The sequence below is a fragment of the Lentzea alba genome, from assembly GCF_011067745.1.
Lineage (GTDB): Bacteria > Actinomycetota > Actinomycetes > Mycobacteriales > Pseudonocardiaceae > Lentzea > Lentzea alba.
Genome location: NZ_JAAMPJ010000001.1, coordinates 1,509,564 through 1,566,628 on the forward strand (window position 1 = coordinate 1,509,564; position 57,065 = coordinate 1,566,628).

Genomic DNA, 57,065 nt, shown 5'->3' on the forward strand with positions numbered 1-57,065 from the left:
CGAGATCATCGATCGGACGGTGTCGACGGTGGTCCTGTCCCGGCTCCTCGACCGGCCCCCGGCACCATAGAGCCCATGGCTGAGGTTCTGCTGGAGCACCACGATTCCGTCGCCGTGATCACGATCAACGACCCGGAACGGCGCAACGCGCTGACGATCGATCTGTCGCAGGAGCTGCACGACAAGGTCAAGGAGGCCGAGGAGACGGCCAACGCGCTGATCGTCACGGGTGCGCCGCCCGCGTTCTGCGCCGGCGCGGACCTCACGCAGCTCGGCAATTCCAAGGACGAAGGGCTCAAGCGGATCTACCAGGGTTTCCTGGCCGTGGCGAACGCCACGATTCCGACGATCGCCGCCGTCAACGGTGCGGCGGTCGGGGCCGGGCTCAACCTCGCGCTGGCCGCGGATCTGCGGATCGCCGGGCCGAAAGCGCGGTTCGACGCTCGGTTCCTGCAGCTCGGGATTCACCCCGGCGGCGGCATGACGTGGATGTTGCAGAAGATCACCAACAGGCAGACCGCGACGGCGATGACCTTGTTCGGGCAGATCCTGGACGCTGACCAGGCGCTCGCGCACGGCCTCGTCTACGCGACCGCCGAAGACCCACTCGCAGTAGCGAAAGAGCTGGCAAAAGCGGCTGCCGAGGCACCAGCGGCACTCGTGCGGACCATCAAGGCCACGATGCGGGCGACCGATGCAATGCACGACCACGCGGAGGCGGTCGAGACGGAGCTGCGGCCACAGGTGGCTTCGATCGACACTCCAGAATTCGCTGCCAGGCTTGCCGCGATGAAGGCTCGGATCAGCGGGCGGTAAGTGTTACCTTGAGTAACAGGTATCGAGGGTGACGTCTGCCGCATTCGGGTATCCGCTGGTAATGCAGTGCTTACCGTTCAGTTAAGGACCCGGTGCGGCAGATGGGACAGTTCGTCTCGCCTGGTGGTACACGGCCCGTCTCGCAGGCGGTCCTGGCGACTACCCTCGCGGTGGGGCACAGCCACCCTTGGAGAGAGGTATCGGCGTAGGAATGAGCACTGAGACCCGCAAGCTGGATCGCGTTGTGATCCGCTTCGCCGGCGACTCCGGTGACGGCATGCAGCTCACCGGAGACCGGTTCACGTCGGAAGCGGCGGCGTTCGGCAACGACCTCGCCACGCAGCCCAACTTCCCCGCCGAGATCCGCGCACCACAGGGCACGCTGCCCGGTGTGTCGTCGTTCCAGCTGCACTTCGCCGACTACGACATCCTGACGCCCGGTGACCGTCCCGACGTTCTCGTCGCGATGAACCCGGCCGCGCTCAAGGCGAACGTCGTCGACCTGCCGGACGGCGGCATCCTCATCGTCAACACCGACGAGTTCACGAAGCGGAACCTGACGAAGGTCGGGTACGACTCGAACCCGCTCGAGGACGACTCGCTCGAGAGGTTCCAGGTGCACAAGGTCGCCATGGCGACCATGACCATCGGTGCGCTGGAGGAGACCGGGCTCGGCAAGAAGGACGCGGAACGCGCGAAGAACATGTTCGCGCTCGGCCTTCTGTCGTGGATGTACCACCGGCCCACCGAAGGCACGGAACGGTTCCTGCGCGAGAAGTTCGCGAAGAAGCCGGACATCGCCGAGGCCAACGTCCTGGCGTTCCGCGCCGGCTACTACTACGGCGAGACCACCGAAGCCTTCGCCGTCACCTACGAGGTGGCGCCCGCGAAGCTGAACGTCGGTACCTACCGCCAGATCACCGGCAACACGGCGACGGCGTACGGCATCGTCGCGGCGGCCCAGCTCGCGAAGCTGCCCGTCGTGCTCGGCACGTACCCGATCACGCCGGCGTCGGACATCCTGCACGAGCTGAGCAAGCACAAGAACTTCGACATCACCACGGTGCAGGCCGAGGACGAGATCGCGGGCATCGGCATCGCGCTCGGTGCGTCCTACGGCGGTGCGATCGGCGTGACGTCGACGTCCGGTCCCGGTATCGCGCTCAAGTCCGAGACCATCGGCCTCGGCGTGATGACCGAACTGCCGCTGCTCGTGATCGACGTGCAGCGCGGTGGCCCGTCCACCGGTCTGCCGACGAAGACCGAGCAGGCCGACCTGCTGCAGGCGATGTTCGGCCGCAACGGCGAGTCGCCCGTGCCGATCGTGGCGCCGCAGTCCCCCTCGGACTGCTTCGACGCCGTGGTGGACGCGACCAGGATCGCGCTGAAGTACCGCACGCCGGTGCTGTTCCTGTCCGACGGCGCGATCGCGAACGGCTCCGAGCCGTGGCTGATCCCGGACGTCGACACGCTGCCGGACCTGAGCGTCGAGTTCGCGACGGACCCGGAGACGTTCCAGCCGTACTCGCGTGACCCGGAGACGCTGGCCCGGCCGTGGGCGGTGCCCGGTACTCCCGGTCTGCAGCACCGCATCGGCGGTCTGGAGAAGCAGGACGTCACCGGCAACATCTCGTACGATCCGGAGAACCACGACCGCATGGTGCGCCTGCGCCAGGCGAAGATCGACGGCATCGAGGTGCCGGACGTCGAGGTCGAGGACCCGAGCGGCGAGGCGAAGGTGCTGGTCGTGGGCTGGGGTTCGTCCTACGGCCCGATCGGCGCCGCGGCTCGCCGGGTCCGCAAGCTGGGTCTGCCGGTCGCGCACGCGCACCTGCGGCACCTCAACCCGTTCCCGAAGAACCTGGGTGAGGTGCTGAAAAAGTACGAAAAGGTCATCGTGCCGGAAATGAACCTGGGGCAGCTGGCGTTGCTCTTGAGGGCGAAGTATCTGGTGGACGCCGTGTCGTACACCAAGGTGCAGGGGCTGCCCTTCAAGGCTGAAGAGCTGCAGGACGTGCTCGCTGACGTGATCAAGGGGGTGTCGGCGTGACTGCGATCGACCTCGGAATCCCCGGCTTGACCGGGGTTCCCACCACCGACGAGAAGCAGACTGCCAGGGACTACAAGTCGGACCAGGAAGTCCGCTGGTGCCCCGGCTGCGGCGACTACATCGTGCTCAACACCATGCAGTCGTTCCTGCCGTCACTGGGTCTCAAGCGCGAGAACATCGTGTTCGTCTCGGGCATCGGGTGCTCGTCCCGGTTCCCGTACTACATGAACACCTACGGCATGCACTCCATCCACGGCCGTGCGCCCGCCATCGCGTCGGGTCTCGCCGTGGCGCGGCCGGACCTGAGCGTGTGGGTGGTGACCGGTGACGGCGACGCGCTGTCGATCGGCGGCAACCACCTGATCCACACGTTGCGCCGCAACGTGAACCTCAAGATCCTGCTGTTCAACAACCGGATCTACGGCCTGACCAAGGGCCAGTACTCGCCGACCTCCGAGGAAGGCAAGGTCACCAAGTCGACGCCGATCGGCTCGGTCGACCACCCGTTCAACCCGGTGTCACTGGCACTGGGCGCGGAAGCCTCCTTCGTGGGCCGGGCGCTGGACTCGGACAAGGCCGGTCTCACCTCGGTGCTGCGCCAGGCCGCGGAACACCGCGGGTCGGCTCTCGTGGAGATCTACCAGAACTGCCCGATCTTCAACGACGGCGCGTTCGACGTGCTGAAGGACGCGGACGAGGCACAGCGGCGGATCATCAACGTCGTCGACGGCGAGCCGATCCGGTTCGGTCGTGAGGGCGAGTACTGCGTGACCCGCGAGGGCTTCGGGCTCACGGTCGCCAAGTCCGCGGACGTGGACGCGAGCGACATCGTCGTGCACGACGCGTCGGACCTGAACCTGTCGTTCGCGCTCTCGCGGCTCTCGACGCAGGACCTCACGCACACCGTCACCGGCGTGTTCCGGCGGGCGGACCGGCCGACGTACGACGACGGCGTGCGCGCGCAGGTGAACGAGGCCAAGGCGGCCAAGCCGGCGAACCTCAGCAAGCTGCTGCACGGCAAGGACACCTGGACCGTGGTCGGCTAGAGCTCAGAACACGCGAAAGGCCCGCCAGCGCGCTGCTGGCGGGCCTTTCGCGTTGCAAGAGCGTCCCGGTCAGGGGGCCGGTCGGAACCCGGCCTTCTCGGCGTCGGACTCGGTGCGGAACCACACGTCCGCACGCGTCTCGCCGAAGTTCGCCGATCCCTCGGTGTAGTAACGACGACCGGTCAGGGTCGCCTTCACCGCGAAGTCCGCGGCCGGCGCGTGACCGTCCGACTTGGGCAGCACCGAACCCGGACCGAACGGCGAACGCGGGTTGAAGCCCTCCGGCTGCTGGAACCGCGACGACGGACCGGCGGGCGCGCCGTTGGGACGGCTGCTCGGGGCCGGCGCGCCACCCGTGGACGGCGAGAAGCCGACCGGGCGCGGCCGCGCCGGAAGTGCCGCCGCGGGTGCGGGCGGGGCTTCCTGCTTCGGCTGTTCGAAGGCCGCGAACGCCGAGAAGCTCTGCTGCCGCTGCTGGGTGGTGCGCCGGGCCTCGCGGATCGGCAGACCCGCTTCGGTGGTCCGCTGCGGCAGGTCGGTCTCGGGTTCCGGCTCGGGCTCCGGAGGGGCGGCGAGCAACGGCTCGCCGCTCGGCACGAACTTCGGCACGAACGGCTGGTCGTTGCTCGAGTCCGGGAGCGTGCGGGTCTGGCCGAGAGCGGGCAACGGCTCGTCGGCGTCCAGCAGCGGTTCGAACAGCGACCGCGGGCGGTCGGGAACCGGGGCGGGGGCGGGTGCTTCCGCGGTCTGGGAGGAGAACGCGGCGCCGACGGCACGTGGCGTGCGCTCCTGGGTCTCTTCAGCCTCAACGCGCGGCTCGAACGCCGAGAACGGCGCGGGCGCCGGGGCACCGGGGGCCGTGAATGGGGCGGGCGCGCCGTGGTCGGCAAAGGCCGCAGGGGCGCTGCGATCAGTGAACAGCTCGCGCGTGGGAAGCGGCGCGGGAGCGCCGGAGTCAGCGAACGGCTCACGAACGGGAAGCGTCTCGCGCGTGGGGAGCGGCTCGCGCGTGGGGAGCGGCTCGCGCGTGGGGAGCGGCTCGGAGACGCTGCGATCCGCGAACGGCTCACGAACGGGAAGCGGCGCGGCAGCACTGGAGTCGGTGTACGGCTCGCGGGCACCGGGGTCGGTGAACGGCTCGTCCTGAGCGACCTCGGGCTCGACGAACTCCTCGACGGCGGGCTCGGGCTCCTCGTACGCGGGCTCCTGCCGCAACGAGTGCGCGGATTCCTGCGGCTCGCGGTACGCGTGCGCCGGTTCCTGCTCGGGCTCCGGTTCCGTGAACGCCTGTTCGTCGGCCAGCGTCGTCTCGAAGACGCCGTTGCGCACGTGCGGCGCGTCCAGGTCGATCGGCTCGATCAGGCCGGTCTGCTCGGCCGGCGACTCCGGCTCGACGAACCCGTCCAGCTGGCCGGAGATCTCGTCGCTCAGGCCGGGGTACTCGCCGGTGAGGTCGTTGGCGGGCCAGGTGCCCTCCTCGACCGCGATGTACGTCGTCTGCTCGGACCGAGTGCGGGCGGGCTCGTCCTCCTGCTCGCGGGCCTCGTCGAGGAACGCCTCCTGCTCGTCCTCGGCCCAGACCTCGCGCGGCTGGTAGATGAAGTCGTCGGGCTGCTCGTCGATCTCGGGACCGGCGGTCGGCTCGTGGACCGGCGCGGCGACCTCGGCGGTCGGCTCCGCGACGGTGGGCACGTACGACGGCTGCTCCGCGGGGAGTTCCGGCTCGTCGTCGAAGTCGGCGGCCTCGAGCCCGGATCGCGGCAGGACCGTCGTCATCTCGGCCGGCGTCTCCTCCGGCACGTCGCCAGGGGCGAGTCGCTCGAAGAGGGAACGCGGGCGGTCGTCCTCGGCCAGCGCCCGCTGCTCGGCCAGCTGCTCCTCGAAGCGGCGCTGGGCCTCTTCCGGCTCCATGTACTGGCGGACCGGGGCGGAGGGCTCTTCCTCGTGCTCCTCAGGAGCAGCGGCGACGGGTTCCGGCTCCGGCTCGGCGACCGGCAGCGGCGCCAGCGACGGCGTCGGCACGGGCTCGCCGAAGTAGGCGGGCGGCTCCACGTACGGCGCGGGGGCGGGAGCCGGCGCGGGAACGGGCGGCGCCAGCACCTCGTCGCTGAGCGAACGCGGCGGAGCGTCGTCCCACTCGTCGACCTCGAAGTCGTCGTCGCGAAGCTGCGTCGCGATCGGGGGTGCCGACCTGCGCGCTTCGAGAAGTTGATCTTCGAGCTCGGCCACCTGCCGGCGTGCAGGCCGAACCATCACCAGCCACGTGAGCACGGCTCCCGCGACGAAAGACAGCAGACTCCACAGCCAGACCTGCCCGAAGACATTCACGGGTAAGCCCCTTCTACGACCACACTCCGGCCCCACTCACTCGGAAGGGTGAGCACGGCCAAACTACAGTGCCTTCGATGATGCTCCGTCACTACGCCGTTCAGCGCAAACAGCCGGAGGAAACGCCAGCGTAGAGTGGCATTTTGTGCCGCCTCTGACGACCTCTTCCCTCAGTTCGACAGAAGTTCACACCCAAGGGCGAGGCGTCACGTACGGCGTACTCGCCTACGTCCTCTGGGGCCTGTTCCCCGCCTACTGGCCACTCCTCGTGCCCGCCCAGCCGATCGAGGTGCTCGCCCACCGAATCGTCTGGTCGTTCGTCACGCTCGCCATCGTCGTCGCGTTCCTACGGAGATGGCGCCCTTTCCTTGATTTATCCGGGAAAGGCTGGCTGATCGTTACCGCCGCCGCCGTGTTGATCACGGTGAACTGGGGCACCTACATCTACGCCGTGAACAGCCAGCACGTCGTCGAGTCGGCACTCGGCTACTTCATCACGCCGTTGGTCAGCGTGGGACTCGGCATGATCTTCCTCAAAGAACGATTGCGTCTCGCTCAGGCCGTCGCGATCGGCGTCGTCGCCATCGCTGTGATCGTGCTCACCGTCGACTACGGCCGGCTGCCGGTGATCTCGCTCGTCCTGGCCTGCTCGTTCGGCGTCTACGGGCTGCTCAAGAAGAAGGTGCCGCTGGACGCCATCTCCAGCCTCACCGCGGAGAGCGCGGTGATCGCCCCGCTCGCGCTGGTCTACCTGATCGTGCTCGGCAGCGCGAACACCTTCACCACCGAAGGCACCGGCCACACGTTGATGATCCTCAGCACCGGAGTCGTCACGGCGGTCCCGCTGGTGCTGTTCGGCGCCGGCGCGCAACGGATTCCACTGATCACCATGGGCATGCTGCAGTACCTCGCGCCGGTCCTGCAGTTCGTCTGGGGCGTGTTCGTGGTGCACGAACCGATGCCGCCCAGCAGGTGGATCGGGTTCGCCCTCGTCTGGCTGGCCCTAGCGATCTTCACCTTCGACGCGGTCCGCAACCGCACGCGGGGCGCTTTCGTACTATCTGACAGTACGGAAGGGCCCCGCGTGCGGTCAGCCAGCAGTTAGCGGGAGCGGGCCACTACGTAGGTGGCTAGTTCTTCGAGGGCGGCGCGGGCGGCGCATTCAGGCAGTTTGCCCAGTTCGGTGCGGGCTCGGTCGGCGTAGTCGTCGAGGGTCTCGCGGGCCTTGTCCATGCCGGAGGACTTGCGCAGCAACGAAAGCGCCTCGTCCACGAGCTCGTCCTCGGTGATCGGCCCCGCGAGCAGCTCGGCGAGCCGCGTCTCGGACGGGTCCGTCAGCGCGTAGAGCATCGGCAGCGTCTTCACGCCCTCGCGCAGGTCGGTGCCCGGTGTCTTGCCGGACTCGACCGACGGCGACGCGATGTCGATGACGTCGTCGGAGATCTGGAACGCGGCACCGATCACCTCGGCGTACCGGCGCAGCGCGTCGATCTGCTCGTCGGTCGCGTCGGAGAACATCCCGCCGAAGCGAGCCGCCGTCGCGATCAGGACGCCGGTCTTCTCCTCGATCACCTTCAGGTAGTGGGAGATCGGGTCCTCGCCCGGCTGCGGGCCGACGGTCTCGCGCATCTGGCCGGTCACCAGGACCGAGAAGGTCTCCGCGATGATCCGCGCCGCGTCCGTCCCCAGGTCGGCGGTCAGCCGGGACGCGTGGGCGAACAGGAAGTCACCCGTGAGGATCGCGATGCTGTTGTCCCACTTGACGTTCGCGGAGACCGCTCCGCGCCGCATGGTCGCCTCGTCCATGACGTCGTCGTGGTAGAGCGTCGCGAGGTGGGTGAGCTCGACCACAGTGGCCGCCTTGATGACCTTTTCCCGGTCCCAGTCGGCGCCGAACTGCGATGCGAGCAGTGTGAAGAGCGGGCGGATCCGCTTTCCGCCCGCCTCCACAAGGTGAAGCGAGGTTTCCGTGACCGGGTGGAACTCGCTCTGCACGACGTCGTGCAGGTTGCGCTCCACCTCGGCCAGGCCGTCCTGGACTACCTCGGTGAGCACGGGGTCCACCAACGCGAACCCCGGTCCCTCATGCTCGCTACTGGTCACACCAGCAGACTACGTACACCTAGCTGAGGAAGGTGCCGGTACCCGCCCAATCGAGCACGAACGTGGGCCACAAACCGAGCACCAAGGTCACCACCGCACCCAACGTGATCGCGATCGTGGTGAACGCACCGGGCACGGTGACGGTCGGGCCATCCGGCGCCGGCTCGCTGAAGTACATCAGCACGATCACCCGCAGGTAGAAGAACGCCGCGACGGCCGAGGCCACCAGGGCGATCACCACGAGCGGCGTCAGGCCGGCCTCGATCGCCGCGCTGAACACGACGAACTTGCCGATGAAGCCGGACGTCAGCGGAATTCCGGCCAGTGCCAGCAACAGGAACGTGAAGGTGGCCGCCACGATCGGCGACCGCTTCGCGAGACCTGCCCACTGCGACAGGTGCGTCGCCTCGCCGTCCGAGTTGCGGACCAGCGACACGATGCCGAACGCGGCGATCGTGGTGAAGCCGTACGCCAGCAGGTAGAACAGCGTCGCGCTCACCCCGGGCGAGGTGCCCTCGGGGGTCAACGCGATCGAGCCGATCAGCAGGAAGCCCGCGTGCGCCACCGACGAGTACGCGATCATGCGCTTCACGTCGGTCTGCGTGAGACCCAGCACCGCACCGATCACCATCGACACCACGGCGACGCCGTAGAGAACGCCGCGCCACTCCCACTGCGTGTTCTCGAACGCCACCGTGAGCACGCGCAGGATGCCGCCGAACGCGGCGACCTTGGTGCACGCGGCCATGAACGCCGTCACCGGCGTCGGCGCGCCCTGGTACACGTCCGGGGTCCAGGCGTGGAACGGGCCGACGGCCGCCTTGAACAGCAGACCCACCACCAGCAGGCCGAAGCCCGCGAACAGCAGCGTGTCCGAACGGTCCGTGCCGGCCGCCGCGGTCGCGATGGCCGAGAGCTTCACCGAACCCGCGTAGCCGTACAGCAGAGCCACGCCGTACAGGAAGAACGCGGAGGCGAACGCACCGAGCAGGAAGTACTTCACGGCCGCTTCCTGCGAGAGCAGGCGACGACGGCGAGCCAGGCCGCACAGCAGGTACAGCGGCAGCGACAGGACTTCCAGCGCGATGAACATGGTCAGCAGGTCGTTCGACGCGACGAACGTCATCATGCCGCCGAGCGCGAACAGCGTGAGCGGGAAGACCTCGGTCTGCATGCCGGTCTTCGTCGCCTGCGCGCGGTCCTGGACGGTGCCCGGACGGATCGCGGCCTGGGCCACGAACGCGCCCCCCGGCTCCACCGAGCGGTCGGCGATCAGCAACACCGACCCGAACGCCAGCACCAGCAACGTGGCCCACAGGAACAGCGCCGGCGAGTCGACCGCGATCGCGCCCGCCAGCGTCGCCACGCCCTGCTCGGGACGCTCCGAGGTCGCGTAGAGGATCAACGTGCCGGTGGCCGCGACCAGCGTGACGAGCGTGAGCACGAGCTGCACGGCCCACCGCTGGTACTTGGGCAGCAACGCTTCCAGCAGCACGCTGAGGCAGGCCGCGCCGAGCACGACCAGCATCGGCGCGATGGCGCCGTAATCGATCTCCGGCGCCTCGATCTGCTGCGCCTGAGCGACGAGAAGGTTCACGTCACTTGCCTTCCTGCACGGTGACCGGGTCGGTCACGCCGACCTCGGTCAGCGTCGCCCCGACAGTCGGGGTGATGACGTCGAGCACCGGCTGCGGGTAGAACCCGAGGGCCAGCACGATGACAACGAGCGGTGCCAGCACTGCGATCTCGCGCTTGGTGAGGTCGCCGATGGCCGTCTTCTTCTCCGGGTCGCCGACCGCACCCGGACCCGCCGCCGCACCGATGAGCGCGTCACCGCGCAGCGGGCCGGTCATGATCCGCTGGTAGAGCCACAGCACGTAGAGCGCCGCGAGCACCATGCCGACCGTCGCGATGATCGTGTAGACCGGCTGCGTCGGGAACGAGCCGATCAGCACCAGGAACTCGGAGACGAACGAGTTCGTGCCCGGCAGCGACAGCGTGGTCAGACCGGAGATCAGCAGCATGCCGGCGAGCAGCGGCGCCACCTTCGACATGCCGCCGTAGTCGGAGATCAGCGACGAACCACCGCGGGCGATCACCATGCCGATCACCAGGATCAGCATGCCGGTCGAGATCGAGTGGTTGAGCATGTACGACACCGAGCCCACACCCGCCTGCGACGTGAACGCGAAGATGCCGAGCGCGATGAAGCCGAAGTGGGCGATCGAGACGTAAGCCAGGAACCGCTTCATGTCCCGCTGACCCGTGGCGAGCAGCGATCCGTAAAGGACACCGGCCACCGCGAGCACCAGCACGAGCGGCGCCAGGTTCTTCGACGCCGTCGGGAACATCGGCAGCAGGTAGCGCAGCATGCCGAAGGTGCCGACCTTGTCCAGGATGCCGACGACGATCACCGTGACGCCGATGGGCGCCTCGGCGGCCGCGTCCGGCAGCCAGGTGTGGAACGGCACCAGCGGCGCCTTGATCGCGAACGCCAGGAAGAAGCCGAGGAACAACCAGGTCTGCGTCGTCGCGTCGGCGTCGCGGACCACCGTCACGAGCGTGGCCCAGTCGAACGTGCCCTTGCCCAGCTCGTCCGACGCCATCGCGTAGGCGCCGATCGCGGAGGCCAGCATGATCAGGCCGCCGAGGAACGAGTACAGGAAGAACTTGACCGCCGCGTACTGCCTGCGCGCGCCGCCGTAGCCGCCGATCAGGAAGTACATCGGGATCAGCATGACCTCGAACAGCACGTAGAACAGGAAGACGTCGGTGGCGGCGAACACCGCGACCGTCACGGCCTCCTGCACCAGGATCAGCGCGAGGTACCCGCCCTGGGAACGACCGGCCGGCAGCTTCTCCGTCCAGCCGGCACCGATCACCAGCGGGATCAGCAGCGCGATGACCGCGATCATCACCAGTGCGATGCCGTCGATGCCGAACGAGAGCCGGACGCCGAACGACTCGATCCAGGTCACGCCGGACGCGAGCTGGATGCGCTCGCCGTCCGGGTCGTAGGCGGTCCACAGCAGAACGGCGAGCACGAGCTCGACGAGCGAGAACGCCAGTGCGACGAACTTCGCCTTCGTGTCGTTCTTGCGCAGGAACGCCACTACGAGCGCGCCGACCAGCGGCACCACCAGCAGTGCGATCAGAACCCAGGTCACGAGAACCTCACCACCAGGAGCGCCCCGAGCACGAAGATCGAGCCCAGCAGCATGGACAGTGCGTAGGAGCGGACGAACCCGGTCTGCAGCCTGCGCAACCGGCCGGAGCTACCGCCGAGCAGCGCCGCGGTGCCGTTGACCAGACCGTCGACGCCCTTCAGGTCGAGGAACACCAGCGCGCGGGTGAGCCAGGTGCCCGGCCGCGCGAAGAGGGCCTCGTTCAGTGCGTTGCCGTAGAGGTCCGCACGAGCCGCGCGCACCGGGAACGACACCCGCGCCGGCCGCTCGACCGGCTGCTTGCCGCGGCCGAAGAGCAGGAACGCGAGACCGGCGCCGACCACCGCGAGCACGACGGTCAGGATCCCGACCATGCCGTGCGAGATCACGCCGTGCTCTTCCTTGAGCTCGCCCAGCGAGGGCTCCAGCCAGCCGGCCAGACGTCCGCCGGAGGAGAGGAACCAACCGCCACCAACCGAACCGACCGCCAGGATGATCATCGGGATGGTCATCGACAGCGGGGACTCGTGCGGGTGGTAGTCCTTGCCGTTCTCCGCCTTCAGGTCCTTCCAGCGGGGCTGGCCCAGGAAGACGAGGATCAGCAGGCGCGTCATGTAGAACGCGGTCAGCGCGGCACCGAGCAGTGCGACGCCGCCGAAGACCCACGGGCGCCAGCCTTCGCCGGTGAACGCCGCCGCGATGATGGCGTCCTTCGAGAAGTAGCCCGCGAACGGCGGGATGCCGATCAGCGCGAGGTAGCCGAGCGTCCAGGTGACGAAGGTGATCGGCAGGAACTTGTAGAGCCCGCCCATCCGGCGGATGTTGCCCTCGTCGTTCATGCCGTGCATGACCGAACCGGCACCGAGGAAGAGCCCTGCCTTGAAGAAACCGTGCGTCAGCAGGTGCATGATGCCCAGCGCGTACCCGATCGGGCCGAGGCCCACCGCGAGGATCATGTAACCGATCTGCGAGACCGTGGAGTACGCCAGGACTTTCTTGAAGTCGTCGTAGGCGCAACCGATGATGCAACCGATCAGCAGCGTGACGCCACCGATGATCATCACGACGAGGCGGCCGTCCTCGCTCAGGTTGTAGAGCGGGTTCGAGCGGGCGATCAGGTACACACCCGCGGTGACCATCGTTGCCGCGTGGATCAGGGCGGACACCGGGGTCGGGCCGGCCATGGCGTCGGGCAACCAAGCCTGCAGCGGGAACTGACCGGACTTGCCGCAGGCGCCCAGGAGCAGCAGCAGCGTGATCGCGAGGACCTCGGCGGACGAGAACTCGCTGACCCGGCTGAAGACCTCGGTGTACTGCGTGGTCCCGAGGCGGTTGAACATCAGGAAGATCGCGATGGCCAGACCCAGGTCACCGACGCGGTTCATCAGGAAGGCCTTCTTGGCCGCCGACGCCGCTTCCGGCTTGTACTGGTACCAGCCGATCAGCAGGTACGAGGCGAGACCGACGCCCTCCCAGCCGAAGTACAGGGTCACGAAACCGTTGCCCAGCACCAGCAGGAGCATCGCCGACACGAAGAGGTTGAGGTAGGCGAAGAACTTCCGCCTGCCTTCCTCGTGCGCCATGTAGCCGACCGAGTAGATGTGGATCAGCGAACCCACACCGGTGATCAGCAGCACGAACGTGAGCGACAGCGGGTCGATCCGCAGTCCGAACTCGACGGTCAGCGCGTTGATGTCCACCCAGTTGAACAGGTGCACGTTCTGCACCCGCTCCTCCGGCGACAGGCCGAGCGTCGAGAAGAACAGCGCGAGTCCGTAGCCGAACGCGCCGAGGATGGTGGCGCAGCCGAGCAGATGACCCCACTTGTCGGTGCGCTTGCCACCGACCAGCAGCACCGCCGCGCCGAACGCGGGCAGCGCCAACAGAAGCCAGGCGAGAGAAGCGATCCCGCTGGCGGCAACAGGTTCCGTCACCGGTGACCCCTCAGTACTTCAGCAGGTTCGAGTCGTCGACCGAGGCCGAGCGACGCGTCCGGAAGATGGACATGATGATCGCGAGGCCGACCACGACCTCCGCCGCGGCGACGACCATCACGAAGAACGCCATCACCTGACCGTCGAGCGAGCCGTTGATCCGCGCGAACGTCACGAGGCTCAGGTTGACCGCGTTGAGCATGAGCTCGACGCACATGAACACCACGATGGCGTTGCGGCGCACCAGGACGCCGACGGCGCCGATGCTGAACAGCAGTGCCGACAGCAGCAGGTAGTACGTGGGAGTCACGACTCACTTCCCTTGAGCGCGTGCGCGTCGGCCTCGTGCCCGGTGCCGGCCACGTCGGCGACGTCGTCCGAGAGCGTGGCCTTGTCGGTCGCCTCGATGACCTCGAACAGCGACTCCTCCGAGACGCTGCCGTCGGGCAGCAGCGCGGGGGTGGCGACGGAGTTCGCGGTGGCGAAGACACCCGGACCGGGGATGGACCCGACCCGCTTGCCCTCCTGGAAGCGCTCCTCGACGAGTTCCTTCTGCGTCTTCTTGGAGGGTTTCCCGTCCCGGCCGACGAAGGCCAGGATCATCGCGCCGAGGGCGGCGGTGATCAGCAGCGCCGACGTGAGCTCGAACGCGAACAGGTAGTCCGTGAAGAGCTTCTGGCCGATGTTGCCGACGTTGCCGCCGTTCGTGGTGTTCGCCTCGGCCAGGCCCCTGGACTCGACCGAGGTGAGCGCGCGGGCGACGGAACCGACCATCAGGACGGCGAACCCGATGCCGAGCAACGCGGCCGCGAGTCGCTGGCCGCGGATCACTTCGACCACGGAGTCCGAACTGTCCCGGCCGACCATCATCAGCACGAACAGGAACAGCATCATGATCGCGCCGGTGTAGACGATGATCTGCACGAAGCCGAGGAACGGCGCCTGCTGGATCATGTACAGCACACCGAGGCTGAGCATCGTCACCACGAGCCACAGCGCGGAGTGCACCGCGTTGCGCGCGAAGAGCATGCCGAGCGCGCCGGCCAGCGCGAGCGGGCCGAGGATCCAGAACGAGATCGCCTCGCCCGTCGTCACGACGTCGGCGACGCGCTGCACCGGTTCCGGCTGCTGCGCCAGGAACGTCAAGAGGCTCACTGCTGTGTCCCCTTACCTTCTTGGGCCACCTTCGCGAGCTGCGGACCGTTCACGTAGTAGTCCTGCTCGTTTTCGCCCAGCCGCATCGGGTGCGGCGGCTGCTCCATGCCGGGCAGCAGCGGGGCGAGCAGGTCCTCCTTGGTGAAGATCAGGTCCTGGCGGTTGTCGTCGGCGAGCTCGTACTCGTTCGTCATCGTGAGCGAACGGGTCGGGCAGGCCTCGATGCACAGGCCGCAGCCGATGCAGCGCAGGTAGTTGATCTGGTAGTCGGCACCGAAGCGCTCACCGGGCGAGTAGCGCGCTTCCTCGGTGTTGTCGCCACCCTCGACGAAGATCGCGTCCGCCGGGCAGGCCCACGCGCACAGCTCGCAGCCGACGCACTTCTCCAGCCCGTCCGGGTGCCGGTTCAGCTGGTGACGGCCGTGGAACCGCGGCGCGGTCACCTTCTTGACCTCGGGGTACTCCTCCGTCACCACCTTCTTGAACATGGTGCCGAAGGTGACGCCGAAGCCTTTGAGGGACTCGAACATCCCTACTCAGCCTCCTTACCGGTGGTGACGGCTGCCGTCTCCTTGGGGAGGTTGGCGACCTTGACCTTGCGCTTGGGCGCAGCCTTGGGGACAACGAGATCGAGCGGCGGCACCGGGAAGCCCGAACCCGCGAGCGGAACGCCCTTGGTGTCCTGGACCTTCTTGTCCGGCAGCAGGAACGAGACCAGCAGCACGAGGCCGACGATCACGCCGAGCGCGATGAGCCGCTGCGCCGTGGAGAGCTCCTGGATCGCACCGGTGCGGATGACCGCGACGGCCATGATCCAGACGAGGCTGGTCGGGACGAGCACCTTCCAGCCCAGCTTCATGAACTGGTCGTAGCGCAGGCGGGGAAGCGTGCCGCGCAGCCAGATGAAGAGGAAGAGGAACGCCAGCGTCTTGATGATGAACCAGAGCAGGCCCCACCAGCCGGTGTTCATGAACTCGCCGCTCCACGGTGCCTTGTAGCCGCCGAGGAAGAGCGTGGTCGCGAGCGCCGAGACGGTGACCATGTTGACGTACTCGGCGAGGAAGAACAGCGCGAACTTCAGCGAGCTGTACTCCGTGTGGAAACCACCGACCAGCTCCGACTCGGCCTCGGGGAGGTCGAACGGAGCGCGGTTGGTCTCGCCGACCATCGACACCACGTAGATCACGAAGCTGGGGAACAGCAGGAAGCCGAACCAGCCGGGGAACGCGCCGAGCACCGTGCTCGCCTGAGCGTTGACGATGTCACCGGTCGACATCGAGCCGGTGAACATGATCACCGCGACGATCGACAGGCCCATCGCGATCTCGTAGGAGATCACCTGCGCGGCCGAACGCAGGGCGCCGAGCAGCGGGTACGGCGAGCCGGAGGCCCAGCCGGACAGCACGATGCCGTAGACGCCGAGCGAGGAGCAGGCCAGCACCACCAGCACGCCGACCGGGAGGTCGACGAGCTGCAGCGCGGTCTGCTGGCCGAACAGGTTGACCTCGCCCGCGAGCGGGATCACCGAGAACGCGAGGAACGCGGGGATGCAGGAGATCACCGGGGCGAGGAAGAACACCCACTTGTCCGCGAGGACCGGGCGGATGTCCTCCTTGAACGCGAGCTTCAGACCGTCCGCGAGCGACTGCAGCCAGCCGTTCGGGCCGACCCGGTTCGGGCCGGGGCGGTGCTGCATCCGCGCGACGACCTTGCGCTCCCAGTTGATCATGAACAGGGTCATGACCACGAGGAAGGCGAAGATCCCGACGACCTTGATCAGGACCAGCCAGATCGGGTCGTCCGCGAGCAGCTTGGCGGTCTCGCCGTTCTCCGCGAGCACGTGCTGGATCATGACTTCACCCCAGAGGAAGATCCGCCGCTGACGGAGACGATCGAGCCGTGGCCCGCGCCGAGCGTGGCCCGGACGGTCACGTCACCCGAGTTGGTGGGCAGCCAGATGACGCCCTCGGGCAGGTCGTCGGTCTCGACCGGCAGCGTGATGGCGCCGCGCTCGGTGGAGACCGTGACGTAGCCGCCGGTCTCCAGGCCGAACTGCTGCGCGGTGGCCTCGGCGACCTTCGCGACGACCGGGCGTGCGGTGCCGGCCAGGTGCGGCTCGTCCACCTGCAGCGAGCCGTTGCCGATCAGGCGGTGCCAGGTGGCGAGGACCGCCTTGCCCGCACCGGCCGGGCTCTGCAGCGGCGCGGCGACGTTGAGCGAGGAACCGCTCGGGACGCCCTCGCCCAGGCGGGCGAGGTCGGCGGCCGCGGCGGCGGGCGTCTGCGTGAACAGGTCCGCGTCCATCTCCACCGCGAGGGTGTCGAGCACGCGGCAGTCCGAAAGCGAACCGGTGCCTTCGAGAATCGTGCCGAACTCGCGGCGGCGGCCCTCCCAGTTGAGGAAGCTGCCGGACTTCTCGGCCGCCGGGGCGATCGGGAGCACGACGTCGGCGTGCGCGGTGGCCGCGCTCGGCCGCTGCTCCAGGCTCACGATGAACGCGGCTCCGGCCAGCGCCTTCTCGGCGAGGGCGGGGTCCGGCAGGTCGAACGGGTCGACGCCGCCGACCACCAGGCCGGACAGGTCGCCGTTCGCGGCGGCGGTGAGGATCGCGGTGGTGTCACGGCCCGGCGTCGCCGGGATCGTGCCCTCCTCGACGCCCCAGGTCCGTTCGACCTCGGTGCGGGCGGCCGCGTTCGCGACGTGGCGTCCGCCGGGCAGCAGGTTCGGCGTGGCACCGACCGCGAGCGCACCGCGCTCACCGGCACGGCGCGGGATCCACGCGACCTTGGCGCCGGTGCGCTCCGCCAGCCGCGCGACCGCGGTGAACGCGCCGGGGATCTCGGCGGCGCGCTCGCCGACCAGGATCACCGCGCCGGGCTTGCCCAGCAGGTCGACGACGTCGGAAGCGTGCTCCGGCAACGCGTTCAGCGCGTTGGCCTCGGATCCGGGCACGCACGCGAGCAGCGTGCCGAAGGTCTTCTCGACGGCCGGGGTGGTGAACTGGCCGAGGTGGAAGACCTTCGTGGTGCCCTTGCGAGCGGCCTTGCGCAGGCGCAGGAAGACGATCGGGGCCTCTTCCTCGGGCTCGAACGCGACCAGCAACGCGGCCGGTGCGGACTCGATGCCCTGGAAGGTGACGCCGTTGTCCGGGTTGGTGAACACCGTGGTGCCGGACAGGAACTCCAGCTCCTCGGCGCTGTGCGGCCGGGCGCGGAAGTCGATGTCGTTGGTGCGCAACGCGATCCGGGCGAACTTCGAGTACGCGTAGGCGTCCTCGACGGTCAGCCGGCCACCGGTGAGGACACCGACGCCGTTCGCGTCACGGGCCGCCGCCAGACCGGCCGCCGCGACCTGCAGCGCCTCGGTCCAGGAAGACTCGCGCAGCTCACCGGTCTCCTCGTCGCGCACCAGCGGCCGCTTGATGCGGTCGGCCGTCGTGGCGTAGCGGAAGGCGAACCGGCCCTTGTCGCAGATCCACTCCTCGTTGACCTGCGGGTCGTCGCCGGCGAGCTTGCGCTGCACCTTGCCGCGCCGCCAGTCGGTGCGCTCGGCACAACCGGAGGAGCAGTGCTCGCAGACGCTCGGCGTCGACACGAGGTCGAACGGGCGGGCGCGGAACCGGTAGGCGGCACTGGTGAGAGCACCGACCGGGCAGATCTGGATGGTGTTGCCGGAGAAGTAGCTCTGGAACGGCTTCTCCTGCGCCGTACCGATCTGCTGCTGCGCACCGCGCTCCAGCAGTTCGATGAACGGGTCACCGGCGATCTGCGCGGAGAACCGGGTGCAGCGCTGGCAGAGCACGCAGCGTTCGCGGTCGAGCAACACCTGGGTGGAGATGTTGATCGGCTTCGGGAACGTCCGCTTGTGCTCGTGGAAGCGGGAGTCGCTGCGACCGTGCGCGATGGCCTGGTTCTGCAGCGGGCACTCACCGCCCTTGTCGCAGATCGGGCAGTCCAGCGGGTGGTTGATGAGCAGCAGCTCCATCACACCCTGCTGGGCCTTGTCCGCGACCGGCGAGGTCAGCTGGGTCTTCACGACCATGCCGTCCGCGACCGTCATCGTGCAGGAGGCCTGCGGCTTCGGCATCGGCCGGCCGCCCATCTCGACCTCGACGAGACACTGGCGGCAGGCGCCCGCGGGCTCCAGCAGCGGGTGGTCGCAGAAGCGCGGGATGACGGTGCCGAGTCGTTCCGCGGTGCGGATCAGCAGCTCACCCTTCGGCGCAACAACTTCCACGCCGTCGATGACGAGCTTGACGTGACCCTCCGGCACGACGATCTCGGTGCTCTTGTCAGGGGCGATGGTCATGCGTTCGCTCCAGCCAGGACGTGAGAGTTCTGGTCGCAAAGAGCCAGGAACTCGTCCTTGAAGTACTTGATGCCACTGGTGATCGGGCTGACGGCACCGTCACCGAGCGCGCAGAACGAGCGGCCGAGGATGTTGTCGCAGACGTCGAGCAACGTGTCGATGTCGCTCGCCGTGCCGTTGCCCGCCACCATCCGCTGCAGGATCTGCACGAGCCAGTACGTGCCCTCGCGGCACGGCGTGCACTTGCCGCACGACTCGTGCTTGTAGAACTCCGTCCACTTCATGACGGCCCACGGCACGGACACGGTCTCGTTGAAGATCTGCAGCGCCGTCGTGCCGAGCATCGAACCGGCCTCGGCGGCACCCTCGAAGTCCAGCGGCACGTCGAGGTGCTCCGCGGTGAACAGCGGCGTGGACGAACCACCCGGCGTCCAGAACTTCAGCGGGATGCCGTCCTTCATGCCACCGGCCATGTCGAGCAGCTGCCGGAGCGTCGTGCCCATCGGCGCCTCGTACTGGCCGGGGTTCGTGACGTGACCGGACAGCGAGTAGATCTTCGGACCGGGCGAGCGGTCGCGACCCATCTCGCGGAACCAGTCCGCGCCACCGTTGACGATGAAGGGAACCGACGCGATCGTCTCGACGTTGTTCACGACAGTGGGCGACGCGTAGAGGCCCGAGGTCGCGGGGAACGGCGGCTTGAGTCGCGGCTGGCCACGACGGCCCTCCAGCGAGTCGAGCAGCGCGGTCTCCTCGCCGCAGATGTACGCGCCCGCACCGGCGTGGATCACCAGGTCCAGGTCGAACCCGCTGCCGAGGATGTCCTTGCCGAGGTAGCCCTTGGCGTACGCCTCGCGCACGGCGGCGTTGAGGCGGCGGATGCAGTGCAGGACCTCGCCGCGGACGTAGATCGCCGCGAAGTTCGCGCGGATCGCGTACGACGTGATGATCACGCCCTCGATCAGCGAGTGCGGGTCCGCCATCATCAGCGGGATGTCCTTGCAGGTGCCGGGCTCGCCCTCGTCGGCGTTGATGACGAGGTAGTGCGGCTTGCCGTCGCCCTGCGGGATGAAGCCCCACTTCATGCCGGTGGGGAAGCCCGCACCGCCGCGACCGCGCAGCCCGGAGTCCTTGCACTGCTGGATGAGCTGGTCCGGGTGGGCCTTCAAAGCCTTCGGCAGCGCGGTGTAGCCACCGACGCGCTCGTAGGTCTGAAGAGTCCAGGACCTGGGCTCGGTCCAGCTCTTGGTGAGAACGGGAGTCAGCGGGTTGACCATGTGGTGTTCCCCCTACTTCTTTTCCGGCAGGGCGGGGAACTCGGCGTTGGCCGGCATCTTCGGTGCGTCCCAGCCGCGGTCCTTCGCGATCTGGGCGCCCCGGAGCGTCTCCGGCGCCGCCGACGGTCCGTCGAGGTCCGCGTCGCGACCCTCGAAGAAGCCGGCGAGCTGCAGTTCCGCCTGCTTGAAATCGGTGAGCGGGGCGCCGCGCGTGGGGGCGGGCCTGTCCCCCGACTGCAACGCCTTCACGAGGCCCAGCGCCTTGTCCGGCGTCTGGTTGTCGTAGAACTCGTAGTTCACCTGGAGAACCGGGCCGAGGTCGCACGCGGCGAGGCACTCGGCGTGCTCCAGGGTGATCGAGCCCGGCGTGCCCGGCTCGCCCGCGGTCTCCTCGTGGCCCACCCCGAGGTGGTCCTTGAGGGTCTTGTAGATGTCGTCGCCGCCGAGCGCCGCGCACAGCGTGTTCGTGCACACGCTGACCAGGTGCTCACCGCACGGGCGGCGCTTGTACATCGTGTAGAACGTCGCGACCGCGCTGACCTCGGCCTCGCTCAGGTCGAGCTGCCCGGCGCAGAACCGGATGCCCTCCTGGCTCACGTAGCCCTCGACCGACTGCACCAGGTGCAGCATCGGCAGCAGCGCACTGCGGGACTGCGGGTAGCGGGCGATGATCGCCTGCGCGCGGTCCACAGTGGACTGGTCGAAAGTTTGTTCTGGCGCCTGAGTCATCGGTCGCAACCACCCATCACGGGGTCGATCGAGGCGACGGACGCGATGACGTCGGCGACCATGCCGCCCTCGCACATCGCGGGCATCGACTGGAGGTTCACGAAGCTGGGCTCGCGCAGGTGCACGCGCATCGGGCGGGTGCCGCCGTCGGAGACGACGTGGTAGCCCAGCTCACCGCGCGGCGACTCGACCGGCACGTACACCTGGCCGGACGGCACCTTGAAGCCCTCGGTCACCAGCTTGAAGTGGTGGATCAGGGACTCCATCGACTGGCCCATGATCTTGCGGACGTGCTCGAGCGAGTTGCCCATGCCGTCGCTGCCGATCGTGAGCTGCGCGGGCCACGCGATCTTGGCGTCCTCGACCATCACCGGACCGGTCGGCAGGTTCTTCACGACCTGCTTGATGATCTTCAGCGACTGGTGCATCTCCTCGAGACGCAGCAGGTACCGCGCGAAGCAGTCCGCCGCGTTCGAGGTGGGCACGTCGAAGGAGTAGTTCTCGTAGCCGCTGTACGGCTCGATCTTGCGCAGGTCCCAGCCGAGGCCGGCGGAGCGCAGGATCGGGCCGGTGATGCCGAGGGCGAGGCACGCGTCGACGGGCAGGTAGCCCACGCCCGCGAGGCGGTTGCGCCAGATCGGCTGGCCGGTGAGCAGCTTGTCGTAGTCCGGCAGCCGCTTTTCCATGATCTTGACGAACGCGGTGATCTTCTCGACCGCGTCGTCCGGCAGGTCCTGCGCGAGACCGCCCGGCCGGATGAACGCGTGGTTCATGCGCAGACCGGTGAGGTGCTCCAGCAGGTGCAGGGCCTCTTCGCGCTCGCGGAAGCCGGAGGTCATGCCGGTCAGCGCACCGAGCTCCATACCGCCGGTGGCGAGCGCGACGAGGTGCGAGCTGATCCGGTTGATCTCCATCAGCAGCACGCGGATGGCCTGCGCCTTGTCCGGCACCGTGACGCCGAGCAGCTTCTCGACCGACATGCAGTACGCGGCCTCGTGGTGCAGCGGCGCCAGGTAGTCGGTGCGCGTGATGAACGTGACGCCCTGGACCCAGTTGCGGTACTCGAGGTTCTTCTCGATGCCGGTGTGCAGGTAGCCGATGACGCTGCGGGCGTGAGTGACGGTCTCACCCTCCAGCTCCAGCACCAGGCGGAGCACGCCGTGCGTCGAGGGGTGCTGCGGGCCGAGGTTCATGACGATGCGCTCGTCGTGAACGGCGTCCGCGAGCACGTCGTCCCAGTCGCCGCCGGTCACCGTGTAGACGGTGCCCTCGGTGGTCCTGCGGGAGTCCGCGATCTCCGGGGTCTCCGTGCGGGTGTTGACGTCGTCCGTGCTGTCGCTACCGGTCGCGCTGGTGTTCGTCCCGGTGGTGACGTCGGAAAGCCGCTCGGTCATGAGTACGACCGCCTCTGGTCCGGCGGAGGAATCTCCGCGCCCTTGTACTCCACCGGGATGCCGCCCAGCGGGTAGTCCTTGCGCTGGGGGTGCCCGTCCCAGTCGTCCGGCATGAGGATGCGGGTCAGTCCGGGGTGACCGTCGTAGATGATCCCGAACATGTCCCAGGTCTCGCGCTCCTGCCAGTCCGCCGTCGGGTAGACCTCGACGAGGCTCGGCACGTGCGGGTGCTCGACGTCGACCGCGACCTCCAGCCGGATGCGGCGGCGGTACGTCATCGACGTGAGGTGCGTGACCGAGTGCAGGCGCTGCGGCACTTCGGCGCCGTAGTCGACACCGGAGACCGAGCTGCAGAGCTCGAAGCGCAGCGACGGGGTGTCGCGGCAGATGCGCGCGACCTCCAGCAACGTCTCCGGCAGGAGGTAGAAGGTGATCTCGCCGCGGTCGACGGTCACCTGCTGCACCGTGTCGGCGGGCAGGCCCTTGTCGCTGATCGCGGCGAACAGCTCGTCGGCGACCTCGTCGAACCAGCCGCCGTACGGGCGCTCGGACGGAGCGGCCACGTGGGCGGGCAGGCGCAGGCCACCGAAGCCGGACGTGTCACCGGAGCCGGTGACGCCGAAGAGGCCCTTGCGCTCCTTGCCCGCGAAGATCGGTGCCTTGGCTTCTGCGCCGTTGGTCTTTTCGAGGCCCTCTCCAGCGCGGTCGGCGCTGGAGTGCTCTCCCCCTGGCTCGGTCACTTCTTCCTCGCAAAACGCTCGGACGACGGGATGAGATCGGTGCGGTAGCCCGAGTCGGCGAGCGCCTTGGCGCGCACGGCGTTGAGCGGCTCGTCCATGATCTTGGCGTGGATCTTGAGGATCGCGTCCATCAGCATCTCCGGCCGCGGCGGGCAGCCCGGCAGGTACATGTCGACGGGCACGACGTGGTCGACGCCCTGCACCACCGCGTAGTTGTTGAACATGCCGCCAGTGCTGGCGCACACGCCCATGGCCAGCACCCAGCGGGGCTCGGGCATCTGGTCGTAGATCTGCCGCAGCACCGGCGCCATCTTGTTGGTGACGCGGCCCGCGACGATCATCAGGTCCGCCTGGCGCGGTGAGGCCCGGAAGACCTCCATGCCGAAGCGGGCGAGGTCGTAGCGCGGTCCACCCGTCGTCATCATCTCGATGGCGCAGCAGGCCAGGCCGAAGGTGGCAGGCCACAGCGAGGACTTGCGGGTCCAGTTGACCAGCTTCTCGACGCTGACCAGCAGGATGCCGTTCGGGAGCTTCTCCTCGAGACCCATGACTTCCTCAGTTCCAGTCGAGGCCGCCGCGACGCCACACGTAGACGTACGCGAAGCCGACCGTGGCGACGAACAGGACGATCTCCACCAGCCCGAACAGGCCGAGCTTGTCGGCCGCTACGGCGAACGGGTAGAGGAAGACCATTTCGATGTCGAACAAGATGAAGAGCATCGCCGTCAGGTAGTAGGCGACGGGCATGCGCCCACCACCCACGACCGGCTGCGGGCTCGGTTCGATGCCGCACTCGTAGGCGTCGAGCTTCGCCTTGTTGTAGCGGCGGGGTCCGATGTAGGGCGCTGCGGTCACCGAGAACAGGGCGAACGCCCCGGCGAGCGCGAACATCAATACGAGGGGGAGGTAAGGGTCAAGCACGCTCCGTCGTCCTTTCCTCGTGGTCGAGGCGCACCCTAAGGGTGTAGTTCTCCGACTCGTTTGTTAGGCGAACCTAACAAACGCTTGTGAAACAGTTCACAAGCTTGTTCAGACTGTTGTGAAGTGATTCACAAGGTCGCTCGCCAGTGTAGAACGCCTGTAAATGACCTAGATCACAGGGTCTGACCTGGGGCTTTAACTTGCCCGACACATGCGAAACGGCACCGGCTCGTATTGAGCCGGTGCCGTCACCTATTCGGAGTAATTTACGCCGTCGGCGCGAGCTTCGTGGCGGCCACGATCAGGCGGTCCATTGCGTCGCCGTCCTTGGGGTCGTAGAGGCCCGCAAGTAGCTTGAGCACGAGTTTCATCAGGCGCTTTCGCGGCATTCCGTACTTCGTTGCGGTCCGCATGACCGCCGGGTTCCCGATGAGCTTCGAGAAGACGTTCCCGAGCCGGTAGTAACTGCCGAGCGCCTGTTCGATCCGAATCGGGTAGCCGTGCAGCGCGCGTTCACGGTTGACGCCCGTCCGCGCGAGCGCCTGGACGACACTTTCGGACGCGATCTTGGCCGACTCCATGGCGTAGCCGATGCCCTCGCCGTTGAACGGGTTGACCATGCCGCCGGCGTCGCCGACGAGCACGAGGCCCGCCCGGTAGTGCGGCTTGCGGTTGAGGCCCATCGGGAGCGCGGCGCCACCGATGCGGCTCGTCGCGTTCTCCTCGCGGAAGCCCCACTCCTCCGGCGTGCCGTCGAGCCAGCTGCGCAGGAGCTGGCGGTAGTCCGTGGTGCCGTACGCCTTCGACGTGCTCAGGATGCCGAGGCCGACGTTCACGCTGCCGTCGCCCATGCCGAAGATCCAGCCGTAACCGGGCAGCAGCTGGCCGTCCGGCGCCCACAGCTCCAGGTGCGACTCGAGGTAGTCGTCCTTGGTGCGCGGGCTCGCGTAGTACCGGCGGACCGCGACCCCCATCGGCTTCGCGTCGTCCTTCTGCAGGCCGACGCTGAGAGCGAGGCGCGCTGACACGCCGTCGCACGCCACCGTGATCGGGGCCCGGTACGTGACCGGGTTCTTCTCCGGTCCCTGCTTGGCCTCGACGCCGACGACCCGGCCGTTCTCGATGATGGCCTTGGTGACCGTGGTGTTCTCGTGCATGCGCGCGCCGGCCGCTTTCGCGGTGTTCGCGAGCATCTCGTCGAAGTCCATGCGCGGACGCACCACGCCGTAGTTGGGGAACGTGGCCAGGTCAGGCCAGTCCAGCTCCATCGTGACGCCGCCGCCGACGACCCGCAGCCCCTTGTTGTGCAGCCAGCCGTTGTCCTCGCGGGTGTCGATGCCGAGGTCGATCAGCTGCTTCACGCCGCGGGGCGTGAGGCCGTCACCGCAGACCTTCTCCCGGGGGAAGGAGCTCTTCTCGAGGAGGAGGACGTCGAGGCCCGCCCTGGCCAGGTAGGTCGCCGCGGTCGAGCCCGCCGGTCCCGCCCCCACCACGATGACGTCGGCGTCCTCGTTGATCCCGCGCCTGCTCATCCAGACTCCCTACGTGTACCCGTCACAGCTCACAGCTCTGCTCGCGACTCTAACCGCCCCACCCTGAGACCCGGCCCGCCAGCCGCGCCCTCCGTTTCGGGAACGCGGGGGCCCCGCGTTCCCCACGAGGAAACGCGGGACTCCCGCGTGACTTCAAAGATCGCTAGTTGTCCACATGTCGATCATGAGGTGGTTGCCGACGGCTGTCCGATGCCCATGATTGGCTGAATGAGCAAATGGGCGGCAGCTGACTACGGACGCCTGGCAGATCTGTTCGAGGACGGGGTGGCAGCCCGCCGCGAACTGCTGAAACTTGGGCTGACAGGCAAGGCGATGGCACTCAAGTGCCGGCCTGGCGGTGGTTGGACACGAATGTTCCTCGGCGTCTATCTGCTGACAGGCGGAACTCCCGACCGAAGACAGCTCGTCAGAGGTGCGTTGTTGCGAGCCGGCCCGCTCACGTACCTGACCGGCTTCGAGGCAGCTCGGAGGCACGGCGTGCGACGGCTTCCGGAAGACCATCGCATCCACGTCCTAGTACCTCACGGCCGAGGTCTCGCAAGCCAAGGCCCTCTTCTTGTCGAACGGTCGAACCGGCCATGGACAGGCAGCTTGATCGACGGCTTTCCCATCGTCGATCTCGCTCGCGCACTCATCGACGCCGCACGACGTGAGAGTCGCTTCGATGTGGTGCGAGCGATGATCGCGGATGCCGTTCAACGACAACTCTGCTCACCGACGGCGCTCGCGATGGAGCTCAGAAACCTCCACCTTGGCGGCACCGCCCTGCCCAGAGCCGTGCTGGACGAGGTATCGGACGGCGTCCGTTCCGCAGCTGAAGCGTGGGCACGATCGCTGGTCAGCCGATCATCCCTGCCGACGCCTCAGCGAAACGTGCTCATCCGCTCTGCACGTGGACAGCAGCTCGCGATCGTGGACGGTTGGTGGGACGAAGTCGGGTTAGCCTGGCAGATCGACTCCAAGGAGTTCCACCTGTCTCCCGCTGACTACGCCCACACGATGGCACAGCATTCAGCCCTGTTGGCGCACGGCGTGATGACCGTGCACACCGTTCCATCACGGCTTAGAGCCGATCCGAACAGCGTTCTCAAGGAGCTGCTGGGCGCATACCGCACCGCCGCCACACGTCCGCGTCCCAATGTCACAGCAACGTTGTGGCGGCCGGTTTGATGGAAACACGAGGGCCCCGCGTTCCCGTCAGGGGAACGCGGGGGCCCCGCGTTCCCATCGAGCGGGGGGTCAGGCGGTCGGGTCTGCGGGCTCTTCCGGCGCGGGCTTCGGCTTGGTCGCTCGGTGCAGGGCCACCATGCCGCCGGTCAGGTTGAACCAGGCCACGTCCTCCCAGCCCGCCTGCGAGATGAGCTCGCCCAGCGCCCGCTGGTCCGGCCAGGTGGCCATGGACTCGGCCAGGTAGGAGTAAGCGACCGGGTTCGAGGACACGAACTTCGCGATCAACGGCAGCAGTTTGAGCAGGTAGCGCATGTAGACGACGCGGAACGGCGTCCAGACCGGGGTGGAGACCTCGCAGATCACCATGCGGCCGCCCGGTTTCGTGACGCGGGCCATTTCCCGCAGGGCGACGACGGTGTCGTTGAAGTTGCGGATGCCGAAGGACACCGTGACGGCGTCGAACGAGTTGTCCTTGAAGGGCAGGCGCAGAGCGTCGGCGGCCACCTTCGGGACGCGGCGGTGGGCGCCCGAGGCGAGCATGCCCACGGAGAAGTCGGCGGCCACGCACCAGGCGCCGGAGGCGGCGTACTCGACGGTGGACACCGCGGTGCCGGCGGCGAGGTCGAGGACCTTCTCGCCGGGGCGGGCGTCGAGCACGCGGCGGCTCCACTCCCGCCAGCGGCGGTCGAAGCCCAGCGTCATGACCGAGTTCGTGCGGTCGTAGCCCTTGGCCACGCCGTCGAACATCTCGGCGACCTCGCGCGGGTTCTTGTCCAAGCCGGCTCGCGACATGCCAAGAGACTAAGTCAGGGCCGCTGAGATCATCTTCAGGGCACCTTCAGAGCCGTCAGCATGCCGTCCACCGCGGCGTGCCACGGGTACTCCTCGGCGCGGGCTCTGGCGGCCTCGCGGGAACCCGATTCCAGGAGACGTCGAGCGGCCGACGCGAAGGCCGACGCGTGGTCGTCGACGGCCGCGCCGCAGGAGGGTTGGACGATCTCCTTCAGCGCGCTGCTCTGGCTCACGACGACCGGGGTGCCGCTGGCGAGAGCTTCGAGGGCGGCCAGACCGAACGTCTCGTGCGGGCCGGGCGCCAGCGACAGGTCGGCCGAGGCCAGGAGCGAGGCGACGTCCATCCGGGACTTCACGAAGCCGAGGAACGTCACCGGCAGGCCTGCCGCGCGCTTCTCCAGGGCCGCGCGGCGCGGGCCGTCACCGGCGATCACCAGACGGGCGGAGTGGCCCTGCTCGTGCAGTTCGGCCAGCGTGTCGACCGAGCGTTCGACGTGCTTCTCCGGCGACAGGCGTCCACAGTGGATGAGCAGGTTCTCCTTTCCCTGCAACAGGTCTCGCCTCAGGTCGACGGAGTGGCGGCGAGGGGTGAACGTCGCCAGGTCGACACCCAGCGGCACCTGGCAGACGTTGCGGGCGCCGATGCGGTCGAACTCCTCGCGCGCGAACGCCGTCGTGCACACCACCGTGTCGTAGGAGGCGGCCATGCGGCCGTTGGCCCAGTCTGCGCCACGCACGGCCGGGCCCTCGGGCAGCACGAACTGCAGCAGGCGGTCGAGGCGTTCGTGCGAGATCACGACGTTCGGGATGCCGCGCTCGGTCGCCCACGCGCCCATGCCGCGCAACGTGAGCCGGTCGGAGACTTCGAGCCGGTCGGGCTTCAGGTGCTCCATCAGCGACTTCACCCGCCACGGGTCCACGACGCGGTAGCCGCCGGTGTACGGGATCTTCACCGCGGGCAGCGTGATGCGCCGGACACCGCCGGGCAGCACCTCGTCCGCGCGGCGATCACCCGGCACGACCAGCACCACCTCGTGGCCCGCCTGCACGTAGCCGGTGCCCAGGTGGTGCAGCGCCGTGCGGAGTCCGCCCGACTTGGGTCCGTAGAAGTTGGCTAGCTGAACGATCCTCAAGCGGCCGCCTGGTGAGTTAGTCCGGTCACCGCAGCGTAGTGGCCCATCAGCTCGTCGCAGATCGCAGGCCAGGTGCGGGAGAGCACCGACTTGCGGGCGGCGAGACCGAACCGCTTGCGCCGCAGCGGGTCGCGCAGGAGTTCGACGTACTGCGCGATGTCGTTCTCGAAGAGGTACCCGGTCCGGCCGTGGTTCACCAGGTCGCGCGGGCCGCCCGCGTTCGGCGCGAGCACGGGCAGGCCGGACGCGAGCGCCTCCTGCACGGCCTGGCAGAACGTCTCGTGCGGTCCGGTGTGGATGAAGACGTCCAATGAGGCGTAGGCCTCGGCGAGCTCCTGTCCGGCGCGGAAGCCGAGGAACTCGGCGCGCGGCAGGTCGCGCTCCAACTGTGCGCGGTCGGGACCGTCGCCCACGATCCGCAGCCGCACGCCCGGAATGTCGTGCAGCTCACGCAGCCGGTGCACCTGCTTCTCCGGCGCGAGGCGTCCGACGTAGCCCACGGTGAGCTCGTCGTTGTGCCTCGGGCGCGGGTGGAACAGGTCGATGTCGACACCGCGGCCCCACCGGTGCACGCGCGGCACACCGTGCAGCTCCAACGCCTCGACGGCCGAACTCGACGGCGCGAGCGTGCGGTCGGACAGTGTGTGGAGGCGTTTGGTCCACCGCCACGCGGCTCGCTTGGTGAGCCCGAGGCCGTAGCTGCCGGCGAACCCGGCGACGTCGGTCTGGTAGACGGCGACGGTCGGCACGTCGATCTTGCGCGCGGCCCGGAGACCGTACGCACCCAGCACGAACGGCGAGGCGAGGTGCACGACGTCCGGCTGGAAGTCAGCCAGCGCGTGCAGCACTCTCGGGCTCGGCACCCCGATGGGCAGGCTCGTCACCATGGGCACGTCGACGGCGGAAACTCTGACGACGGGGGTGCCGTGGTGGGAGTCCGCTCCGGCACCTGGCGCGACGACCATCGCCTGATGGCCGTTGCGGCGCAGGTGCTCCAGGACGCGGAGCACGGAGTTGGAGACCCCGTTCACCTGGGGCAGGAAGCTCTCGGTCACGATCGCTACGCGCACAGACACACCTTGTAGGGCGGGTGTGAAGTCCGCGTGACGCGAAATTTGACGCGGTCAGAACACCTCACGTCGTGGCCAGGTGATCGTCGTTTCGTCATCTTCGATTGGGTTGCCGGTCACTCGACGCGGTGAAACTAGGCCAGCATGACCGTCTTGTCGTCCCGCCCCGCGCACCCAGTCGACCCCGGACTGGTGTCCATCGCGCTGGAAGTGGCTGGTCGCCTGGCGAACGACGCCTCCGACGTCATCATGGCCACCGCCGGCCGCGGCGTCCGTCCCGACTCCGACGAGTCGCCGTTCGACTGGGTCACCGACACCGACCGCACCCTGGAACGACACACCCGCCGCGTGCTCACGGCCGAGTTCCCGTCGATCCCCGTGTTCTGTGAAAACTCCAACGTGGACGTTCCCGGCGACTCCGAGTTCCGCTGGGTGGTGGACCCGGTCGACGGGACCGCGAACTACACCGCGGGCATGCCGTGGTGCGCCTACAGCCTTGCCCTGGTGGACCGCTGGGGTCCCGTGGTCGGTGTGGTCGCCGACCCGTACCGCTCGCAGATCTACGCCGCCGCACGCGGCCGTGGCATGCGTGCGAACGGCACGCCCGTGCGTCTGACCGAACGCCAGGGTGATTCTTTGGTGGTGTGCACGGAGATGACCCGAACGGGTCCGTGGCCAGGAATGGGTGAATTCATCTCCACAGCCGCGATCGCAGGCACGGGCGTGCGTGTCCTGGGCTCGAAATGCCTTGCCGTGGCACAGGTGGCGTTGGGTCACGTCGCCGCCGCGGTACTGCATGGCTATCACGAGTGGGACGTCGCCGGTGCGGTGTCACTGGCCGTGGAGTCCGGTGCGGTCGTGCTGGATCGACGCGGTGAGGGTGCCCAACTGCCCGTGGACGGTCTGCTGGTGGCCGCTCCCGACGCGGCCGACGAGGTGCTGGGCTGGTGGCAGTCCGCGCTTCAGGCCGACAGCTGAGGAAGCTGCTTCTCCAGCACTTCGAGATGGATGCGCGCCTCGTCTAGTTCCGGGTGGTCGAACATCTGCAACGCGACCCGGCCGACCTCGTTCTCGAACTGCTGGAAGTCGTGCGCCGCCTTGAGCAACCGCTGGTACACCGGGTGCTGCCGGTCGACCGCACCGAGCGCCCTGCCCAGCTGCGCGATGCCGCGCACGTCGTCGAGCTCCTTGGTCAGCTGCTCGCTGATCCGCTGCAGCCAGTCCTTGGCCGCCGACTTCGGCACGGTCTGAACCGCGGCCGCGACCCTTCGCGTGGACTCCGCACAGCGTTCGACCAGCTCGGACCACATGTCGTAGGGCTGCTGCGGCATCGGCAGGTACGCGGGCCGGGGCTGGCCGGGACGCTGCTGGCCGGGACGCTGGATCGAGCGGCGGATGAAGCCGACGCCGATGCCGACCACGGCTCCCGGCACGCCACCGAAGGCCAGAGCGATGGCGGCGATCGCGATGACCGTGATGAAGACCGGGGACGGCGGCCGGTCGCTCGGGACGGTCAGGTCGATGATCGTCGTGAGGACGCCCATGAGCAGGGTGCCGACTGCGGCACCCCAGAGCGCTGAACGGACGACAACCCCCATGGCCGTGATCGTGCCACGTTCACCGCTCGTTCGTCGGGAAACTCAGGCGTCGAAGTCGACCGTCACGCACTCGCTGGTCGGCAACGCCTGGCAGGTCAGCACGAACCCCGCCGCCACCTCGGACTCGTCCAGCGCGTAGTTCCGGCGCATCTCGACGGACCCCTCGGTCACCAACGCCCGGCACGTGCCGCACACCCCGCCCTTGCAGGCGAACGGCAGGTCGGCGCGAACCCGTTGCGCCGCATCGAGGATCGGCTCGTCGGCGGGCAGCGGCAAGGTCGTCGACTTGCCGTCCAGCACCACGGTCACGGACGCGGCGGCGTCCACCACGGCCTCGGCCCGGCGCGGAGGGGGCGGTGGTTCGTCGACGTAGAAGAGTTCGTGGTGCACTCGTTCGGCCGGCACGCCGCGATCACGCAGCACGGCCGTGGCGTCCTGGACCATCTCGTACGGGCCGCACAGCCACCACTCGTCGATGGCGTCGAACGGCACGATGCTGCCGAACAGCGCGGTCAGCTTTTCGGCGTTCAGGCGGCCGGTGAACAGCTCCACGTCGCGGGGTTCGCGGGACAGCACGTGGACGAGTTGGAAGGTGGCCGGGTAGCGGTCCTTCAGGTCGGCCAGTTCGTCGGCGAACATCACCGTGTTGGTGCTGCGGTTGCCGTACAGCAGGGTCACGCGGGCGCCGGTGGCGAGGACGGTCGCGGCGATCGACAGGGCCGGGGTGATGCCCGAGCCGGCGACCACCAGGCCGTGGTGGGTGCCGGTGCCGGTGGGCGTGAACTTGCCCAGCGGCGGCAGGACTTCGACGACGTCACCCGCGACGAGCCGGTCCACCAGCCACGTCGAGAACTGGCCGCCGTCGACGCGGCGCACGCCGATGCGCGGGGAGGCTCCGGCGGGAGCGCAGATCGAGTACGAGCGGCGTTCGTCGCCCTGGCGCAGGGTCAGGTACTGGCCCGCGGCGAAGGCGAAGTCCTCGGACAGGTCAGAAGGCACGTCGAAGGTGACGGCCACGGCGTCGTCGCAGAGGCGGTCGACGCGGGCGACCGTCAGCTTGTGGAAGGCGGCCCCCCGCTTCCCGTTTTTGGGCGACAACTAGATCTCCTTGACGTGCTCGAAGGGCTCGGAGCAGGCGTTGCAGCGGCGCAGGGCCTTGCACGCGGTCGAGCCGAACCGGGAAATCTCCGAGGTGTTGAGCGAGCCGCACTGCGGGCAGGCGACCTGTCGTGACGGCGGCACGAGGTTCAGCGGAACGGGTCCGACGGCGACAGGTCCTACGCGGGACGGTGGTGCGATGCCCGCTTCAGCCAGCTTCGTGCGGCCTTCGTCGCTGATCCAGTCCGTCGTCCAGGCAGGTGAGAGCGACAGGCGCACCTCGACTTCCGCGAAACCCGCGGAGATCAACGAACGGCGCAGGTCGGCGCCCATCTCGTCGATCGCAGGACAGCCCGAGTAGGTCGGGGTGATGGTGACGACCACGCGACCGTCCTGTTCGGACACCTCGCGGAGCACGCCGAGGTCCGCCAGCGTGAGGACCGGGAGTTCCGGGTCCCGCACGGCCGACGCGATCTCGAGTGCGGTGGTCACCAGACCGCTCCGGGCAGCGAGCGGTGCAGGTGCTGCATCTCGGCGAGCAGGTAGCCCATGGCCTCGGTGTGCACGCCGTCGCGGCCGGCCATGCCCGCGACCCGCGCGGCACGAGTGTCCGCGGGACGCGTGAGGCCGGCGGCGTTGAGAACCGCCTCCAGCACACCGTCCACTTCGGACCGCAGGGACGCGGGGTCGACCGCGACGCCGGCGAGACGGGTTTCGACGGGGTGTGTCGCGAACAGCTCGTCCACGAACGGCCACACGCGGGCCAGGCCGGCCTGCATGCGGCGGTGCGACTCGTCGGTGCCGTCGCCGAGCCGGACGGTCCACTGGGCGGCGTGGTCGCGGTGGTAGGCCAGCTCCTTCAGGCCCTTCTCGGCGATGGCGGCCAGCACCGGGTCGGCCGAGCCGCGCAGGCGCGAGAACAGGGCCAGGCGCCACGACGAGAACACCAGCAGGCGCGCGATGGTCGTGCCGAAGTCGCCGCCGGGGCCCGGTCCGCAGTCGATCTCGGCCAGGTGCACGTTGCGGAACTCGCGTTCGTCGCGCAGGTAGGCCAGCTGGTCCTCATCGCGATCCAGCACCTCGCCGGCGCGCGTCAGCAGCATCCGGGCCTGGCCGAGCAGGTCCAGGGCGATGTTGGCGAGCGCGATGTCCTCTTCGAGCTCCGGAGCGCGCGAGCACCACTCCGAGAGGCGCTGCGAGAAGATCAACGCGTCGTCGCCGAGCATCAGGCAGTAGGCGGCCAGAGCCTCGCGGTCGACGCCGGGCGGGAACTCGCGGTTCACGCCGGACAGGGCCTCCGAGAAACCCGTCCCGAACGCCCAGTGCGCGTCCTCGTGGCCCAGCAACGACTCGTACGCGTTATCGAAGCTCATAGGTGCGGCACGTCCTCGGGAATCGCGTAGAACGTCGGGTGCCGGTAGACCTTGTCCCCGGACGGCGCGAAGAACGGGTCCTTCTCGTCCGGCGACGAAGCCGTGATCGCGGTCGCGGGCACGACCCAGATGGAGACGCCCTCGTTGCGGCGCGTGTAGACGTCACGGGCGTTGCGCAGAGCCATCTCCGCGTCCGGTGCGTGCAGCGAACCGACGTGCACGTGGTTCAGGCCGCGCTTGCCCCGCACGAACACTTCCCACAGCGGCCAAGACGTGCTCACGCGGCACCTTCCTTCTGTGCGTGCTTCTGCGCGTGGGCGACGGCGGCCTCGCGGACCCACGAACCGTCCTCGTGCGCCTTGCGCCGGTGCGCGATGCGCTGCTCGTTGCAGACGCCGCCACCCTTGACGACCTGCCAGAACTCGTCCCAGTCCGGCGAGCCGAAGTCGTACTGGCCCCGCTCCTCGTTCCACTTGAGCTCGGGGTCCGGGAACGTCACGCCGAGCGCCTCGGCCTGGGGCATGCTCATGTTCACGAACTTCTGCCGCAGCTCGTCGTTGGTGTCGCGCTTGATCCGCCACGCCATCGACTGCTCGGTGTTCGTCGACTCGGAGTCCGGCGGGCCGAACATCATCAGCGCCGGCCACCACCAGCGGTTCACCGAGTCCTGCACCATGTCGCGCTGCTGCTGGGTGCCGCGCATCATCGTCATGAGCAGCTCGTAGCCCTGACGCTGGTGGAACGACTCTTCCTTGCAGATGCGGATCATGGCGCGCGCGTACGGCCCGTAGGACGTGCGGCACAGCGGCACCTGGTTGCAGATCGCGGCGCCGTCGACGAGCCAGCCGATCACGCCGACGTCGGCGAACGTCAGCGTCGGGTAGTTGAAGATCGAGGAGTACTTCTGGCGGCCCTCGATGAGCTTGGTCGTCAGGTCCTCGCGGTCGGCGCCGAGCGTCTCGGTCGCCGAGTACAGGTACAGGCCGTGCCCGGCCTCGTCCTGCACCTTCGCCAGCAGGATCGCCTTGCGCCGCAGCGACGGCGCGCGGGAGATCCAGTTGCCCTCCGGCTGCATGCCGATGATCTCGGAGTGCGCGTGCTGGGCGATCTGCCTGATCAGGGTCTTGCGGTAGCCGTCGGGCATCCAGTCGCGCGGCTCGATGCGCGATTCGGCCTGCACGGTGCGCTCGAAGCGCAGCTCCAGGTCATCCGCCATGCACCGATGTTACACCTGAGTGCCGAATCTGCGTAGAACTGTCACAACGGCGGCGATGACGAGCCAGACCGCGACCAGGAACGTCCCGACGGGAAGCAGGCTGAGCACCGCCGTCCGGCCCGCGACGCGCGTCAGTTCGGGGTTCGTCTGGTCGTACTCGACCCGCACGTTGTCGCCGACCTTCAGCCCCGCCGGGTACAGCACGCCCTGCGACGGGATGATCACGCGACCGTCTGGTGTGGCGTAGCGCACAACCGTCCGGTTGAAGGCCACGGAGTCGACCTGCGCGACCGCCTGCCCCACGTTGCGTTCGATGGCCATGTCGTCCCGCCAGCACGCGATCGGCAACAGCACGCACACGAGCGTGACCACACCACCGACGACGAGCAACGTTCTGCTGACCGCACGGCGGACGCGCACACCGAGCGGCGACTTGGTCACTGCGTCCTCCACCACAACTGAGAAGTCTAGAGCCGGGCGGATGCCGCGCTTTCAGGTTGAGGTCCATACAGTCGAGACGTGACCTCAGCACCGACATCGCGCACACGGCAGCGAATCCGCGTCCGCTCGAAGCGGGACACCGCCGGTGACCTGCTCGGACTGCTGCCAGCCCCGGAGCACGCGCTCGCCTGGGTGCGCGACGGGTCAGGTCTCGTCGGCTGGGGGGAAGCCGCACGGCTGGAGGTCAGCGGCCCGGACCGGTTCGCACAGGCCGACAAGTGGTGGCGTGAGTTCGTGTCACAGCTCGACGTCGACGACGAGCTGGGCGTGCCGGGCAGCGGTCCCGTCGCGTTCGTGTCGATGGCCTTCGCCGACGAGCCGGGCGACTCGGTGCTGATCGTTCCCGAGGTCGTCGTCGGCCGTCGCAACGGCGAGCAGTGGGTCACCACCATCGGCGCCTCGGACCCGAACCCCTTGGTCGCGCCGCTGTCGCGGCCCACGACGGTCCGGTACGCGAACGGGCAGCTGCCGGTCACGCAGTACCGCGAGGCCGTGCGGTCCGCTGTCGCCCGAATGCGCGCCGGCGAGCTGGACAAGGTCGTCCTGGCTCACGACCTGGTCGCGTTGACCGATCGACGGCTCGACCAGCGGTTCGTGCTGCAGGGGCTGGCCCGCCGCTATCCGGAGTGCTGGGCGTACGCCGTTGACGGGCTCGTGGGCGCCACGCCTGAGCTGCTGCTGCGACGGACCGGGTCTGTCGTGGACTCACGCGTGCTGGCCGGGACCACCTGGCCGCACGACGGTGTGTCCGATGAGGAGCTCGCGGCGGCGTTGATGTCGTCGGAGAAGAACCTCGAAGAGCACGACTACGCGATCACCTCTCTCGCGGAGACGCTCCGGCCGTACTGCACCACCATGTCGGTCGAGGGACCTTCGGTGCTGCGGCTGCCGAACGTGTCACACCTGTCCAGCGATGTGATCGGTGAGCTCGGCGAGCCCACCTCTTTGTTGCGTCTCGGGGAGGCGGTGCATCCGACGGCGGCGGTCGGAGGCACGCCCAGGCTGGACGCGACCACGTTGATCGCGCAGCTGGAGGGGATGGACCGCGGGCGTTATGCCGGCCCGGTCGGGTGGATCGACGGCAACGGCGACGGGGAACTCGGCATCGCGCTGCGGTGTGCGCAGATCTCCGGTTCGACCGCGCGGTTGTTCGCCGGGTGCGGGCTCGTCGCGGACTCGGATCCGGACATCGAGGTGCAGGAGGCGCACGCGAAGATGCGCCCGATGCGCGAGGCCCTCGAAGGGCTCTAAGCCGCCACTCATTTGACGGTCCTGGCGAGCACGTTCGCCACGAACGCCGCCTTGCCCTCCGTGTACGCCTCACGGTCGTGTCCGCTGTCTTGGGACAGCTGACGTTTCAGGTCCTCGTATCGCCGCGCCAACTCGGCGTCGCCGCGGAGGGCGTCGCGGAACCTGATCTGGTCGCTCCACCGCTCGTGGCCGGCCTGGATCAGGTGGAGGTGTGCTTCGCGACGCTGTCCGGTGGGGTCTGGTTTGACGAAGAAGCGGCGCCAGGGCCGGCCGTCGAGGGTCGGCGGCACGTAGGACCAGCCGTCTGCCGCCAGGCGGGCCCCTGCCGCTGCGGCGTCCAGATCGGTCACCGGGGCGGCCAGGTCCACGATCGGTTTGGCGGCGAGGCCGGGGACGGCGGTGGAACCGACGTGCTCGATTGCGTCGGCCAGCCACGGGGCGAGCAGCCGGGTCAGGTTCTCGCGCTCGGTCTGTGCGCGGACGGCCCATTGCGGGTCGTGCGGGCGAATCTCTGCACGTTCGTACGCCCACGCGGGCGCGTTTTCGCTCATCGATCCCGCCCGTCTTCGGCTTGGAAGAACGCTGACGCAGGGGTACCCCCGAGCTGGGAACCCCTGCGTCACAACGTACTCAGCAGGTCTGACAGTCAGTCGCGGTCAGCACCGGCTCACTTGTGCGCGTCCAGCAGTTCATGCGTCAGCTGGATCTTGGCGCGCGACTTCGGCTCGGCCTTCACCGAGAGGGTCTTCGCGGCCGCGTCCGCGGGCCGCCCAGGTGCCTCCGCCGGCTTGCCCTTGGTGAAGAGCCACGTCTGGAACAGCTGGTCGAGCTGCTGACCCGACACCCGCTCCGCCAGCGCGATGAACTCCTCGACGGTGGCGTCCGAGTACTTCTTCTCGGCGAGCCAGGTCTTCAGGATCTCGAAGAACTTCTCGTCGCCCACGGCCACGCGCAGGGCGTGCACGGCCAGGGCGCCGCGGTCGTAGACGGCGCCGTCGAACACGGCACCGGCACCGGGGTCGCCGGGCAGGACGTTCCAGAACTCGCTGTCGGCCGGGTAGAGGTCGTAGGTGAAGTCGGAGTTCTCCTGCGCCGTGCCCTCACCGACGTGCTCGGACCAGAGGAACTCCATGTAGGAGGCGAAGCCCTCGTTCAGCCAGATGTCGCGCCAGCCGTGGACCGACACCGAGTCGCCGAACCACTGGTGGCCCAGTTCGTGCGCGACCACGTAGGTGTTGGCGCCGCGGCGGAAGAACGCCGTGTCGTAGGTCGGGCGGGTCTGGTTCTCCAGCGCGTAACCGAGATCGGGGGTGACGACGCCGCCCTGTGCCTCGAACGGGTACGGGCCGAGGTTCTCCACGAGGAAGTCGACGATCTCGGGCGTGCGCTCGATGCTCGCCTTGGCGGCGTCGGCGTTGTCGCCGAGGCGCTCGGAGTACGCGTTGACGTACGGCTGGCCCGACGGCGTGGTCGACTGGCGGACCTCGAACTGGCCGATCGTCAAGAACGTCAGGTAGGTCGCCTGCGGCTTGGTGCTGCGCCAGTTCCAGCGCGTGTAGCCGTTGATCTGACGGGTCTGCCCGACGAAGGTGCCGTTCGAGATCGCCTCGACGCCGTTCGGGACGGCGACGTTGACGTCGAAGGTGGCTTTGTCGGTCGGGTGGTCGTTGGACGGGTACCACCAGGAGGAGATCTCCGGCTCACCGATGGCCAGGGCGCCGTCGACGGTCTTCGTCCACGCCGTGAAACCGTTGCGGTCCTTCACGGTGGACGGCGAGTCGGCGTAGGTCACGACGATCGTCAGGTTCTGGCCCTTGCGGACGCCACCGCGCGGGGTGAGGACGAGTTCGCCGTCGTCAGAGACGAACGAAGCCGGCACGTTGTTGATCCGGACCGACTTCACCTTGAGCAGGAAGTCCAGGTTGAACTGCGTGAGGTCCTCGGTGGCCTTGGCGAGGATCGTCGTGGTGCCCGAGAGCTGGTCGCCGTTCGGGTTGTAGTTGAGCCTGATGTCGTAGTGGGAGACGTCGTATCCACCGTTGCCGTACGTCGGGAAGTACGAGTCGCCTGCACCGGGTGCACCCGGAGACGCCGCCAGCGCCGTCCCCGCAAAAAGCGTCATCGCGGCCGAGGCCGCGATCGCGGCCGTCGCCTTGGATCTGATCGACATGCGCGCGACGCTATCCACACTTTTACGGGATCAACCACCGACTTACGTATGTTTCCTATCTGCTGAAAACGTTTGACACAGCAGCCTTGAGACGTTGGTGCAACCCGCGCAGTTCGGCGCGTTTTGCCTGCACTTCGACCACTCGGAGGCCCTTCGGGTGCGCAAGTGCGCTACGGAACTCCTCCTGGTCGTCCACTTTGGAGTGCGGAATTCGGTAGCCCGCGCACAAAGCGGTCAGATCCGTCCCGTGCGGCGTGCCGAAAATCCGCTCGAAGCTTTGGTCGTACTCCGGCGCCCCTTGTTCCAGCAATGAAAAGATCCCACCTCCGTCGTCGTTGAGCACGACGATCGTGAGGTCCGGCCGGTGGTCGGCCAGCAAACCGTTGCTGTCGTGCAGGAAGGTGAGGTCGCCCATCAGCGCGTATGCGGGACCTTGATGGCTCACGGCCAGACCGACGGCCGTGGACACGCTGCCGTCGATGCCCGCGGCACCCCGGTTCGCGTGCACGGTGACGTCCGCACGGCGCTCGCCCACGTGGTCGACGTCGCGGATCGGATTGGACGAACCGACGAACAGCAGAGCGCCCGACGGCATCGCCTGGGTGAGGTCGCGGGCCACGTGCAGGCCGGTCGGCCACGGTTCGGCGTCCAGCAGATCGTCGACTGCCGCGCTGACGTTCTTCACCGCGCTCTGCCACGCCTGCAGCCACTCCCCGTCGTGCTCGGCGGGTTCGGGCAGCCAGGTCGACGCGCGCGTCGCGGTGAACTGCACGTCCGGCCACTGCGCCTGATCACCGACGGCGTGCACGGTCCGGGTGTCCTTCAAGAGCGCCTGCTGGCCTCTCGACAGCGTCACGCGACCCACGACGAGCACCGCGTCCGGCCGCAGGTGCTCCGGCAGGCCCGCGTTGAGCAGCAACGACCCGTGGCGCAGGCCACCGGGCGCGGTCGGCTCGGCGATCACCGGCCAGCCGAGCTCCGACGCCCTGCGGAGACGTTCCGGACGGTCGTCGCCGAGCAGCACGAGCGTGCGGGCGGGCAGCTCCGACGGGCGGGTTTCGACGGTGAACGTGCGTTCCGTCTCCGTCCAAGGGCCGCGGTCCGACGTGGGCCACGCGTCGTCGGAGGGCGTGAGCGGCGGGCGGAACGGCACGTTGACGTGTGACGGGCCGTCAGTCGCGATGGCACGGCAGATCAACGAACGGGTGACGGGCTCATCGGCGCCCTCCGGCAGGTGCAGCGTCGCGATGCCGAGGACGTCGTGCTGGTTGATCGTCTGGCTGGCGCCGGTGCGGTAGAGGTCGACCGGGCGGTCGGCGGTCAGCGCGATCAGCGGAACGCCGGTCAGCTCCGCCTCGACCACGGCGGGGTGCAGGTTCACCACCGCGGTGCCGCTCGTGCAGGTGACGACCGCGGGCGTGCCCGTCTTGGCGAGGCCGAGCGCGAGGAACCCCGCGCTGCGCTCGTCGATCCGCACGTGCAGCGTGAGCAGGCCTTTCTGCTCGGCCTGGTGCAGCGCGAACGACAACGGGGCGTTGCGCGAACCAGGGCACAGCACGACGTGACGCACACCGTTGCGCACCAGTTCGTCGACGATCACCCTCGCCTGCGCAGTAGACCCGTTCATCCCTCGATTGTCTCAGTGGGCCTCGCTACGCTGCTGAGAACCGGGGGGTGGGGAATGAGCGAAGAGCCTGAACCGCGCAACGAGGTCAGCGGCCAGGTCTCAGGAAACGCTTGGCAGATAGGCCACGTGCACGGTGACCTCAACCACACGGTGAACAACGCGCCGCCTCGGCCGGAAGAGCCGGAGCTGGACATCTGGCTCGTGCTCGCGGGTGTGCTCGCCGTCGCGAGCGGTATCGCCATGATCATCAGCACGTTCAACCACGGGATCGCGACGCCTCGGCTCGTCGGCGTGGGCGTGGTGCTCGACGTGCGTTCGTATTCGGTCGATCACGGCGCCCTGACCGGACCGGCCTGGGTCGCGGCCTGCGCGCTCGGGGTCTGGCAGGTGTGGACCGCGCTGGACCTGTTCTCCCGCAAGAAACAGCTGCGTCAGCGTGATCGGCACCCCGCCCAGATCGCCCTGTGGCTGTCGTACGTCCCGATCCACCTGGCGCTCGGCGCGCCGGCTCCGTGGATCTGGTTCTGCCTCGTCGCGACCGCCGCGGCGGTGATCTGCGTGGTGCGCCGTCCCCAGGCGCCGCGTCCCGGCAGACGGCTGATCGCCGCGGTCGTCGGAGTCATCGCGTTCGTCACGTGGTTTCTGCCGGAGGTACGTGGCCTCTGGAGCGACGAGGCCGACGCCTCGGTGCTGGGCGCACTCGCGGGCACCCTGCTGCTGCTCGTGATCGTCGCGGTGCCGGTGCACGCGGTGCTGACCGCTCCCGCGGTGAACGCCGGTCGCACGTTGCGCAGCTGGTCGGTCTGTCTTCTCCTGAAGCTCGCGATCACGTGGGTGGTCGTGATGCAGTGGCACGTGCACCTCCCGGACGGCGTGAACGTGTTCTCGTCGTTCCTGCCGACCATCGGAGTCGTCGCCGTGCTGCTCGCGTCGTCGAGCATCCGGGAGCGGGTCTCAGCGCCGGGCGCCTAGAGTCTCCGGCGTGGCAGATCAGGAGCTCTTCGACCCGTCGCTGTGGAAGCCGATTGAGGGCTTCGACTTCACCGACATCACCTATCACCGCGCGCTCGACCAGGGCACGGTCCGCATCGCGTTCAACCGGCCCGAGGTCCGCAACGCGTTCCGGCCGCACACCGTGGACGAGCTGTACCGGGCGCTCGACCACGCGCGGATGTCGTCCGACGTCGGATGCGTCCTGATCACCGGCAACGGTCCGTCGCCGCGCGACGGCGGCTGGGCCTTCTGCAGTGGCGGTGACCAGCGGATTCGCGGGCGCAGCGGCTACCAGTACGCCTCCGGCGAGACCGCGGACACGGTGGACCCGGCGCGTGCGGGGCGGCTGCATATCCTGGAGTGCCAGCGGCTGATCAGGTTCATGCCGAAGGTCGTCATCGCGGTCGTGCCCGGCTGGGCCGCGGGTGGCGGGCACAGCCTGCACGTCGTGTGCGACCTGACGATCGCGAGCGAGGAGCACGCGAAGTTCAAGCAGACCGACGCGGACGTCGGCTCGTTCGACGGCGGCTACGGGTCGGCCTACCTCGCCCGGCAGGTCGGGCAGAAGTTCGCGCGCGAGATCTTCTTCCTCGGCCGCACGTACTCCGCCGAGGAGATGCACAAGATGGGCGCCGTCAACGCCGTCGTGCCGCACGCCGAGCTGGAGACCACGGCGCTGGAGTGGGCGCGCGAGATCAACGGCAAGTCGCCGACCGCGCAGCGAATGCTCAAGTACGCGTTCAACCTGATCGATGACGGTCTGGTGGGACAACAGCTGTTCGCCGGTGAGACGACCCGGCTCGCGTACATGACCGACGAGGCCGTCGAGGGCCGCGACGCCTTCCTGGAGAAGCGCGACCCCGACTGGTCGAACTACCCGTACTACTTCTGACCGTTGCCAAGGTGATCATGCTCGACGAACTGCGCACCGCGCTGGGCGGCGGAGACACCCTGGTCGACGGCCCGCTCGACGGCTGGGAGAAGCGGGCCGTGCTCGGCGTGCCCACCTCCGGGTCGACGGGCGAGCCGAAGATCGTGCTGCTGGACGCCGACGCGCTGACGACGTCCGCCGAAGCCACGCACGAACGGCTCGGCGGACCCGGCACGTGGCTGCTGGCGTTGCCCACGAACCACATCGCCGGGATCCAGGTGCTGGTGCGGTCGATCATCGCCGGCACCACGCCCGGTGTCCTCGACATGTCGAAGGGGTTCCGCGCGATGGGCTTCGCACAGGCCGCCCGGCCGGTGCTGGTGCAGCCGGGACGCCACTACACCGCGCTGGTGCCGACGCAGCTGTCCCGGCTCGTCGTGGGCGAGGGACCGGGGCTGGAGGCGCTGCGGCAGTTCGACGGCGTGCTGATCGGCGGGGCCGCCACCCCGCCGAAGCTGTTGCAACAGGCGCGCGCGCTCGGCGTTCAGGTCGTCACGACGTACGGCATGAGCGAGACGGCCGGTGGGTGTGTGTACGACGGTGAGCCGTTGCGAGGCGTCCAAGTGCGCACCGACGACGTCATCGAGATCAGCGGACCGGTGCTGGCGCTCGGGTATCGCGGCAGCGCCGAACCGTTCGGCGAGTGGTTCCGCACCGGTGATCTCGGCCGGATGCGCGACGGGCGGCTGGAGGTCCTCGGACGCGCGGACGACGTGATCGTCACCGGTGGCGAGAAGGTGCCTCCGGTGCTGGTGGAGAGGGCTCTGGCGACCGTTGAGGGCGTGCTGGAGGCCTGCGTCGTCGGCGTGCCGGACGACGAGTGGGGCCAGGTCGTGGCGGCGGCGGTCGTCGCGCGCGGTGGGTCGCCGTCCGTGGAGGATCTGCGTGCCGTGGTGATCGAGGCCGTGGGTCGCTCGGCGGCGCCCAAGCTGGTGCGGTTCGTGTCCGAGCTGCCGTTGCGCGGGCCGGGCAAAGTCGACAGGACAGCAGTCGCCAACTTCTTTAGGTGAACCTTTACCGCTGAGGACGACTCTCCCCTCGAAGCGCGCGGACCCTAGCCGCGCGCGTTAGCGATGGGGGTTTTCTCATGCGCTACCTGTTACCGCTGGTCGTCGGCTCCGCGTTGGTGGTCGGACTGGCGTCCCCTGCCCAGGCAGCCGGCAACGAGTGGACCGCGGACGTCAGCGGCCACGCCGTCACGTGGGGCGGCTCCCCGCGCACGGGCCTGATCGAGCTCGGCTCGCACAGACTGGCCCAGCCCGCCAACACGGTCACGGCGGCGGTGACCGGCGATGGTGTGGTCGACGTGCGCGGTCTGCGTCCGGACGGTCAGTGGACCGAGTGGCTGGAGGCGCCGGCCACGTTGCCGGTGACCACGTCCACCGTGCAGACGCGGGTGGTTTTGAGCAGTGGCAAGGCTTCGCGGGTGAAGCTGACGGCGTCTCAGGCGCCGGCCGCGTCGGAAGACGTTTCCATTGCGGCTGCTGGACGTGCGTACCGCGTCTACGCGACGCGTGAGGGACTGGTCGGCGGCACGACTGCGAACGGTCACACGATCCGTTCACGCGACCACTTCGTTGCGCTGCCCTCGCGGCGTGGCCTGGCGCCCAACAACTCCGGCAGCTACAGCGTGCAGGTGTGCGCGTCGAACGGCCGTTGCGAGTGGGCGCCGGTGTGGGACGTCGGCCCCTGGAACACCAAGGACGACTACTGGAACCCGTCCTCGACGCGTGAGATGTGGAAGGACCTGCCGCAGGGCAAGCCCGAGGCGCAGGCCGCGTACGAGGACGGCTACAACGGCGGCAAGGACCAGTTCGGCCGCAAGCCCGCGAACCCGGCCGGCATCGACCTGGCCGACGGCGTGTTCTGGGACGGCCTGAAGCTGACCACCAACTCGTGGGTGACCGTGACGTACCTGTGGACCGGCTCCGGTCCTGTCGGGACGGTCCGCACGTCGGCCGCGAACGGCACCGTGAACGTGCGCAGCGGCGCGAACTCGTCGACGTCGCAGGTGGGCCTGGCCGCGAACCACGCCCAGGTCCGGGTCACCTGCCAGCTGACCGGTGAGTCGGTGTCGGGCACCCAGGGCACGTCGAACATCTGGTACCGCATCGCGTCCGGCAAGCACATCGCCAAGGCGTACGTGGCCGGTGTGTCCGGCGCGACTAGCTGCTGATACACCCGTTGGCGGGTCCTCAGTGGTCATGGCGGAAGATGGGGGCATGGCCTCAGTCGTCCAGTGGATCCAGGGGACCCGCCCGCGCACTCTGCCCAACTCGATCGCTCCGGTGATCGTGGGCGCGGCGGCGGCACACCACATCGACGAGTTCAACGCGCTCTACACGGTGCTCGCTCTGGTCGTGTCGGTGGCGCTGCAGATCGGCGTGAACTACGCCAACGACTACTCCGACGGCATCCGCGGCACCGACGACAACCGGGTGGGTCCGTTCCGCCTGACCGGGTCCGGCGCCGCGGAGCCCACGAAGGTGCGGCTGGCCGCGTTCATCTCGCTCGGGGTCGGCGCGCTGGCCGGGATCGCACTGGTGGCGCTGTCCGGTTACTGGTGGCTGCTCGGGTTGGGCGCCGTTTGCATTGCGGGAGCGTGGTTCTACACGGGCGGCAAACGTCCGTACGGCTACGCGGGCCTGGGCGAGATCGCGGTGTTCCTCTTCTTCGGGCCGGCCGCGGTGCTGGGCACGCTGTACGTGCAGAGCGGCGAGATCACCGGTATCGGCATCGGGTCGTCCATCGCGATGGGGGCGATCTCGGCCGCGGTGCTGGTGGCGAACAACCTGCGGGACATCCCGACGGACGCCGTGTCGGGCAAGCGGACGCTGGCCGTGGTGCTGGGCGACAAGGACACCCGCAGGCTGTACCTGGCGCTGGTGGCGGTGCCGTTCCTGATCGCGCTGGGGATGACCGTGCGGGTGCCGTACGCGTTGCTGGGCTTCCTCGCGGCGCCGGTGTTGCTGCCGGCCGTGCGCCGGGTGGCCGCCGGGCGCGGCGGCCGTGACCTGATCCCGGTGCTGCAGTTCACCGGGATCGCGATGCTGGCGTGGGCGGTGCTGGTCAGCGCCGGGTTGTTCCTGGACTGAGCGCTCTTACCAGGCGTCCTCGGTGAACTGGGTCGGCTCGTCGTCGTCCCGGCGCGCGGGCCTGCGCGGGGGTGGCGGAGGGGCCGTCTCGCCCTTGATCAGTTCATCGAGCTTCGCGCGGTCGGCGTCGAGCGCCTGGCGCACGAGCGGATCGTGGCCGGCCTCGCCGGTGAGGACCTGACGCCAGCTCAGGCCGGCACCGCGGGCGATGCGGTCGGCGAGCTGGCGCATCGCCGGTGAGGCGTCGCTGGACTTGGCGAACTGCATCACCCTGCGAACGTCCTCGGTGGACGGTTCCCTGCCCTTGAGGCTCTGCTGGGCGGTCCGCATCGCGCGGTCCGCCTCGGCGACGGTCTTGGTCAGGAAGTCCTCCGCCGCCACGATGTCCGGTGTCCGCCAGGCCGTCATCACCACTTGTCCTCCGTGAAGACGTCGGGGGCGTTCTCGTCGCCGTCGTCACCCCGGTTTCGCCGCGGGTCCTGCGCGTTCATGATCTCGTCGGCGGTCATGCCCTCCTGCAGCATCTGGAACGCCTGCTTCATCTTGTTGACGTTCTCCTGCTGCATGGCCTGCACGTCGGGATCCTGGGCGGCCTTGCCGGAGACGACGTCCTCCCAGGAGAACTCGCCCGCGTCCACCTTGCGCTTCAAGGCTTTCAGCTGCTCCGGAGCGTCCCTCTCCTGCGCCGCCCGCTCGACCTGCTGGGCGATCGCCTTGAAGTCGACGGGCGGGACCGGCGGCAACGGTGTGTCCTTGAGGCGGTTCGCGAGGTCCTGCGCCTCCTTGAAGCGCGCGTCGACCTGGGCCTCCGCCGCGCGCAGCTCAGCCGGCTTCCAGCTGTCGTTCGGGGTGGTCATGTGCTAGTTCTCCCTCGCGAAGAGCCCGCGCTGAATCGGCCTCGCATCGCCGCGGATGTCGCTCACCTCGTTGCGTTGAGCAAGGGTTCGCCACTGCCGGAAGTCTACTTCGGACAGACCGAGCTGCTGGGCGGTTTCGTAGTTCTCGCCGAGGAAGTGCAGCACGGCCTGCTCACCCAGGACGCCGATGATCTCGAACTCGGCGCCCCGGTACGTGCAGAGCGTGCGGACCAGCTGGAGCTCTTCGACGACCGCGTCCGGCACCTCGAGGAACCCGTCGGTGAAGTCCGGCGGCACGGGCTGACCGGCCAGCGGGTGCAGCAGCACCGAGCCGGGCGTGGGCCCGAAGTCGACGTCGAAGTGCTGGTCCCGGTACTGGCCGATCAGTCCACGACGGACAGTCGGACGCAGCGGAACCGGGGCCTGCCAATACCTTCCGGGCCCGAAGCCGACGTCGCCCGTGGGGATCCAGCCGGTCTGACGGTTGACGTACTTGCCGACGCTGCGCCCCTCGCCGGTGGGCTCGAACCGCCACAGTTCGCTGCCCGCGGGGAGTTCGGCGAGCTCCATGACGTACTCGGGGATGGGGTTCGCGCTGGGCGTGTAGCCGGTGCCGGTGAAGGGCACGGGGTAGACGCGGGTCGTGCCCATCTTCTGCGCGCCGTCGAGCGTCGGGCCGCCGAAGCTGGTGTCGAAGAGCTCGGTGGTGTGGGCGAGGAACCGCAGCAGGTACTGCGTGCCCTTCGGCCAGTCCGCGACCTTGTCGACGCCGAACGCCTCCGCGAACTGGTCGGAGGTGCCCTGCGGGAAGTCCTGCCCGCGCGTGACGAACCCGGCGGCGCGGTGCGGCTCGAACTTGCCCGGCACGACGACGTTGCCCAGGTAGAGCTGCGCGATCGCGGGGTGCACGATCTTCTGCAGGATCGTCTCCGGCCCGATTCCAGCCGCCTTGCGCACGACCTGTGGCGTGCTCATCCCCGGTTCTCCTTCCACCGCGCCAGGAAATCGGTGCGGTCGACCTGCACGTCGGTGAGCTCGCCGACGTCGAGCGTGCTCCGGTACCCGTTGTACTGGTCGCCTTCGAGCCCGTTCTGCGCGGCCCAGACGTACTCGCCGCCCGCGTACCCCGCCTCCGCCTTGCCGTTGTTCGTGGAGACGATGTTGAACGGCTGCCCGCGCCAGGTGGCCGTGCAGGTCTCGCGGTACCAGGCGTCGAGCTCTTCTTTGGCGACCGTCTTCAGCTCACGGCCGTTGTAGGTCTCGAAGGCCTCTTGGTTGGCGTAGACCGTGCCGGGAACCTTGCGGATCCAGACGTGGTCGTCGCCTTCCGCCCCGGCGAAGTAGACCTCGCCGCGGTACTCGGCCATCTCCTGCGAGTAGTGGGTCATCAGAGCTTCGTCCAGCCGAACTTGCGGTCGTACACGGCGTGCAGTTTCTCAGTTCCGTCCGCGTTCACCTGCCAGATCTCGGCACGATCAGGCAACGGAGTGCCGCCGTCGACCCGCCACTCCGGCATGCCGCCCATCGTGGAGCCGGTACCGGTGAACGGGTCGTACCCGTCGTAGACCTTCGCCGACCCACCGGCGGCCGCCATCTGCTTCTGCGACGCCTCGTAGTGCGCCTGCTCCTGCGGCGACTGGTAGTCGGCCACGTCCTTCTTCGGCCCGCCGAACGGCACGTTGTGGTTGCCGGCGTTCTGGTCGGTGACCTCGTACCGCAGCTGCATCGCGGTCTGCGCGCCCGCGGGAATGGGCGTCCAGCCCTTGCCCTTGTCGTCGAGGGCGAGGCTGTCGCGCAACCCCTGTGGCGTGTTGTCGCCGACCACGTCCTGGCCGCGGGCGATCGAGCCGCCCATCTGGTTCTGCCAGGTCTCCGGCTTGCTGCCTGGGGCGTGCGGCTGGTTCGGCAGGTAGGTGTCGAGCGCGCTCTGGTTGAGCGCCTTGGTGACGATGTCGCCGGTGCCGACCTTGATCTGGTTGCGGACGTCGGCGACGTGCTGGGCCTCTTGCGCGTTGAGCTCGGTGGACAGCTTCGTGCTCAGCTCGACGTACCGGTCCCGATCCGCCTGGTTGGGCAGGATCTGCTCGAGCTGGTGCTGGTAACCCTGCCCCTGCGCGGCCATGGCGGCGGCGTCGAAGTGGCCCTTGAGGTCGGGGCCGGTGGACGGGCTGCTCGGGGCGTTCTCGTGGCCTTCGGTGGTCGCCGCGTTCTCGCCGTGCGGCTTGGCGTCGGCGTCGTGGTCGGCCGGGGTGGGGTTGTGGTCGGGCTGGGGGTCGTGCGGCTTGGCGTCCTCGACACCGCCCGCTTCGGCACCGCTGGTGTCGGTGTCGTGCGACTTGCCGTCGTCGGGCTTGGCGTCGCCGTCGTGGGGCTTGCCGTCGTCGGGCTTGCCGTCGCCGTCATGCGGCTTGGCATCGGTGTCGTGGGGCTTGCCGTCGGCGTCGTGGGGCTTGCCGTCGGCGTCCTGTGGCTTGCCGTCGGCGTCATGTGGCTTGGTGTCGCCGTCGTGCGGTTTGGTGTCGCCGTCGTGCGGCTTCGGGTCCGCGTCGTGCGGTTTGCCGGTGTCGTGAGGCTGGGCGCCCGCTTCGTGCGGCTTGGTGCCGGACTCGTGCGGAGTCGTGTCGTGCGGCTTGGTGCCGTCCGGAGCGTCGTGCGGCTTGGTGTCCGTCGCCCCGGTGGGCGTGGTGTCGTGCGGCCGCGTCCCAGACTGGTCGTGCGGGGTCGTGTCGTGTGGCCGCGTCCCGCCGTCGCTTGGCGTGCCGTCGTGCGGACGGGTGCCGCCGTCATGAGGCGTCGTGTCGTGCGGACGAGTGCCCGACGAGTCGTGCGGCGTGGTGCCGGACGGAGCCGTGGGCGAGCCGGTCGGTGACGGGTGGTCCGTGCTCGTGCTCGGGTGTCCGGGTGGCGACGGCAGGCCGCCGCCAGAGCTCGGAGACGGGTGTCCCGGAGGCGACGGCAGGTCGCCGCCGGTGCTCGGAGACGGGTGGCCGGGAGGCGAGGGCAGGCCACCGCCTGAGCTTGGCGTCGGGTGGCCGGGAGGCGACGGGAGGCCGCCGCCGGTGCCCGCAGGTGCTGGGGCTGTTGCCGTGCCCGTGCCGGCTGTCGGGTGGTCGGGAGGGGTCGGCAGGCCCGAGCCGCTTGGCGTCGGGTGCGTGCCGCCGGTGCCGGTCGGGTGGTCGCCTGAGTTCGGCGGGGTCGGCAGGCCGGAGCCCGGCGTCTGGCTACCCGAGTGGGGAGGCGTTGGCAGGCCGCTGCCGGACGGGTGGCTACCCGAGTTCGGCGGCGTTGGCAGGCCGCCGCCCGGCGTGTGCGGTGCACCCGCAGAGCCGGGAGTCGAGTGGGCACCGCCGGTACCAGGCGCGTGTGTGCCAGGGCCGGACGGCGGCGTGGGCAGGCCCGAGCCGCCAGAGCGGGGACCACCGGAACCAGGACCGCCGGTGCCAGGGCCGCCGGCGCCAGAACCGCCTGAAGTGGCCGAGCCGGGCGGGGTGGGGAGGCCTGAGCTGGGTGGCGAGGGCAGGCCGCTGGTGGGCGGCTTGGCCTGGCCCGAGGGGGCGCCTGCGGACGGGAACGCCGGCACGCCGCCCGCGCCAGGGCGGGAGCCTGAGCTTCGAGTCTGGTCGCCACCGCCGCCGGGCGCCATGGGGGCGCCCATGGGCATTGCGCCGCCCATCGGGGTCTGGTGGGACGGTGGGGCCGCTGCGGGGGCTGCTCCCGCGGTGTGGGTGGTGTCCAGGCGGGGCGGAGCGGCTGGGCCGTGGGCGCCAGGCCCGCCGGAGGAGCCGTGGGGTGCGGCAGGCACACCGCCGGAGCCACCGGAAGGAACGCCGCCGGAACCAGCGCCACCAGAACCAGCACCACCAGAACCAGCGCCGCCGGAGCCCAGCGACGGTGGCGCGGCGACAGCGGGGCCAGCTGCGGCGGCGGCGGTGTGCGTGGGCGTGTCGGGGCCGCCGTGCACGGTCGGGGGTGGGGCCACGGGGGCGCCGCCGGGGGCCACGGCGGAGACGGCCGCAGGTTTGGTGCCGTCGGAGGAGTCGCCGGCCACCGGGGTGAACTCGCGGACCTTCGAGGCCACGTCGTGGCCGCGGTCCGCGATTTCCGAAGCGGAGTCCTTGATCGACGTCATGTCGTCGCGGATGTCGTTGATCGAGTTGCGGACGTCGCGACCGGCCTCGGCCACCTCCTGGGTGGCGTTCATGGCCTCGGCGAGGGAGTCGGCGTCCTTCAGCTTGCCGATGGCGGAGAAGACGCGGCCGACGGCGTCGAAGAGCGACTTCACATCGGCGATGAGCTTTTGCACCGTGTCGATGATGTCCATGACGCGGCGGTAGATCTGGTACGCGTTCCAGACCATCTCGGCGGCCTTGATCCAGCCGGCGACCGGGATCCAGACGGTGGCGGCGGCCTCGAGCAGCTTGTTGACGAGGTAGTCGAGCAGGCGCGCGGCCTGCTTGCCCAGGGCCTCGGCGCCGGCGGCGACCGTGTCGAAGCCCTTCGCGATCAGCTGAGCCACGCCCATCTCCGCGAACAGGGCGGCCTTCCAGCCCAGCGCGACGTACTTCTCGTGGGCGCGGGCGGCGTCGCCGTCCCAGTGGTCGCGCACCTTGCCCACCGCGTCGGTGAGGTTGTACGAGACGTCGTTCATCGCGTTGCCGACCATGCGCCACGCGTCGCCGTCGGCACGGATCTTCGACCAGTCACCGGTGATCGGCGTGATGATCGTGGCGACCAGCGATTCACCGGTGACGGCCTCGAACACCCAGTTGACCGCCTGCACACCCCAGCCCTGGTCCTGCAGGACGTCGTTCAGCGACGCCCGGTCGACCTCCGGCTGCTTCAGCGACGCCGCGACGGGACGCGGGTCCTGGTACCCGGTGGCGGTCACCCGAGGATCCTGTTGAAGATCGCCATCTGAGCGCGGTCGATGGCCTCGTAGGTGTCGGCCGTCGCGTCCACGGCGGTCGCCGTGCCTTCGAGCTTCGACTTGCCGAAGTCGAGCGTCTCGTCGAACAGCGCCCGCACGATGTCCACGCCCGGCTGCAGCAACGTCAGCAGGCCGGTGAAGCCCGCCTTGTCGCACGCCGTGGCGTGGACGTACTTGCGGATCGTCTCGAACTCTTGGGCTTCGGTGCGCAGGTACTCGGCGTACGCGCGCAACTCGGCCGCGTCGGTGAACAGCGACGACACAGCGTCCCCCCTGCGGACTCAGGTGCTCAGGTCACGCTGTGACGCACAACTCTCGTCACCAGTTCCCCGTGCGGTGGAAGTTGTTCAGGCGTTCAAGACACGGGTCGAGATCCATGTCTTGTGCGGATACCCATGAGTCGTCGTAGTAGGTGTTCGCGTAACGCTCGCCGCCGTCACACAGCAAAGTCACCACGCTTCCGCGCGTGCGAGATTGCCGCATCTGGGCCACGATCTCGAACGCTCCCCAGAGATTCGTCCCGGTCGACCCGCCGACGCGCCGCCCGAGCAGGTCCTCGACGTACCGGATGGTCGCCACGGACGCCGCGTCCGGGACCTTGATCATGCGGTCGATCACCTGACCGATGAACGACGGCTCCACCCGCGGCCGCCCGATCCCCTCGATCCCCGAGCCACGCGTGGCCACGAGATCCGGGTTGCCGTCGCGCCACGCGTCGAAGAACACCGAGTGCTCGGGATCGACGACGGCCAGTCGCGTGTTGAGCTTCTGGTAGTGGATGTACCGGCCGATCGTGGCCGACGTACCGCCCGTGCCGGCACCCACCACGATCCACTCGGGCTCCGGCGACGGCTCCAGCTTCATCTGGTCGAAGATCGACTCGGCGATGTTGTTGTTGCCCCGCCAGTCCGTCGCGCGCTCGGCGTGCGTGAACTGGTCCATGAAGTGGCCGTCGAGCTCGGACGCGAGCCGCCGCGACTCGTCGTAGATCGTCGACGGGTCGTCGATGAAGTGGCACCTGCCGCCCTGCCGCTCGATCAGCGAGACCTTCTCGGCCGAGGTCGAGCGGGGCATCACCGCGATGAACGGCAGCCCCAGCAGCCGCGCGAAGTACGCCTCGGACACCGCTGTCGAACCGGAGGACGCCTCGATCACGGGCGTGCCACCGGTGATCCAGCCGTTGCAGATCGCGTAGAGGAACAGCGACCGCGCCAGCCGGTGCTTCAACGAACCCGTGGGGTGCGTCGACTCGTCCTTCAGGTAGAGGTCGATGCCCCAGTCGAGCGGCAGCGGGTAGCGCAGCAGATGGGTGTCCGCGCTGCGGTTCGCGTCCGCCTCGATGATCCCGACGGCCTCGCGCACCCAGTGCCTGGTCCTGCTACAACAGCGGTCAACAGAGGTACTCACAGCGGCACGATAACCGCGCAAACGGCCTATGCCTGGGTGAGAGGACCTTCGTCACCACGCAGTTCGGCGCGCAGCTTGTCCCGCTCGGTCTGACGCACCGCCTGGCGCTCGTTCAACCCGACGGCCACGCGCTGCCGCAGCCCCTTGAACAGGAACAACGACGCGGGCAGGGCCACGACGACGCCGACGGCCAGTGCGACGAGCAAAGGAACCTTGAACAGCACGAGCACACCCGTGACGACCGCCACGAGGCCGAGGCGGGCGAGAACGTAAAGCGTCACGTCGCGAGCGAGCACCCGTTCAGGTTACGTCGTCGTCCTCGTCGCCGGTGTTCGGCCGCCCCTCGAACCGCGTGGACAGCACCACAGTCGTGCGCGTACGGGCAACACCGGGGATGCGCCGCAACCGCCCGAGCGCGCGCTCCAGGTCGTCCACCGTCGCCACCCGGACCTTGACGATGAACGACTCGTCGCCCGCCACCCGATAGCAGGACTCGACCTCGACGAGCTCACCCAGTGCGACCGCGACCTCGTTGTCGTCCGCGATGTCGGTGGGGTGGATGCCGATCAGCGCGGTGACGCCCAGGCCGACCGCGCTGGGATCGACGACCGCGTGATACCCGACGATCACGCCGCTGGACTCGAGCTTGCCGACGCGCTCGTGCACGGCGGAGGCGGACAGGCCGACCTTCCTGCCGAGATCGGCGTACGTGGCCCGGCCGTTGGCGCGCAGTGCGGCGATGATCTGTCGATCAAGAGCATCCACCCGCGACACCCTATGCCCTGTCCGCACGCGGGGACCTCCCGTACTACGTGACAGTACGTGGGCGCCCCGCGTGCGAAGAAGCATGTCCGGTTCGCCCCCGTCGTCCCTTACTACCTCTTTACCAAAAAACAAGCGTTCGAGTACCTGATGGGTCAGATGCCACGATCAGACCGGAACGTCTGATCTGAGGAGGACGAGTGACTGCAGCCACCGAGCGCCTGTTGACGCCTGGGGAAGTCGCCAATCTGTTCCGGGTCGACCCGAAGACCGTGACCCGATGGGCCACTGCAGGTCGCATCGGCTCGATTCGCACGCCTGGAGGACACCGCAGGTTCCGTGAGACCGAGGTGAAGGCTCTGCTTTCGGAGCTCACCACCGAGGCGACTGAACCCGTACGGCACTGAAACCGTAGTAATCCCTGTGCCGCGGGTAATCTCGTGGCAAAGGGAGGTGGCGACCAGATGATCTACCTGCTGGCGGTGATCGGTGCGCTCACCGTGGCCGTGCTCGTGTGGCGAGCGTTCGCCCCGCAGCACTCGGAGTACACGCCGGGCCGCAAGGTGATCGCACCCGACGACGACCCCGAGTTCCTGCGCAAGCTCGACGAGCAGCGCAAGCGCGACGAGTGAACGAAAAAGGGGCCCCGACCCCGGGGCCCCTTTTCGCGTGATCCTGCGCGAACCTGACCGGCTCTAGGAGTGCGGGAAGTCGTCCGCCACCACGGCGGCGAGTTCCAGCAACGCGAGCCGGGTCTCCGGCGCGAGCTGGTCCAGCGCGATCTCGGCGCCCTCTTCGAGGTGCTCGTCGAACGGCAGCCGGACCACCGCGCGGCACCTCTGCTGGAAGTGCTCGGAGAGCTTGTCGAGATCGACCTTGCCCGACTTCGGGCGCACCGAGTTGATCACGCACACGGACTTCGCGACCAGGTCGCGGTAGCCGTGCGCCTCCAGCCAGTCGAGGGTCGCGGCCGAGGTCTGCGCGCCGTCGACCGAGCCGGACGACACCAGCACCAGCTGGTTCGCCTCGTCCAGCACGCCCTTCATGGCGGAGTGCATCAAACCCGTGCCGCAGTCCGTGAGCACGATGTTGTAGAAGTGCTCCAGCAACGCCACGGTGCGCCGGTAGTCCTCCTCGCTGAAGGCCTCCGACACCGCCGGGTCCTGCTCGGACGCCAGCACCTCGAGGCGTGCCGGCGACTGCGAGGTGTACGCCCGCACGTCGCTGTACTTCGTGATCCGCGAGGCGTCGCGCAGCAGGTGCCGCACGGTCGCCGTGGTCTCCCGCGGGATCTTCAACGCCAGCGTGCCGCGGTCCGGGTTCGCGTCGACCGCGATCACCCGGTCACCGCGCAGCGACGAGAACGTCGAGCCCAGCGTGGTCGTCGTCGTGGTCTTGCCGACGCCGCCCTTCAACGACAGCATCGCGATCTTGTAGCACCCGCGCAGCGGCTGGTTGATCCGCGCGATCAGCTCACGCCGGCGCAGGTCAGCGGGGCTCTCACCCAGGTTGACGGCACCGCCGGTGATCGCGTGCAGCGACTTGCGCCAGCCGGACGACGGCGGCCGCTTGTCCTTCTTGATCAGCTGCTGCGACGAGACCTGCTCCGCCTGCGAGCGGTACTCCTGCTGCGGGAAGTTGTTCGGGAACTGCGCACCGGCGAACTGGCCGTACTGGGCCATGTTCTGCTGGCCGCCGGTGACCTGATGAGCACCCGATTGGCCGCCGCCCACCTGGTACGGCCCGGACTGCGCGCCGGGCACCGGGTACGGGCCGGAGGCGTTGCCGGGGACCTGGTAGGGACCGGAGGCGTTCCCCGGCACCTGGTACGGACCCGAGGCATTGCCCGGCACCTGGTACGGGCCGGAGGCGTTGCCGGGCACCTGGTAGGACCCCGACTGGTTGCCGCCCACGGGATAGGGGCCTGATTGGCCGCCGCTGACGTGCTGCGGACCGGACTGCTGCGGGTCGAGGTAGGCCGCCGTCTGCGGATCGACGTACTGCGGGCCGGAGCCCTGTTCCTCACCCGGTGGTTGCCATGTCACCGCTGTGGCCCTCCTGAGCAAGAGGGACCAGGACTTCCCCGACCCCCAGGTTGCGACGGTACGCAACCAGCACCGGTTCCATCGACCTGGGGGCTAACTCGTTAGAGACCTGCGTACGAATGCAACCCGGTAGTGACCAAGTTGATGAAGAACAGGTTGAAGACGTTGAGCGCGAAGCCGGCGACGTTGATCCAGGCGGCCCCACGGCCACGCCAACCGGCCGTCGCACGCGCGTGCAGATACGCCGCGTAGACCACCCACGAGACGAACGCGACCGTCTCCTTGGGGTCCCAGCCCCAGAACCGGCCCCACGCGGCTTCCGCCCAGATCGCGCCGCAGATGATGCCCGCGGTGAACAGCGGGAACGCCAGCACGGTGGTCCGGTACGACATCCGGTCGAGCACGTCGGCGCTCGGCAGCTTCGGGAAGCGGTCCGACTTGCTGTCCTTGAGCAGGTAGAGGATCGACGTGACACCGGGGATCAGCAGCACGCCCGACGAGATCGAGATCACCGAGACGTGAATCACCAGCCAGTACGACCGCAGCGCCGGCTGGACGGGCGCGGACTCGGCGTAGAGGACCGTGCCGCCGAGGAACAGCAGGATCAGGATCGGCGTCAGCACGAACGCGCCGAGGCGGCGGATCGGGAACTTCGCCATCAGCACGATCCACGTCACCACCGCGGCCAGGCACAGCAGCGACATGTACTCGTACATGTTGCCCCAGGGCGCACGCCCGGCGGAGAGCCCGCGCATCACCAGCGACCCCAGGTGCAGCAGCGCGCCGAGGACCGTCAGCGCGGCGCCCATGCGGCCGATGCGCTCGGCCCTGGACAGCTCGCTCTTCGGCTCGTCGGTGAGGATGCCCGGAACCGGCGCACCCGCTCCGACCAGCGCCTCGGCGTTGACAGCGGCCTTGCGCGGAGCACGGGCGAACGCCTGCTCGACCGCGTAGAACAAGATCGCGAAGAGGTAGACGCCGAGGGCGCTGCGGTACAGCCAGTCGCTGTAGGTCGCCAGGGTCTCGTTGACCGGCATCAGGACTTCTCCTCGTTCAGCACCGCGCGGGCCAGCCGCGTGAACTCCTCGCCGTATCCTGCCTGGTCAGTACGGGCAAGCCCGCCGACCTCGACCAACGTACGCCCGTCGTCCCGAGGCGTCGCACGCACCCACACCCTGCGGCGTTTGACGGTGAGCGACACCCCGAGGCCGAGGATGATCAACACGGCGAACAACAGCACGTACTCCTGCGTCGGGTCGTGCGAGACCTGCAACGACACCCAGTCGTTCACGGAGTCGAACCGCACCTTGGTGCCGTCGTCGAGCGCGATCTCCTCGCCCAGCGCGAGGTTCTTGCGCGCGACCTTCTGCAACCGGCCCTGCTCGACCATCTTCATGTCGATCGAGAAGATCGACTGGCCGCGGCCGTCGTCCACGCCGAGATCGCCGCGGTACACGTCGACGGCGACCATCGGGTTGTTCAGGGCGGGGTACTTCGAGTTCAGGATGTTGCCGTGCAGCAACGGTGTCGG

General features: G+C 68.7%; 57 protein-coding genes (2 of these 57 cut by a window edge). 15 read left to right on the forward strand and 42 right to left on the reverse strand.

Annotated features, from left to right (window positions below):
• The 4 genes from G7043_RS07330 to G7043_RS07345 all read left to right on the forward strand — a co-directional run.
• A protein-coding gene (locus G7043_RS07330; RefSeq protein WP_166044709.1) for an Lrp/AsnC family transcriptional regulator crosses the window boundary here: on the forward strand, positions 1-70 show its final stretch. Its footprint begins 371 nt before the window's first position; only the last 70 of its 441 coding nucleotides appear in the window; the start codon falls outside the window, past its left edge; its stop codon occupies positions 68-70.
• A gap of 5 nt (positions 71-75) precedes the next feature.
• A complete protein-coding gene (locus tag G7043_RS07335; protein ID WP_166044710.1) occupies positions 76-816 on the forward strand; it encodes an enoyl-CoA hydratase in 741 nt (246 codons plus the stop codon).
• A 211-nt stretch (positions 817-1,027) separates the two neighbouring features.
• Positions 1,028-2,866: a 2-oxoacid:acceptor oxidoreductase subunit alpha gene (locus G7043_RS07340; RefSeq protein ID WP_166044711.1), complete on the forward strand. Its 1,839-nt coding sequence runs from the start codon at positions 1,028-1,030 to the stop codon at positions 2,864-2,866.
• Positions 2,863-3,912, forward strand: a complete 1,050-nt coding sequence (locus G7043_RS07345) for a 2-oxoacid:ferredoxin oxidoreductase subunit beta (protein WP_166044712.1) — start codon at positions 2,863-2,865, stop codon at positions 3,910-3,912. The genes G7043_RS07340 and G7043_RS07345 overlap by 4 nt, the downstream gene beginning before the upstream one ends.
• A 69-nt stretch (positions 3,913-3,981) precedes the next feature.
• Here the strand turns inward: G7043_RS07345 and G7043_RS07350 are convergent, their stop codons facing one another.
• On the reverse strand, positions 3,982-6,240 hold the full coding sequence (locus tag G7043_RS07350; protein WP_166044713.1) for a sunset domain-containing protein: 2,259 nt from the start codon (positions 6,238-6,240) through the stop codon (positions 3,982-3,984).
• A 145-nt stretch (positions 6,241-6,385) separates the two neighbouring features.
• On the opposite strand from G7043_RS07350, the gene rarD reads away from it, so the two are divergent.
• Positions 6,386-7,345 carry an EamA family transporter RarD gene (gene rarD, locus G7043_RS07355; RefSeq protein ID WP_166044714.1) on the forward strand — a complete coding sequence of 320 codons (960 nt, stop codon included), beginning with the start codon at positions 6,386-6,388 and terminating at the stop codon, positions 7,343-7,345.
• On the opposite strand, the gene G7043_RS07360 is transcribed toward rarD, so the two are convergent.
• The 16 genes from G7043_RS07360 to G7043_RS07435 form a co-directional block, all read right to left on the reverse strand.
• Entirely contained in the window at positions 7,342-8,343 is a 1,002-nt protein-coding gene (locus G7043_RS07360) for a polyprenyl synthetase family protein (RefSeq protein WP_166044715.1), read from the reverse strand. The two genes, rarD and G7043_RS07360, sit on opposite strands and share 4 nt — an antisense overlap.
• Before the next feature lie 19 nt (positions 8,344-8,362).
• Positions 8,363-9,940, reverse strand: coding sequence for an NADH-quinone oxidoreductase subunit NuoN (nuoN, locus tag G7043_RS07365; RefSeq protein ID WP_166044716.1), 1,578 nt, complete (start codon positions 9,938-9,940; stop codon positions 8,363-8,365).
• A 1-nt stretch (position 9,941) separates the two neighbouring features.
• A complete protein-coding gene (locus G7043_RS07370; RefSeq protein WP_166044717.1) occupies positions 9,942-11,510 on the reverse strand; it encodes an NADH-quinone oxidoreductase subunit M in 1,569 nt (522 codons plus the stop codon).
• On the reverse strand, positions 11,507-13,441 hold the full coding sequence (gene nuoL, locus G7043_RS07375; protein ID WP_313887733.1) for an NADH-quinone oxidoreductase subunit L: 1,935 nt from the start codon (positions 13,439-13,441) through the stop codon (positions 11,507-11,509). Before nuoL ends, G7043_RS07370 begins: the two co-directional genes overlap by 4 nt.
• A 10-nt stretch (positions 13,442-13,451) precedes the next feature.
• Complete coding sequence (gene nuoK / locus G7043_RS07380; RefSeq protein ID WP_030473209.1) at positions 13,452-13,751, reverse strand: NADH-quinone oxidoreductase subunit NuoK; 300 nt, start codon at positions 13,749-13,751, stop codon at positions 13,452-13,454.
• The gene (locus G7043_RS07385) at positions 13,748-14,596 is read right to left on the reverse strand and encodes an NADH-quinone oxidoreductase subunit J (protein WP_166044718.1); all 849 of its coding nucleotides are present in this window, start codon (positions 14,594-14,596) and stop codon (positions 13,748-13,750) included. Before G7043_RS07385 ends, nuoK begins: the two co-directional genes overlap by 4 nt.
• Positions 14,593-15,126 (reverse strand): NADH-quinone oxidoreductase subunit NuoI, encoded by a 534-nt coding sequence (gene nuoI, locus G7043_RS07390; RefSeq protein ID WP_166044719.1) that lies wholly within the window; start codon positions 15,124-15,126, stop codon positions 14,593-14,595. The genes G7043_RS07385 and nuoI overlap by 4 nt, the downstream gene beginning before the upstream one ends.
• A gap of 2 nt (positions 15,127-15,128) precedes the next feature.
• Entirely contained in the window at positions 15,129-16,448 is a 1,320-nt protein-coding gene (gene nuoH, locus G7043_RS07395; RefSeq protein ID WP_166044720.1) for an NADH-quinone oxidoreductase subunit NuoH, read from the reverse strand.
• Positions 16,445-18,904 carry an NADH-quinone oxidoreductase subunit G gene (locus tag G7043_RS07400; RefSeq protein ID WP_166044721.1) on the reverse strand — a complete coding sequence of 820 codons (2,460 nt, stop codon included), beginning with the start codon at positions 18,902-18,904 and terminating at the stop codon, positions 16,445-16,447. The genes nuoH and G7043_RS07400 overlap by 4 nt, the downstream gene beginning before the upstream one ends.
• The gene (nuoF, locus tag G7043_RS07405; protein ID WP_166044722.1) at positions 18,901-20,181 is read right to left on the reverse strand and encodes an NADH-quinone oxidoreductase subunit NuoF; all 1,281 of its coding nucleotides are present in this window, start codon (positions 20,179-20,181) and stop codon (positions 18,901-18,903) included. The genes G7043_RS07400 and nuoF overlap by 4 nt, the downstream gene beginning before the upstream one ends.
• Before the next feature lie 12 nt (positions 20,182-20,193).
• The gene (gene nuoE, locus G7043_RS07410; protein ID WP_166044723.1) at positions 20,194-20,910 is read right to left on the reverse strand and encodes an NADH-quinone oxidoreductase subunit NuoE; all 717 of its coding nucleotides are present in this window, start codon (positions 20,908-20,910) and stop codon (positions 20,194-20,196) included.
• On the reverse strand, positions 20,907-22,304 hold the full coding sequence (locus tag G7043_RS07415) for an NADH-quinone oxidoreductase subunit D (protein WP_166044724.1): 1,398 nt from the start codon (positions 22,302-22,304) through the stop codon (positions 20,907-20,909). The genes nuoE and G7043_RS07415 overlap by 4 nt, the downstream gene beginning before the upstream one ends.
• A complete protein-coding gene (locus tag G7043_RS07420) occupies positions 22,301-23,044 on the reverse strand; it encodes an NADH-quinone oxidoreductase subunit C (RefSeq protein WP_313887734.1) in 744 nt (247 codons plus the stop codon). Before G7043_RS07420 ends, G7043_RS07415 begins: the two co-directional genes overlap by 4 nt.
• Complete coding sequence (locus G7043_RS07425; RefSeq protein ID WP_086666372.1) at positions 23,041-23,592, reverse strand: NuoB/complex I 20 kDa subunit family protein; 552 nt, start codon at positions 23,590-23,592, stop codon at positions 23,041-23,043. Before G7043_RS07425 ends, G7043_RS07420 begins: the two co-directional genes overlap by 4 nt.
• 7 nt (positions 23,593-23,599) lie before the next feature.
• The gene (locus G7043_RS07430; protein WP_030478224.1) at positions 23,600-23,965 is read right to left on the reverse strand and encodes an NADH-quinone oxidoreductase subunit A; all 366 of its coding nucleotides are present in this window, start codon (positions 23,963-23,965) and stop codon (positions 23,600-23,602) included.
• Positions 23,966-24,231: 266 nt separating this feature from the next.
• Positions 24,232-25,497 carry a geranylgeranyl reductase family protein gene (locus tag G7043_RS07435; protein WP_166044725.1) on the reverse strand — a complete coding sequence of 422 codons (1,266 nt, stop codon included), beginning with the start codon at positions 25,495-25,497 and terminating at the stop codon, positions 24,232-24,234.
• Between the two features lie 228 nt (positions 25,498-25,725).
• On the opposite strand from G7043_RS07435, the gene G7043_RS07440 reads away from it, so the two are divergent.
• Positions 25,726-26,688, forward strand: coding sequence for a hypothetical protein (locus G7043_RS07440; RefSeq protein WP_166044726.1), 963 nt, complete (start codon positions 25,726-25,728; stop codon positions 26,686-26,688).
• A 69-nt stretch (positions 26,689-26,757) separates the two neighbouring features.
• Here the strand turns inward: G7043_RS07440 and G7043_RS07445 are convergent, their stop codons facing one another.
• The 3 genes from G7043_RS07445 to G7043_RS07455 are packed head-to-tail and all read right to left on the reverse strand — an operon-like array spanning position 26,758 to position 29,683.
• Positions 26,758-27,480, reverse strand: coding sequence for a demethylmenaquinone methyltransferase (locus G7043_RS07445; RefSeq protein ID WP_166044727.1), 723 nt, complete (start codon positions 27,478-27,480; stop codon positions 26,758-26,760).
• Between the two features lie 35 nt (positions 27,481-27,515).
• On the reverse strand, positions 27,516-28,613 hold the full coding sequence (locus G7043_RS07450; protein ID WP_166044728.1) for a glycosyltransferase: 1,098 nt from the start codon (positions 28,611-28,613) through the stop codon (positions 27,516-27,518).
• Positions 28,610-29,683, reverse strand: coding sequence for a glycosyltransferase family 4 protein (locus G7043_RS07455; RefSeq protein ID WP_313887735.1), 1,074 nt, complete (start codon positions 29,681-29,683; stop codon positions 28,610-28,612). The genes G7043_RS07450 and G7043_RS07455 overlap by 4 nt, the downstream gene beginning before the upstream one ends.
• Positions 29,684-29,827: 144 nt before the next feature.
• Between G7043_RS07455 and G7043_RS07460 the strand changes: the two genes are divergently transcribed.
• On the forward strand, positions 29,828-30,661 hold the full coding sequence (locus tag G7043_RS07460) for an inositol monophosphatase family protein (protein ID WP_166044730.1): 834 nt from the start codon (positions 29,828-29,830) through the stop codon (positions 30,659-30,661).
• On the opposite strand, the gene G7043_RS07465 is transcribed toward G7043_RS07460, so the two are convergent.
• From G7043_RS07465 to G7043_RS07495, 7 genes are read right to left on the reverse strand one after another with little or no spacing between them, the layout of a single operon-like run.
• On the reverse strand, positions 30,646-31,281 hold the full coding sequence (locus G7043_RS07465; protein ID WP_166044731.1) for a hypothetical protein: 636 nt from the start codon (positions 31,279-31,281) through the stop codon (positions 30,646-30,648). The two genes, G7043_RS07460 and G7043_RS07465, sit on opposite strands and share 16 nt — an antisense overlap.
• Before the next feature lie 42 nt (positions 31,282-31,323).
• A complete protein-coding gene (paaE, locus tag G7043_RS07470; protein ID WP_166044732.1) occupies positions 31,324-32,379 on the reverse strand; it encodes a 1,2-phenylacetyl-CoA epoxidase subunit PaaE in 1,056 nt (351 codons plus the stop codon).
• The gene (gene paaD / locus G7043_RS07475) at positions 32,380-32,871 is read right to left on the reverse strand and encodes a 1,2-phenylacetyl-CoA epoxidase subunit PaaD (protein WP_166044733.1); all 492 of its coding nucleotides are present in this window, start codon (positions 32,869-32,871) and stop codon (positions 32,380-32,382) included. It abuts the gene before it with no gap.
• Entirely contained in the window at positions 32,868-33,752 is an 885-nt protein-coding gene (gene paaC, locus G7043_RS07480) for a 1,2-phenylacetyl-CoA epoxidase subunit PaaC (RefSeq protein WP_166044734.1), read from the reverse strand. The genes paaD and paaC overlap by 4 nt, the downstream gene beginning before the upstream one ends.
• Positions 33,749-34,033 (reverse strand): 1,2-phenylacetyl-CoA epoxidase subunit PaaB, encoded by a 285-nt coding sequence (gene paaB, locus G7043_RS07485; protein ID WP_053733232.1) that lies wholly within the window; start codon positions 34,031-34,033, stop codon positions 33,749-33,751. Before paaB ends, paaC begins: the two co-directional genes overlap by 4 nt.
• Positions 34,030-34,968, reverse strand: coding sequence for a 1,2-phenylacetyl-CoA epoxidase subunit PaaA (paaA, locus tag G7043_RS07490; protein ID WP_166044735.1), 939 nt, complete (start codon positions 34,966-34,968; stop codon positions 34,030-34,032). Before paaA ends, paaB begins: the two co-directional genes overlap by 4 nt.
• Before the next feature lie 9 nt (positions 34,969-34,977).
• On the reverse strand, positions 34,978-35,409 hold the full coding sequence (locus G7043_RS07495; RefSeq protein WP_313887736.1) for a DUF3592 domain-containing protein: 432 nt from the start codon (positions 35,407-35,409) through the stop codon (positions 34,978-34,980).
• Between the two features lie 78 nt (positions 35,410-35,487).
• On the opposite strand from G7043_RS07495, the gene G7043_RS07500 reads away from it, so the two are divergent.
• Positions 35,488-36,720 carry an isochorismate synthase gene (locus G7043_RS07500; protein ID WP_166044736.1) on the forward strand — a complete coding sequence of 411 codons (1,233 nt, stop codon included), beginning with the start codon at positions 35,488-35,490 and terminating at the stop codon, positions 36,718-36,720.
• Positions 36,721-36,728: 8 nt separating this feature from the next.
• Here G7043_RS07500 and G7043_RS07505 read toward each other — a convergent pair whose 3' ends face one another.
• From G7043_RS07505 to menD, 3 genes are all read right to left on the reverse strand, one after another.
• Positions 36,729-37,271, reverse strand: a complete 543-nt coding sequence (locus tag G7043_RS07505) for a GrpB family protein (protein ID WP_166044737.1) — start codon at positions 37,269-37,271, stop codon at positions 36,729-36,731.
• A 116-nt stretch (positions 37,272-37,387) separates the two neighbouring features.
• Complete coding sequence (locus G7043_RS07510; RefSeq protein WP_166044738.1) at positions 37,388-38,890, reverse strand: M1 family metallopeptidase; 1,503 nt, start codon at positions 38,888-38,890, stop codon at positions 37,388-37,390.
• Positions 38,891-38,945: 55 nt separating this feature from the next.
• On the reverse strand, positions 38,946-40,517 hold the full coding sequence (gene menD, locus G7043_RS07515; protein WP_166044739.1) for a 2-succinyl-5-enolpyruvyl-6-hydroxy-3-cyclohexene-1-carboxylic-acid synthase: 1,572 nt from the start codon (positions 40,515-40,517) through the stop codon (positions 38,946-38,948).
• A 54-nt stretch (positions 40,518-40,571) separates the two neighbouring features.
• Here menD and G7043_RS07520 point away from each other — a divergent pair, with 54 nt between their 5' ends.
• The 5 genes from G7043_RS07520 (at position 40,572) to G7043_RS07540 (ending at position 45,536) form a co-directional block, all read left to right on the forward strand.
• Positions 40,572-41,489 (forward strand): hypothetical protein, encoded by a 918-nt coding sequence (locus G7043_RS07520; RefSeq protein ID WP_166044740.1) that lies wholly within the window; start codon positions 40,572-40,574, stop codon positions 41,487-41,489.
• 10 nt (positions 41,490-41,499) lie between these two features.
• Complete coding sequence (locus tag G7043_RS07525; protein ID WP_086666355.1) at positions 41,500-42,402, forward strand: 1,4-dihydroxy-2-naphthoyl-CoA synthase; 903 nt, start codon at positions 41,500-41,502, stop codon at positions 42,400-42,402.
• A 17-nt stretch (positions 42,403-42,419) separates the two neighbouring features.
• The gene (gene menE, locus G7043_RS07530; RefSeq protein ID WP_166044980.1) at positions 42,420-43,451 is read left to right on the forward strand and encodes an o-succinylbenzoate--CoA ligase; all 1,032 of its coding nucleotides are present in this window, start codon (positions 42,420-42,422) and stop codon (positions 43,449-43,451) included.
• A gap of 77 nt (positions 43,452-43,528) precedes the next feature.
• Positions 43,529-44,617 (forward strand): hypothetical protein, encoded by a 1,089-nt coding sequence (locus tag G7043_RS07535; RefSeq protein WP_166044741.1) that lies wholly within the window; start codon positions 43,529-43,531, stop codon positions 44,615-44,617.
• 46 nt (positions 44,618-44,663) lie between these two features.
• Positions 44,664-45,536 (forward strand): 1,4-dihydroxy-2-naphthoate polyprenyltransferase, encoded by an 873-nt coding sequence (locus G7043_RS07540; RefSeq protein WP_166044742.1) that lies wholly within the window; start codon positions 44,664-44,666, stop codon positions 45,534-45,536.
• A 6-nt stretch (positions 45,537-45,542) separates the two neighbouring features.
• Here the strand turns inward: G7043_RS07540 and G7043_RS07545 are convergent, their stop codons facing one another.
• The 9 genes from G7043_RS07545 to G7043_RS07585 are packed head-to-tail and all read right to left on the reverse strand — an operon-like array spanning position 45,543 to position 53,492.
• Entirely contained in the window at positions 45,543-45,944 is a 402-nt protein-coding gene (locus tag G7043_RS07545) for a hypothetical protein (protein ID WP_166044743.1), read from the reverse strand.
• Positions 45,944-46,393: a hypothetical protein gene (locus G7043_RS07550; protein WP_166044744.1), complete on the reverse strand. Its 450-nt coding sequence runs from the start codon at positions 46,391-46,393 to the stop codon at positions 45,944-45,946. Before G7043_RS07550 ends, G7043_RS07545 begins: the two co-directional genes overlap by 1 nt.
• A gap of 3 nt (positions 46,394-46,396) precedes the next feature.
• The gene (locus G7043_RS07555; RefSeq protein ID WP_166044745.1) at positions 46,397-47,368 is read right to left on the reverse strand and encodes a hypothetical protein; all 972 of its coding nucleotides are present in this window, start codon (positions 47,366-47,368) and stop codon (positions 46,397-46,399) included.
• Complete coding sequence (locus G7043_RS07560) at positions 47,365-47,781, reverse strand: hypothetical protein (protein ID WP_166044746.1); 417 nt, start codon at positions 47,779-47,781, stop codon at positions 47,365-47,367. The genes G7043_RS07555 and G7043_RS07560 overlap by 4 nt, the downstream gene beginning before the upstream one ends.
• The gene (locus tag G7043_RS07565) at positions 47,781-51,281 is read right to left on the reverse strand and encodes a hypothetical protein (protein WP_166044747.1); all 3,501 of its coding nucleotides are present in this window, start codon (positions 51,279-51,281) and stop codon (positions 47,781-47,783) included. Before G7043_RS07565 ends, G7043_RS07560 begins: the two co-directional genes overlap by 1 nt.
• Positions 51,278-51,583, reverse strand: coding sequence for a hypothetical protein (locus G7043_RS07570; protein ID WP_166044748.1), 306 nt, complete (start codon positions 51,581-51,583; stop codon positions 51,278-51,280). The genes G7043_RS07565 and G7043_RS07570 overlap by 4 nt, the downstream gene beginning before the upstream one ends.
• 55 nt (positions 51,584-51,638) lie before the next feature.
• Positions 51,639-52,727, reverse strand: coding sequence for a PLP-dependent cysteine synthase family protein (locus G7043_RS07575; RefSeq protein ID WP_166044749.1), 1,089 nt, complete (start codon positions 52,725-52,727; stop codon positions 51,639-51,641).
• Between the two features lie 26 nt (positions 52,728-52,753).
• Positions 52,754-53,023 (reverse strand): DUF4229 domain-containing protein, encoded by a 270-nt coding sequence (locus tag G7043_RS07580; RefSeq protein WP_313887737.1) that lies wholly within the window; start codon positions 53,021-53,023, stop codon positions 52,754-52,756.
• A gap of 4 nt (positions 53,024-53,027) precedes the next feature.
• On the reverse strand, positions 53,028-53,492 hold the full coding sequence (locus G7043_RS07585; protein WP_086667972.1) for an Lrp/AsnC family transcriptional regulator: 465 nt from the start codon (positions 53,490-53,492) through the stop codon (positions 53,028-53,030).
• Positions 53,493-53,689: 197 nt separating this feature from the next.
• Here G7043_RS07585 and G7043_RS07590 point away from each other — a divergent pair, with 197 nt between their 5' ends.
• Entirely contained in the window at positions 53,690-53,896 is a 207-nt protein-coding gene (locus G7043_RS07590; protein WP_030473853.1) for a BldC family transcriptional regulator, read from the forward strand.
• A gap of 57 nt (positions 53,897-53,953) precedes the next feature.
• Positions 53,954-54,121 (forward strand): hypothetical protein, encoded by a 168-nt coding sequence (locus G7043_RS07595; RefSeq protein WP_086667950.1) that lies wholly within the window; start codon positions 53,954-53,956, stop codon positions 54,119-54,121.
• A gap of 63 nt (positions 54,122-54,184) precedes the next feature.
• Here G7043_RS07595 and G7043_RS07600 read toward each other — a convergent pair whose 3' ends face one another.
• From G7043_RS07600 to resB, 3 genes are all read right to left on the reverse strand, one after another.
• A complete protein-coding gene (locus G7043_RS07600) occupies positions 54,185-55,534 on the reverse strand; it encodes a MinD/ParA family ATP-binding protein (RefSeq protein WP_313887738.1) in 1,350 nt (449 codons plus the stop codon).
• A 101-nt stretch (positions 55,535-55,635) separates the two neighbouring features.
• Positions 55,636-56,571, reverse strand: a complete 936-nt coding sequence (gene ccsB, locus G7043_RS07605) for a c-type cytochrome biogenesis protein CcsB (RefSeq protein ID WP_166044750.1) — start codon at positions 56,569-56,571, stop codon at positions 55,636-55,638.
• Positions 56,571-57,065, reverse strand: the end of a protein-coding gene (gene resB, locus G7043_RS07610) for a cytochrome c biogenesis protein ResB (RefSeq protein ID WP_166044983.1). 981 nt of this gene lie beyond the right edge of the window; only the last 495 of its 1,476 coding nucleotides appear in the window; its start codon lies off the right edge, out of view; its stop codon occupies positions 56,571-56,573. Before resB ends, ccsB begins: the two co-directional genes overlap by 1 nt.

Bases quoted from the DNA above. Each gene is read 5' to 3' on its own strand.
- G7043_RS07335 (WP_166044710.1), top strand. From the start codon at position 76: ATGGCTGAGGTTCTGCTGGAGCACCACGATTCCGTCGCCGTGATCACG.
- G7043_RS07340 (WP_166044711.1), top strand. From the start codon at position 1,028: ATGAGCACTGAGACCCGCAAGCTGGATCGCGTTGTGATCCGCTTCGCC.
- nuoI (WP_166044719.1), bottom strand. From the start codon at position 15,126: ATGTTCGAGTCCCTCAAAGGCTTCGGCGTCACCTTCGGCACCATGTTC.
- nuoH (WP_166044720.1), bottom strand. From the start codon at position 16,448: ATGATCCAGCACGTGCTCGCGGAGAACGGCGAGACCGCCAAGCTGCTC.
- G7043_RS07400 (WP_166044721.1), bottom strand. From the start codon at position 18,904: ATGACCATCGCCCCTGACAAGAGCACCGAGATCGTCGTGCCGGAGGGT.
- nuoF (WP_166044722.1), bottom strand. From the start codon at position 20,181: ATGGTCAACCCGCTGACTCCCGTTCTCACCAAGAGCTGGACCGAGCCC.
- nuoE (WP_166044723.1), bottom strand. From the start codon at position 20,910: ATGACTCAGGCGCCAGAACAAACTTTCGACCAGTCCACTGTGGACCGC.
- G7043_RS07415 (WP_166044724.1), bottom strand. From the start codon at position 22,304: ATGACCGAGCGGCTTTCCGACGTCACCACCGGGACGAACACCAGCGCG.
- G7043_RS07425 (WP_086666372.1), bottom strand. From the start codon at position 23,592: ATGGGTCTCGAGGAGAAGCTCCCGAACGGCATCCTGCTGGTCAGCGTC.
- G7043_RS07435 (WP_166044725.1), bottom strand. From the start codon at position 25,497: ATGAGCAGGCGCGGGATCAACGAGGACGCCGACGTCATCGTGGTGGGG.
- G7043_RS07440 (WP_166044726.1), top strand. From the start codon at position 25,726: ATGAGCAAATGGGCGGCAGCTGACTACGGACGCCTGGCAGATCTGTTC.
- G7043_RS07445 (WP_166044727.1), bottom strand. From the start codon at position 27,480: ATGTCGCGAGCCGGCTTGGACAAGAACCCGCGCGAGGTCGCCGAGATG.
- G7043_RS07460 (WP_166044730.1), top strand. From the start codon at position 29,828: ATGACCGTCTTGTCGTCCCGCCCCGCGCACCCAGTCGACCCCGGACTG.
- G7043_RS07465 (WP_166044731.1), bottom strand. From the start codon at position 31,281: ATGGGGGTTGTCGTCCGTTCAGCGCTCTGGGGTGCCGCAGTCGGCACC.
- paaC (WP_166044734.1), bottom strand. From the start codon at position 33,752: ATGAGCTTCGATAACGCGTACGAGTCGTTGCTGGGCCACGAGGACGCG.
- paaA (WP_166044735.1), bottom strand. From the start codon at position 34,968: ATGGCGGATGACCTGGAGCTGCGCTTCGAGCGCACCGTGCAGGCCGAA.
- G7043_RS07505 (WP_166044737.1), bottom strand. From the start codon at position 37,271: ATGAGCGAAAACGCGCCCGCGTGGGCGTACGAACGTGCAGAGATTCGC.
- G7043_RS07510 (WP_166044738.1), bottom strand. From the start codon at position 38,890: ATGTCGATCAGATCCAAGGCGACGGCCGCGATCGCGGCCTCGGCCGCG.
- menD (WP_166044739.1), bottom strand. From the start codon at position 40,517: ATGAACGGGTCTACTGCGCAGGCGAGGGTGATCGTCGACGAACTGGTG.
- G7043_RS07520 (WP_166044740.1), top strand. From the start codon at position 40,572: ATGAGCGAAGAGCCTGAACCGCGCAACGAGGTCAGCGGCCAGGTCTCA.
- menE (WP_166044980.1), top strand. From the start codon at position 42,420: ATGCTCGACGAACTGCGCACCGCGCTGGGCGGCGGAGACACCCTGGTC.
- G7043_RS07535 (WP_166044741.1), top strand. From the start codon at position 43,529: ATGCGCTACCTGTTACCGCTGGTCGTCGGCTCCGCGTTGGTGGTCGGA.
- G7043_RS07540 (WP_166044742.1), top strand. From the start codon at position 44,664: ATGGCCTCAGTCGTCCAGTGGATCCAGGGGACCCGCCCGCGCACTCTG.
- G7043_RS07545 (WP_166044743.1), bottom strand. From the start codon at position 45,944: ATGACGGCCTGGCGGACACCGGACATCGTGGCGGCGGAGGACTTCCTG.
- G7043_RS07550 (WP_166044744.1), bottom strand. From the start codon at position 46,393: ATGACCACCCCGAACGACAGCTGGAAGCCGGCTGAGCTGCGCGCGGCG.
- G7043_RS07555 (WP_166044745.1), bottom strand. From the start codon at position 47,368: ATGAGCACGCCACAGGTCGTGCGCAAGGCGGCTGGAATCGGGCCGGAG.
- G7043_RS07560 (WP_166044746.1), bottom strand. From the start codon at position 47,781: ATGACCCACTACTCGCAGGAGATGGCCGAGTACCGCGGCGAGGTCTAC.
- G7043_RS07595 (WP_086667950.1), top strand. From the start codon at position 53,954: ATGATCTACCTGCTGGCGGTGATCGGTGCGCTCACCGTGGCCGTGCTC.
- ccsB (WP_166044750.1), bottom strand. From the start codon at position 56,571: ATGCCGGTCAACGAGACCCTGGCGACCTACAGCGACTGGCTGTACCGC.